Below are 56,842 nucleotides of genomic sequence, written 5' to 3'. Positions count from 1 at the left end.
CAAGACCAGAAGTCTGCTGCAAGCCGGTGTACTGGGCCTGTCCCTGCTGGCGACCAGCGTCATGGCTGCGGTATCCGCTGACGAGGCGGCCAAGTTGGGCAGTACCCTGACCCCGATGGGGGCTGAAAAGGCCGGCAACGCCGATGGCTCGATCGGCCCTTGGGAGCCGCTGTCGAAGAGTGCGGGCAGCGTCGACGGCAAGGGTTTCCTGGCCGACCCGTATGGTAGTGAAAAGCCGCTGTTCACCATCACTGCGCAAAACGCCGAGCAGTACAAGGACAAGCTTTCGCCGGGCCAGATGGCCATGCTCAAGCGCTACCCGGACACCTTCAAGATCCCTGTATTCAAAACCCATCGCGGCTCCACGGTACCTGCGGACGTGTTCGCCGCCATCAAGAAAAACGCCACCCAGACCACGCTGACGGAAGGCGGCAACGGTTTGAACAACTTCAACACGGCAGTGCCGTTCCCCATCCCGAAAACCGGCCTGGAAGTGATCTGGAACCACATCACCCGTTACCGGGGGGGCAGTGTCAGCCGCCTGGTGATCCAGGCCACGCCACAGCAGAACGGCTCTTTCAGCCCGGTTTACTTCTCCGACCAGTTCGTCTTCCGCGACAGGATGAAGGATTACGACCCGAACAACCCAGGCAACATCCTGTTCTACTTCAAGCAGGAAGTGACCGCGCCAGCGCGCCTGGCCGGGACCGTGCTGCTGGTGCACGAAACCCTCGACCAGGTGAAGGAGCCGCGCAAGGCGTGGATCTACAACGCCGGCCAGCGTCGCGTACGCCAGGCGCCGCAAGTGTCGTACGACGGCCCGGGTACCGCCGCCGACGGCCTGCGTACCTCGGACAACCTGGACATGTACAACGGTGCGCCAGACCGCTACGACTGGAAGCTGGAAGGCAAGAAGGAGCTGTACATCGCCTCCAACGCCTTCAAGCTGGATGACCCCAAGCTGAAGTACGCCGACATCATCAAGGCCGGGCACATCAACCAGGACCTGTCCCGTTACGAACTGCGCCGCGTCTGGCACGTGGTCGCAACCCTGAAACCGGGCCAGCGGCACATCTACGCCAAGCGGGACTTCTACATCGATGAGGACACCTGGCAGGCCGCAGTGATCGACCAGTACGACGGCCGTGGCCAGCTGTGGCGCGTGTCCGAAGCCCATTCCCAGCCGTATTACAACAAAGAGGTGCCTTGGTACACCCTGGAAACCATCTACGACCTGCAGTCGGGTCGTTACCTGGCCCTGGGCATGAAAAACGAAGAGAAGCGTGCCTACGACTTCGGCTTCAGTGCCAGCAAGGCGGACTTCCAGCCTGCGGCTTTGCGCCAGTCGGGTATTCGTTGATCTGACAACCCTTCGCTCCGTGTGATCCCCAGAACGCCCCGGCCTGCCCGGGGCGTTTCTGTTTACTGCTCCGGCGATAATTTCCAGTCAAACACAGGCCCTGTAGGAGCAGCCTTGTGCTGCGAAGAGGCCGGTAAGGCTAAAGACTATCTTCGGTTGCAATGGCCTCTTCGCAGCACAAGGCTGCTCCTACCGCTACTGCACTGGCCTTGAAAGCTGTGCAATCCCTGTGTGAGCGGGCGATAAATCTGCTGAATACCCACCCAAACCCCCGCCCCAGCCCCCTGTCCATCTGCCATGTTGCTTTTTGTCGCAGTCTTTTCCGGGGCAATTGCGCCCATCATCTTCAAATGCGCTGCGTTACCGGCTAGTCTCGCAAGCATCCATATCGCCGAAGTCCTCCACCCAGAACGAGCCGGCCATGACAGATTTGTCCCGTACACATGGATTTGCCAGCCAAGCCCTGGGCCTGCTGGACGGGCGTTTCTTCCGGCCGCCGCTGCCGGACGGCCATGTGCCGCGCTTGCGCCTGTGTCAGCGTCTGCAAGCCGGGTTGGGTGGCCGGCTGTTGCTGGTCAATGCCCCGGCGGGTTTCGGCAAAAGCTCCCTGGCCATCGAATTTTGCGAAGCGCTGCCCGAGCATTGGCGTAGCCTGTGGCTGGGCCTGAGCCAGCGTGATGCCGACCCAGGCCGCTTTCTTGAACGCCTGCTCGAAGGCCTGCAGCAGTACTGCCCGGCACTGGGCGGGCAGGCCATGGGCTTGCTGAAAATGCGCCAGCGCCACCAGCCGTTCGCCTTCGAGGAGTGGATCGACGGCCTGCTCGACGAGCTGGCGCTGTACCTGCAAACCGATACCCCTTTGCTGCTGGTACTGGACGACTATCACCTGGCCCAGGGGCCGGTGCTCGACCGCTGCCTGCAGTTCTTCCTCAACCACCTGCCCGCCGGCCTGGTGTTGCTGGTTACCAGCCGCCAGCGCCCGGATTGGCACCTGGCGCGCTTGCGGCTGTCGCGCCAGCTTGTCGAACTGAACGAACAGGATTTGCGCCTCACCGACGAAGAGTCGCTGGCGGTGATCGGCCGGCAGCCAACGGCCCTGCGCGGCCAGGCACTGGATAACCTGATCCAGCGCAGCGACGGTTGGGTGGCCGGTTTGCGTTTCTGGCAACTGGCAGCCAGCGAGTCGGCGGACGAGCAAGCCTTGCCCCAGGCCTTACATGGCGGCGAAGGCCTGATCCGCGACTACCTGCTTGAAGAAGTCATCGACATGCTGCCCGCTGACGTACAGGCGTTCCTGTACGACACGGCCTGCCAGGAGCGCTTCTGCGCCCCGTTGTGCGACGCCCTGCGTGGCCGCCAGGACAGCGCAGCTGTGCTGCGTTTCCTGCAGGCGCACCAAGTGTTTTTGGTGCCGCTGGACGAGCATGGCCACTGGTTCCGCTACCACCACCTGTTCTCCGACCTGCTGCGCAGCCGGCAGGCCAGCGAACCACTTGCCGGTTTGCAACTGCGTGCCTGTCGCTGGTTTGAAAAGCAGGGCCTGCTGGACGAGGCGGTGGAGCAGGCGCTGCGTGCCGGCCACCTCGATGTCGCTGCCGACCTGGTGCAGAGCCTGTCCGAGGAGCAACTGCTGGCTGAACAGAACGTCGGCATGCTGCTGCGCTGGAAGATGGACCTGCCCGACAGCCTGCTGATCAGCACGCCACGCTTGATCGTGCTGTACAGCTGGGCGTTGGGGCTGGCGTGCCAGCTGGACGCCGCCGAGGAACTGGCCGGCTACCTCAGCCGCTTTCTGCCCGCGCCTTCGGCCACCGCGCAAAAGTCGATGCTGGCCCAGTGGCTGGCGCTGAGTGGGGTCATTGCCCGCGGCCGTGGCGACCGCGAACGCACCTTGGCCTATTGCGGCGAAGCGCTGCAGAGCCTGCCGAGCAAGCGTTATGGTCAACGCCTGGTGTGTTTGTCGACGCTGTCCAACCTGGCCATTGCCGACGGCGACTTCTGGCGGGCCCGAGGCTGGAACCGCGAAGCCCTGGAGCTGGCCCAGCGGGTTGGCAACCCGTTGTTCGAGGCGCTGGCCCATTACGACCGTGCGCGGGTGCTGCATGCCCGTGGCGAGGTGTTGCGCGCACTGGACGAAGTGCGCCAAGGGCTTCAGCGCCTGCAAGGGCTTTCGGCGCAGCGGCTGTATGCGGTGCGCGCGCGCCTGACGCTTTACGAAGGTTACCTGCTGGTCTCGCGCCTGCAGCCGGCCCAGGGCCGTGCGCGTTTGCGCGCGGGGCTGGGCGAGGCGCGGGCCTGCCGGGATATCAGTGTGCTTATCGGCCATTGCGTAATTGCTACGCTCGATGGCCGGGAAGGGCACTTTTCGGAGGCTTTTGCCGAATTGGCCGAGGCCGAGCGCCTGATGCATATCTGGGACGTGCCCCCGGTCTACTACCTGGCCATGATTACCCTGATCAAATGCGAACTGTGGCTGGCCCAGGGGCGTACCGACCTGGCCGAGTCCTGGCTGCTGCGCCTGGGCCAGACCTACGGCGGCGAGCAGCCGGCAGCCGCACCGGAGTTCCACCCGCTGCTGCCGTTGCACATTGCGTTGCAGCAGGCGCTGCTGGAGCGCATCCAGTTACGCGGTGACGACGCCGTACAACGCCTGGCAAGGCTGGTTGAGTGTGGCCAGGCCAGTGGCGGCATGCTGCTCACCGTCAGCGCCCTGTGCCAATGGCTTTCCCTGCTGCTGGACGAAGGCCGGGAGGGGCAGGCCGCGCAATTGCTGCCAAGCCTGCTGGCATCCGCTCATGGCGGCGTGCTGCAACCGTTCCAGCCGCTGCTGGAAAAGCACCCGCACTGGCTTTCTGAGCAATTGCAGGCAGGTTCGTCCTGCCCGGTTCAGGCGGAATTGCTCAAGCGCCTGCCGCAGCAGCGAAGCGCCACCACCGGCACCGGAGAAGCCCTGAGCGGCCGCGAGCTGGCCGTGCTCGAACTGATTGCCCAGGGCTGCTCCAACCAGCAGATCAGCGAGCGGCTGTTCATTTCCCTGCACACCGTGAAGACCCACGCCAGCCACATCAACAGCAAGCTGGGCGTTGAGCGGCGTACCCAGGCGGTTGCCAAGGCCAAATCCCTGGGGGTGCTGGCGTGATACTGGCCCTGCAGGTCATTGCCCGCTAAAGTGATGGCCTGAGGCCATGGATTGTGGCCGGTGATGCTCTACCCTCATCTTTCCCGACCAGCTGCCGATACAGCGATCGGTGGCATCGCCTCGCGCGATTTTTCAATCATTCCAAGGCAGGTCGTGTTGATGCTGCAGTACGGGCAAAAAAGCTTTCTGATCGTCGACGACTTTACCGACTTTCGCACGTCGACCCGTTCCATGCTGCGCGAGTTGGGCGTGCGCGACGTGGACACCGCCGACAGCGGCGAGCAGGCGCTGCGCATGTGCGCGCAGAAGCGCTATGACTTCATCCTGCAGGACTTCCACCTGGGCGACGGCAAGAAGAACGGCCAGCAGGTGCTCGAAGACCTGATCATCGACAAGCACATCAGCCATGAGTGCGTGTTCATCATGGTCACGGCCGAAAGCAGCCAGGCCATTGTCCTCAGCGCCATCGAGCACGAGCCCGATGCCTACCTGACCAAACCGTTCAACCGCGTAGGCCTGGCCCAGCGCGTCGAGAAACTGTTCCAGCGCAAGACGTTGCTAAAGCCGATTTTGCAGGCGCTGGACCGCAATCGCCCGGCCGAAGTGCTGGCCGCCTGTGCCGAGCTGTGCAAGAAAGACCCGCGCCTGGCACCGCTGTGCCTGCGTTATCGGGCCGATGCCCTGCGTAACCTCAACCGCTTCGAGGAACTGGAAAAGTTCCTCAAGGCCATCCTGGCCAGCCGCCCGCAGCCTTGGGTGTACGCCGCGCTGGGCGCCCTGATGCACAAGCGTGGCCAGAATGCCCAGGCCCAGGGTGTGTACGAGCAGGCGCTCAAGGCGTTCCCGATCATGCCCGGCCTGTACGACGGCATGGCCGAGGTGCTGGTGGCCCAGGGCGATACCCGGCGCGCGCAAAACCTGCTTGAAGAAGCCGTGCGGCTGTCGCCACTGTCGGTACGTCGGCAGTCGACGCTGGGCAAGCTGGCGCTGGAAAACGAAGACTTCGAGAGCGCGTCGAAGGCGTTCCGCCATGCGGTGAACCAGGGGCAGAGCTCGCGCTACAAGGATGCTGAAAACAACCTTGGCCTGGTGCAGGCGCTGATGAGCAAGAACGCAGGCTTTGGCCTGGACGCCCGTACCCGGGTCGAAATCAACACCACGCTCAGCGAGGTGGCCAAGGAAAACCCCGAGGACCAAGGCTTGCAGGTACGTGCGCGGATGATGAAGGCCGCCAGCCTGCAACAGGCGGGCGACCCGGAAACGGCCGGCAAGCTGACCGAACAGGCGATCCAGCGCCTGGACAAGATGAACCAGTTCTTCTCGGTCGATTCGGCCCTGACCGTTGCCGCACAGTTGCAGGCAATGGGGCAGGAAGCCGCCGCCCTCGGCGTGCTGAAGAGCTGTGTGGAAAGTTATGGCGATGACCCCAAGGTCATGGAGAAAGTGGGCAAGCTGACGGACGACCCCAGCGTGCTCAACGCCATTACCGAAGCGGTCACCCTCAATCGCCAGGGTGTGCGCAGTTACCAGGGAGGGCAGCTTGGCGAGGCGTTGCAGATGTTCCGCAAGGCGCTGGGTATGCAGCCGAAAAACATCAGCATCGCCCTTAACACCGCCCAGGCGCTGCTGCGCATTGGCGGTGAAAACCCTCAGCCCGCGATCATGCAGGAATGCCAGGACGCCTTGACCAGCGTGGCCGGTATCCCTGCCAGCGACAATCGCTATGACCGTTACCGCAAACTGCACATCCGAGTGTTCGGCGCATGAATCAAGACAATCAGGGGCTGGATTTTTCCACGGTGATCGCCTCCACCGTGCACGACCTCAAAAGCTCTTTGTCAGCGCTGATCCAGTCCCACAGCCAGTGGATGGAGCGCTTGCCCGAAGAGCTGCGTGGTGGTGCCGAGCAGGGAATCATGGAGCACGAGTTTCGCCACCTCAACGGCATGCTGGTGCAGTTGCTGGGCCTGTACAAACTGGGTATCAACCAGTTGCCGGTGTGCCCGGACTACCACGAACTGGACGATTTCATCGAAGCCCAGTTGGCGGCGCATCAGGAAGTGCTCAAGCACAACGACATCCTCGCCACCTGGCGCATCGACACCGACAACCCGCTGGGCTTCTTCGACCGCGAGCTGGTGGCCTCGGTGATTGCAAACGTCATCACCAACGCCACCCGCTTCGCTGGGCACGCCTTGCTGATCACCATCGAAGAAGCCGACAACCAGCTGGCCATTTGTGTAAACGATGACGGCCCGGGTTATCCAAAGCACATGCTCGAGCGCCAGGAGGAATACATCCAGGGCATCGACTCGACCAGCGGCAGCACGGGCCTTGGCCTGTACTTTGCGGCGCGGATCGCGGCACTGCATGAAAGCGGCGGGGTGCGCGGACGGATCGAGATCTCCAATGGCGGGGCGCTTGGGGGCGGGTTGTTCAGGTTGTTCCTGCCTTAAGATATGTGGCGTCCATGAGATCGAGCGCCGCCCGCGCGGCGCTCGATCTCATGGACGCCACACCTCCCAAGGCATGAACCACGTGCGCCCGCCCCATTTTCCTGTCACGCTCTTGAAAGACCCCAGGCTTTGCTTTCGAGCTCATGATGACCCAAACCCCACCTGTCCTCATCCGCGAAACTTTCCCCGTAGGCCCCCTCCAGTGCAACTGCACGCTGATTGGCGACCCGCTGACCAAGAAAGCCATCGTCGTCGACCCAGGCGGTGACCCGGAGAAGATCCTGGCGCGCCTGCAGGCCCACGGCCTGACGCTGGTGAGCATCATCCATACACACGCGCACTTCGATCATTTTCTTGCTTCGGGCAAGCTCAAGGCGCTGACCGGCGCCACCCTGCACCTGCACAAGGACGACCAGGTACTGTGGGACAACCTGGAGATGCAGTGCCAGATGTTCGGCGTTCCCTACACGCCGGTACCGGCACCCGATCGCTGGCTGGGCGATGACGAAGCGCTGGCCTGTGGCTGTGGCGTGGCATTGCATACGCCTGGCCACACCCCGGGGTCGATGAGCTTCTGGTTCGCCGATGCCAAACTGCTGATCGCCGGCGACACCTTGTTCCGCCGTGGCATTGGCCGCACCGATTTGTGGGGGGGTGACCAGCGGGCTATCGTGCGCTCCATCAAGGAGCGGCTGTACCGGCTGGACGAAGAGGCCATTGTGGTGACTGGCCACGGGCCCGATACCCGCCTGGGTGACGAGATGCGAGAAAACCCTTTCGTGCGTGCCTGAGTGCACATGAAGGCACTTTCATTGAATTTTTCATTGCCGATGCAATCCAAGGCTGGCATAGATCCCTTCGTGATCTGCCGCATTTATGAATTTCAGTAGGAGCTTGTCCATGTTCACCATGCGTCGTCTGATTATCGTCGCAACTGCCGCTGCCCTGATGACTGGCTGTGCCGGCCAGAACCCTTATGACAACCAGGGTCAGGCGCAGGGCTCCACGGGGATGAGCAAGACTGCCAAATACGGCGGCTTGGGCGCGCTGGCTGGCGCCATCGCCGGTGCTGCCATCGACCACAACAACCGTGGCAAGGGTGCGCTGATCGGCGCCGCCGCGGTAGGTGCTGCAGCAGCGGGTTATGGCTACTACGCCGACAAGCAAGAGGCCGAACTGCGCGCCCAGATGGCCAACACCGGCGTGGAAGTACAGCGTCAGGGCGACCAGATCAAACTGATCATGCCGGGCAACATCACCTTTGCCACCGACTCGGCCAACATCGCCCCAAGCTTCTACTCGCCGCTGAACAACCTCGCAGGCTCGTTCAAGCAGTTCAACCAGAACACCATTGAAGTGGTCGGGTTCACCGACAGCACCGGCAGCCGCCAGCACAACATGGACCTGTCCCAGCGCCGCGCGCAGGCGGTCAGCACCTACCTGACCTCGCAGGGTGTGGATGCTTCGCGTATCTCGGTGCGTGGCATGGGCCCGGACCAGCCGATCGCCAGCAACGCCGACGCCAATGGCCGGGCGCAGAACCGCCGGGTGGAAGTGAACCTGAAGCCGATTCCGGGCCAGCAGTATGACCAGCAACAAGGCCAGGTTCAGCAATATCCCTGATTGATGCCCGGGCCCGCTTTGCGGCCCAAGGCCGCTCCCACAGGCATTATACGATCCCTGTAGGAGCGGCCTTGTGCCGCGAATGGGCTGCAAAGCAGCCCCAGCTTTTAGCGCACCACGCTGGCCTGAATCGCCGTCAGGGCAATGGTATGCACGATATCGTCAACCTGAGCCCCGCGTGGCAAGTCGTTCACCGGCTTGCGCAACCCCTGCAGCATCGGCCCCAGGCTGACCCCGTCGGCACTGCGTTGCACCGCTTTGTGCGTGGTATTGCCGGTATTGAGGTCAGGGAACACGAACACCGTGGCACGCCCGGCCACCGGGCTATCCGGCGCCAGTTCCCGTGCAATCGCCGGGTTGGCCGCCGCGTCATACTGCAGCGGCCCGTCAATCAGCAGCTGCTGCGCTGCACCCTGTGCCAGGCGTGTCGCCTCGCGCACTTTCCCGACCTCTTCATCACTGGCCGAATCGCTTGAATAACTGATCATCGCCACCCGCGGCGCGATGCCGAAGGCCTGCGCCGACTCGGCACTCTGCCGGGCGATCTCCGCCAGTTCGGCAGCGCTCGGGTGTGGGTTCATCACGCAGTCGCCGTACACCAGCACCTGCTCGGGGAACAGCATGAAGAACACTGACGACACCAGGCTGGAGCCCGGCGCGGTCTTGATCAACTGCAGGGCCGGGCGGATGGTGTTGGCGGTGGAGTGCACCAGGCCCGATACCAGGCCGTCCACTTCGTCCAGGGCCAGCATCATGGTGCCGATCACCACCGGGTCTTCCAGTTGCTGCTCGGCCATTGGTGCGTTGAGGTTCTTGCTCTTGCGCAGCGCGACCATCGGCTCCACGTAGCGCCCGCGAATCAGCTCGGGGTCGAGGATTTCCAGGCCAGGCGGCAGGGTAATGCCTTGGGCGCGTGCCACCGCCTCGACATCTTCGGGCTTGGCCAGCAGCACGCAGCGAGCGATGCCGCGCGCCTGGCAGATGGCTGCGGCCTGCACCAGCAACGGCTCGGCACCCTCTGGCAGGACGATGCGCTTGTTGGCCTGCTGCGCCCGCTGAATCAGCTGGTAGCGGAACACCGCTGGCGACAGGCGCATCTCGCGCGGGGTGCCGCAGCGTTGGTGCAACCAGGCCGCATCGAGGTGGCTGGCGACGAAGTCGGTGATGAACTCGGCGCGCTCGCGGTCGTCGACCGGGATTTCGCGGTTCAGCGAATTGAGCTGGTTGGCGGTGTCGTACGAGCCAGTGCTGACCGACAGGATCGGCAGGCCGGCCTGCAGCGCGCCGCGGCACAGGCCGAGGATGCGCGTGTCCGGCTTGCTGTCGCTGGTCAGCAGCAGCCCGGCCAGCGGTACGCCATTGATGGCGGCCAGGCTGACAGCGAGGATGATGTCGTCGCGATCGCCCGGGGTGACCACCAGGGTACCCGACGTCAGCAGCGGCACCGTGTTGGCCACGGTGCGTGCGCAGATGATGATCTTGCTCATGCGCCGCTGCTCGTAGTCGCCGGCGTTGAGCACCTGGGCGCCGAGCAGCTCGGCCACGTCGCGGGTGCGTGGGGCGTTCAGCTCGGGCTGGTAGGGGATGCAGCCGAGCAGGCGGAAGTCGTTGCCGCGTAGCAGGGGCGAGTGCTCGCGCAGGCGGGTGGCGAAATCCGCCATGCTTTCGTCGGTGCGCACCTTGTTGAGGATTACCCCGAGTACCTTCGGGTCGCGTGGGCCGCCGAACAGCTGGGCCTGCAGTTCAACCCGGCCGGACAATTCGCTGAGCACTTCGTTTTCCGGGGCCGATACCAGGATCACTTCGGCATCCAGGCTCTTGGCCAGGTGCAGGTTGACCCGAGCCGCGTAGCTGGCGTGGCGCGTGGGCACCATGCCCTCGACCACCACCACGTCATTGCCGACGCAGGCTTGCTGGTAGAGGCGGATGATTTCTTCGAGCAATTCGTCCAGCTGGCCGTCGCCGAGCATGCGCTCGACCTGGGCCAGGCTCAGTGGCACGGGAGGCTTGATGCCGTGGGTGCGCGCCACCAGTTCTGTCGAGCGTTCAGGGCCGGTGTCACCCGGGTGGGGTTGGGCAATCGGCTTGAAAAAACCGACCTTCAGGCCGGCGCGCTCCAGGGTGCGCACCAGGCCGAGGCTGATGGAGGTCAGGCCGACACCGAAGTCGGTCGGCGCAATGAAAAATGTCTGCATGCGTGCTTCTCGAAATAAGCGGTGCAAGAAATTAACGGCCAAGGGTAGCGCTATCGACCCCTTGCGCGCACCAGCCGCACGTAAAAGGCTGGCCGATGCGCTGCGCGCGTTGCGCCGGGTCGAGCACCCAGGGGCGTGCCTGCCACGGCGGTTGGTGGCGCAGGTGCTGGGTATGGCCGCAAGACAGCTCGGCCACCCAGTGGCCTTCTTCGTCCTGATGGAAGCCGGTGATCCGACTGATGGGCCGCTGCTCGTCCGCAGTGCGTTCGCAATCGGACGATGGCTTGGTTACACTTGTCCGCTCTACATACTTTTGCAAAAGGTCTTGCCCCATGCTGATCGCCGCCAACAAGGCTGTCTCCATCGACTATACCCTGACCAACGACGCCGGGGAGACCATCGACAGCTCCGCCGGTGGCGCGCCGCTGGTCTACCTGCACGGTGCCGGCAACATCATCCCGGGCCTGGAAAAAGCCCTGGAAGGCAAACAGGCCGGTGACGAGCTGAACGTTTCCATCGAGCCGGAAGACGCCTACGGCGAATACCTGGCCGAGCTGGTCAGCACCCTGAACCGCAGCCTGTTCGAAGGCGTTGACGAGCTGGAAGTAGGCATGCAGTTCCACGCTTCGGCACCGGACGGCCAGATGCAGATCGTCACTATCCGCGACCTCGACGGCGACGACGTCACCGTTGACGGCAACCACCCGCTGGCCGGCCAGCGCCTGACCTTCCAGGTCAAGGTAGTCGACGTGCGTGACGCCAGCGAAGAAGAAATCGCTCACCGCCACATCCACGGTGAAGGTGGCCATCACCACTGATTTTCTGCGCTAAGCTCAGAAAGTCGCCAGGCGCTCGGGCAAGCCGATTTGCCTTCCTACGGGAGGTGGACGGTTTGGACGGGCGCCTTTTTATTGGGCGGAATTCGCCCGCGCGGCAACCGGGAACCTGAGAGGGGATGTCATCATGAGTGCATTTCACGACCTGAAACTGGACGCGCTGAACGGCGGGGAGCTGCCCCTCGCACCGTTCAAGGGCCAAGTGGTGCTGGTGGTCAACGTTGCCTCCAAATGTGGTCTCACGCCGCAATACAAGGCTCTGGAAAACCTCTACCAGGTTTACAAGGCCAAGGGCTTCAACGTGCTTGGCCTGCCATGCAACCAGTTTGCCGGGCAGGAGCCGGGCAGCGAAAAGGAAATTCAGGAATTCTGCAGCCTCAACTACGGGGTGAGCTTCCCGCTGGGGGGCAAGCTGGAAGTCAACGGGCCGCAACGCCATTCGTTGTATCGCCTGCTGGCGGGCGAAGGGGCTGAGTTCCCTGGCGACATCAGCTGGAACTTCGAGAAGTTTCTGGTTGGCAAGGACGGGCGGGTGCTGGCGCGCTTCTCGCCGCGCACGGCGCCGGATGACCCGGCGGTGGTGCAGGCAATCGAAAAAGCACTGGCCTGAAAGTCTTGCGCGGTCCCTGTAGGAGCGGCCTTGTGCCGCGAATGGGCCGCAACGCGGCCCCTCGATGGCTTTGACATCGAGATCCGGGGCCGCTATGCGGCCCATTCGCGGCACAAGGCCGCTCCTACACAGATCGCGTAGCACCCAGCCGCGAAGCGGGTGAGGCTGCAGCCTGGTTCCGGGCCGCATCGAGATACCCCTCAAACTGCTCGACAATCGCCGGCCAGCCCTGGCGGCTGGCATGCTGCCGCGCATTCAGGCGCACACGGCGCAAGGTTTCCTCTTCCTCCAGCAGCCAGCAAGCCGCATCGACAAACGCCGCCTGGTCCCCCGGCATGGCCAGCGCCCCGCTGTGGCCATGGCGAATATGCTGCGCAGCCGCCGCCTCGTCATAGGCAACCACCGCCAACCCCGAAGCCATGGCTTCGAGCACCACATTGCCAAACGTTTCGGTCAGGCTCGGGAACAGGAACAGGTCACCGCTGGCGTAATGCTCGGCCAGCACCTCGCCGCGCTGGGCGCCGCAGAACATGGCATCCGGCATCTGCTGCTGGAGGGCGGCGCGCTGCGGGCCGTCACCCACCATGATCAGGCGCAGGCGCTTCTGTGGATAAGTCGTCTGCAGTGCCTCAAGGCAAGGCCGCAGCAAGCCAAGGTTCTTTTCCACCGCCAGCCGCCCGACATGCAGCACGGCGAGATCGTCCGGGCCCAGCCCCCAGCTTTCGCGCAACGCCTGGCTTCGCCGGGCCGGGTTGAACAGGCACGCATCGACACCCCGAGCGAGCAGTTCCAGGCGCTCGAAACCACGGCGCTCAAGCTCCAGGCGCTGGCTGACACTGGGCACCAGGGTGATTGCCGTGCGCCGATGGAACCAGCGCAGGTAGTGGGTGAGCAAGCGTGCCAGCAAACCCAGGCCGTACTGGCCGGAGTACTGCGGGAAGTTGGTGTGGAAGCCGCTGACGACCGCGATTCCCAGGCGCCTGGCCGCGCGCAGTGCGCTGAGCCCCAGCGGCCCCTCGGTGGCGATGTACAGCACATCCGGGCGCTGCCGCCGCCAGCGGCGCAACAACTTGTGCATCGACACCTCGCCCCACTGCAAACCGGGGTAACCAGGCAGCGCCCAGCCACGGCAGAGCATCAGGTACGGGTCGTTGTGCACGGGGGCTTCGCCGGCTTGGCGCGGGCGCACCACCTCCACCTCATGGCCGCGCTGAAGCAGCCCTTCGCCAAGGCGGCCAAGGGTGTTGGCCACGCCGTTGATTTCGGGTGGGAAGGTTTCGCTGACCAAGGTAATGCGTATGGCGGGTGTATTCATGACAAAAAGTTTCCGCCTGCCGGGTTGCGCCAATGTGACTGCAATGTGACGTACAGATGACGCCTGACCGCTGACGCTTTTGCCTTTATGAATATTTCGTTGCGCGGTGCTCAAGAAGGTGCAACCGGCAGCCGATGAAGATGCATTCGACTAGGTGATGCGCTCCAGGAGTGCGGTGATGTTCAACAGCAAGCTCAAGCAAGAAATCCGGCAGCTGCGCGAAGATCTGATGTCCGTGGAACAGGTCAAGAGTAGTCTCGACAGCGAGATGCTGGTACTTCAACTCGACCCACAGGGACGGATCGAGATGGTCAACGGCAACTTCGAGAGCGAAATGCTCTACCGTTCCGATCAATTGCTTGGGCGCAACATCGAGGACATCGTCCCAGCCCATGTGAAGTCGCTGGATTTCTACCAACGCATGAAGAGCGCGATCAGCCGTGGCGAGCATTTGAACGGCGCCTTCCGTCTGCTGCGTGGCAACGGCCAGGAAGCCTGGCTGCGGTCGATCCTGCAGCCGGTAAAGAACAGCGAGGGGCGCATCAAGTACTTCACGCTGCACTCCAGCGACCTGACCCGCACCATTGAGACGTCTCGTGAGCACGAAAGCCTGATCAAGGCGCTGATGCGCTCTACTGCAGTGATCGAGTTCGACCTCGACGGCACCATCCTCACTGCCAACGAGCGTTTCCTGGCCACAGTCGGTTATCGCCTTGAGCAGATTCGCGGCAAGCACCACCGTATGTTCTGCGAGCCGGAGGAGGTTCACTCGGCCGGCTATCAGGCGTTCTGGGACAAGCTGCGCCGGGGTGAATACGTTGCCGAACGTTTCAAGCGTATCGATGCCCATGGCCGGGTAATCTGGCTGGAGGCTTCGTACAACCCGATCTTCGATGCCCACGATGTGCTGTACAAGGTGGTCAAGTTCGCCACTGTGATCACCGACCAGGTCAACCAGGAGCAGGCCGTGGCCCAGGCGGCAGATGTCGCCTATAGCACCTCGCTGGGTACCGATGTCAGCGCGCGCAAGGCCACCGAGGTGGTCACCCAGACCGTCAGTGTGATGCGCGGCCTTGAGGCCTCGATGCAAGAGGCGGCGGAGGGCATCCAGGCGCTGGACACCCAGTCACGGGTGATCGGGTCGATCATCAAGACCATCAGCGACATTGCCGGGCAGACCAACCTGCTGGCCCTTAACGCGGCCATTGAAGCGGCCCGCGCGGGCGAGCAAGGGCGAGGTTTTGCCGTGGTTGCCGACGAAGTGCGCCAGCTGGCTTCGCGCACCAGCACCGCTACCGAGGAAATTGCCCGGGTAGTAAAGCAGAACGAGCAACTGGCGCAGGCGGCGGTGGAGATCATCGACACCAGCAAGCGCCAGGCCGAGCAGGGACTGGCGCTGGCCGATGAGACGGGCAACGTGATTGTCGAGATCCAGGACGGGGCGAAGCGGGTGGTGGATGTGGTGGGGCAGTTTTCCAGCCGGTTGGGGCAGTAGAGCCCCAAGCAGATTTGGTCTGCCTTTTGGTGGACCCAATGTCTTTCACCATCACTCAGGCTGCCGCCTCATCTTGTAGGAGCAGCCTTGTGCTGCGAAGAGGCCGGTAAGGCTGAAGATTATCTTCGGCTGCAATGGCCTCTTCGCAGCACAAGGCTGCTCCTACAGGGGGGCGGGTACACCTCGGCAGTCAGTTACGCTCCCGCACCCAGAACAATGTAGCCCCGGCCACCGCCGCCGGCATCATCAGCACGTTCACCCCTGGGATCATCAGTGCCAGGTAGGTGATGCCGCCAAAGCCCAGCGACTGCCAGCGCTTGCTGCGCAGCCAGGCCAGCATGTCCTGCCAGCTCATCTTGTTGTTGTCCGCCGGGTAGTCGATGTACAGCAAAAGCCAAGCAAATCGTCTGGAAACCACGTAATTCACCGCCCTTTCCCAAGGGAGTGAATAGGAAATGTATCAGCTAAGTGGATGTTCTGAGAAGGCTATAGGACTCTCTGGTAGGCGCTCTTGCACCGTTCTTAGGGGGCAGCAGTTCTGGCTCATGCCTTCGCACGGCTACTCAATGAGTTCTTCAGGGGGGCGCAACCGGCTTGTGATGGTTTGAGAGGTGGGAGAGGGCAGTCGAGATGAGTCGTTTAGCAAGCGGATATTGGAGGTGGCTGGTGGGGCTATCTCAATTACGCAAGTCCTTGAATTATAGAAGATTTCTCGCTCTTAATTATCGAAATGGACCAGTGCCGTAGTGAACCTGAGTGGTGCGCCATGAGCGGCGTATTAGCTTTCCTACCTGCTCGACGCCACCGCGATGTGGGGTGTTGGCATGAGTACGATACAGGCCTCCCGAATCAATGGTTTATGGTGGTGGCACGATGATGTCGGGTGCCATAGAATCAGCTGCCTGTTAAGGTCCACCAAGGAAGAATGTATGGCAGTTAACTCGTTCCGCCCGCGTAAATTCGAAGACCATGAAATTGTCGACTCTGAAGGTAAGGTTGTAGGCCATATTCGAGTCAAGCCTAGCGGTGTGCTTTGGTCGCCCAAGAATGGCAAAGGGTGGCTGGGAGTATCGCTTGCCGATTTCGCAGCATTCATGGAAGCTAAGGGCGATAAGCAGACTAAGTAGCGCTGGAACTAAGGCTCCTGGCTGCGTTTACCTGTTGTCAGGGTCGGCACTGGACTTGTGCCGTTCGAGATCTTGAAGGGTAGCAGTGCATGGTTACCCTTAAGAGATTGTAGGCCATCCCAGCATGCTCCTGTTGCGCTTAGTCGATTCTGTTGAATCTTTGTCTAACAAGACGCAGCTAGCGGTACTCTGCTGTTCTGGGTGCTCTAGCTTCTGTGTCTGATTGTGAAGGATGCTTATGGCTAGCGATAATGAGCGCGCAGATCAGCTTGGGATGATGCAAATCGACGCGTCTAACAAGCTCGATCAATTTATCCTCGGCGCCACACTTGCTATATGTGCGTACCTTGCACAGACTAATCCATACGCACCACTCGGGCTGAACGAGGAAACAATGTTACTCGTCAGCCTGCTTACATTTGCAAGTAGTGCAGCCTTCGGCTTCTGGAGAATTGAAGCCAAGATTGCGGTGATGTTCGCTAACGCCCAGGCTTTGGATGCGGATGAGTCTGAGGATATTGAGGCTCATCGCTCGGTCGGCTTAAGTTTTATTCGTAAGTCGGTGTTGCATTATCACTGGCGCAATATATTGCTTATTGCTGGGCTCGCAAGCTATGTTGGTACTAAGGTCTGGGCTAGCTACCAGTCAGCCGGCTGGATACCTGTGTATTAAATTAACCAGGGGGCAATCTTGGAATGGTTGATATTCAGGGTGATATTTGAATTTTGATTGTAGCGGAAGTTATAGTGTCATCGAATATACTTCTGTTGTTAGGCCAAACGCTTCGCCCTCTCATGTGGCGGATTTGGTACTTCACGATGGCAGAGGAAGCGTGAATGACTGATGTAGAAGTTGCTCCCCAAGTATTTATATCCTATTCATGGGAAAGTGACACTCATAAAGAGTGGGTGCGCGGGTTGGCTGAAAGGCTGACCATGAATGGTGTGAATGTAAGGCTAGACCAATGGCATATATCCCCTGGGCAAAGCCTGACTCAGTTTATGGAAGTGGAGGCGCAGGGTTGTGACTTCGCTTTAGTTATTTGCACTAAGGATTACAGCAGGAAGTCTTTACTGCGGGCTGGTGGAGTGGGGTATGAGCAGCAGATAATCACAGGGCGTATTGCTGCAGGTCTGGAGCGAGAGCGATTCATTCCTATTATCCGAGATGGTGAGTTTACACCAGGTTCTGATTGCTCAGTCCCTCCCCAGTTTTCAGGAATCTACGCCATCGACATGCGAGATGACGGTGTGCAAGATCAGCGGATTGAAGATCTACTGCGTGCGATATTTAAAGAGCCGGCTTTAAAACCACCTCCAATTGGGCTTCGTCCATCGTTTGCAGCAGTTTCAACTGTTGTAAGTAATACGTTGCCTGTGCACCGGTTGGCCGTATTAGATATGGAGGGATGGCATCTATTGAGTGGAGCCGCGAGTAGTGAGCGCTCCCCCAAGACATTTATTATTCCGGAAGTATCGGAGAGGTATAACTTAAAATTGGGCGATGCCGTCAAGCTTCAGTTTGAGTTCTCTCTTCTCGATGAGAATGAAGATGATGATCTATTCTGTGAGCGGATGTGGGTTGAGGTTACAGGTTACTCTGGCCCATATATATTGGGTAGGCTTGTAAATCAACCTGTTTGTTCGGATGAGCAGAATGATCTTCGGCATGGGGATCAAGTGGTATTCCTGCCGGAGCATGTCATAGACATAACAAGGGACTGACTGGTTCCTCTCCTCCCTCAGTAATGCTTGTTGCGGAGGCATAATGAAGGGGGCGAGGAATTAAACTGATGCGCATGGATCATGTGAGCGGAGGATTTAGCCCTTTATTCAGTCCTCCCTTGGCGTTATTCAGAGTCTTTGGTACTGGTCAATCTACTTGCGTGCGGGGTTTGGCTCTAACTGTTGTATGACAGGTTGAGGCCGAGTTGGGATTTTGTTGGTGATGGTCGGCACTTGGTGCTACTAGAGTGGAATCGTCGCGAGGACGTAGAGATGGAGTTCGTAGGGCGAGCAATTGAAGGGAGTAGTTTATGTCAATGACTGCTGCGGAAGACGAAGTATTTACTGCCTTCTTGCGAGATAAGGCCGCAGAAGCTTATCAGGCTGTTAAGTACAAGCCTAATGACTTTTTGAAAATGCTCGGTTCGATAGGGGGCTATAGGACAGCAATATCACTGCTCTCCAAAGGCACGCTGTCTGAGGGTTTCAAAAGGCTTTGGATTGAGGGTAGGCTTGATCTTTCAATCGAGGCAGTTATTCTTGAGAGTCAATGGGCTAAATTCTTTGATCAGCAACTGCTCTCTCGTGCAGAGGACCGGCTTGTCAAGGCTGAGTACAGAGTCGTTGGCCAAGGCTTGGGAGCCGGTGTTTGCTCGGTGGCCGATTCCACTCAAGAAGTTAGCTCATTGAAGTTGTTGTTCAGTGTGGGGCAAAAGTATTCAAGATCGGACATCTTTACGGTGCTCGGGTTGGATCCTCATCCATCTGGGGGTGACTGGTTCACTGGTTACGTTCAGCATGCCGGGAACTATTTTGTATTCTGTAACGTAGGTAGTGTTGGAAGGACTGGGCATGACTATGATAACCATTTCATTGGTGATCAATTAGTCTGGTATGGCAAGGGTGGTTCAAAGTTAGAGCATCCCTCTATCAAGCGGCTTCTCAGTCGGCAAGGGCAGGTCTTCATATTCTACCGTTCAAATAATCAGGATCCTTTTATATTTGCTGGTGCAGCAATAGCATCGGATAGATTTGATTCAAGTCCTGTGAAAGTGGTGTGGAGTTTCAATTCTAATTTGTCTAGGGGTAGTGGGCAGATCGCAGGTTACACCACTGTGGTAGAGGGTGCGGTTTCAACTAAGTCAGTAAAAGTGTATGAGAGGGATCGAGGGGCTCGATTAAGGTGTGTAAATCATTGGGGCTGGCGATGCTTTGTATGCGGCTTTGACTTTGAAAGGGTTTATGGAGGGCTTGGGAAGGACTTCATACATGTTCATCATCTGAAACCCTTATCGGAGATCGGCGGAGAGTACCATCTGGACCCAGAGCAGGATCTGCGTCCGGTTTGCCCTAATTGTCACGCGATGCTTCATCGCTCAGTACCAGCGCTTACAATCGAGGAGCTTCAGCATCAGATGCATCTTGCTTCTTTATAGTGTAACGGTTCATCTGGCGGCCGGTGTTAAGAGCCTTGGCTATATGCTATCGCCACTAGTGGCGCTAATTTCAAAATATGGCAGACGCAGTAATTTGTTATGGTCGCAGCCGTTCTATCGCTGAAGCTATTGCTTCCGAATTAGTGTCCAGCGCGTCTAGCGTCGCCATCACGTTATGGTGGACGTTCACGCTGCCCCGCTGTCGTATCCAGGTACTGACTTCCTCCACTGAAGCCCTTAGAGCGATATGATTCAGATGCAGCAGCTCCAGGGTGTCGGCTAGGGCGGCCGCTTTATCATCATCCATAATCTCATCTCAACAATTGTAGTGGCTTGGATTAAGTGAAGTCAGGTACTAGCCTTCATCGCACGCTGGATGGTGCTCAGACTTACACGTAATTGCTCAGCAGCCTGACGGAATGACAAGCCCTTGGTTACGCCGTCACCAGCGATAGCTGCTCGTATAGCTGCATCATCCACTGTCTTAGTACGGCCTTTGTAGGCGCCTCGTTGCTTGGCCTTTGCGATGCCTTCTCGCTGGCGGTCCTTTATCATAGCTCGCTCAAATTGGGCCACAGCACCCATCATAGACAGCATTAGGTGCTGAGTAGGATTGTCTTCGCCAGTGAACTCAAGCTGTTCCTTGTTGAAGCGGATGTGTACGCCCCGCTTGGTCAGGTCTTCCACTAGCTTCAGCAGGTCCGCTAAGGAGCGAGCCAAGCGGTCGATACTGTGGACAAGGATTAAATCACCCTCCCGGACGTACTCCAGCATTGCTTGAAGCTGGGGTCGATCAGTGGTAGCACCGCTAAGCTTCTCTGTGAACACCTTGTCCAAGGCAACGCCGTCAAGCTGACGATCTAGATTCTGATCTACCGAACTAACGCGAATGTAACCAACTCGTGCCATATCCCTGCCTCTGTATTCATTTGGCTCTAGAGGCTTGGAGTGTGGCTGTATTCATTGCTAAAATCAAGTCTAATGAATACGGGTTCCGGCCGTTGGCTGTATTCATGAACTTGTGGTCGCTCAGGTAGAGGCTAATGACTACAGGATCATGAACAGGGGAGAGCTAAACTTTGCTGGCTCGCAGTGATGGATCGTTGGTTGCCAACGAAGTAGGATCCGTCGTAACGAGGTAGGCTTGCGCTGTCGAACAGAAAGGAACTGATGATGAGTGATTGGGAAGACCTTTGCGAAACGTTACAGATTGATCCTCAAGATCCGGATGGCCTGGAGGACCTTCTCGACCGTGAATCGAGAGAGGAGCGCGTAAGGTCTTCAGAAGACGGATTACTCGGTCTCAGGGCTCGGCTGAAGGTTCACGCAGATCCATCTTGCTTGCGGTGTGGGGGCGAAGGTTACCTCAGTAGATACAAGGATATTGAAAGGGGGCGGTGCTTCCTATGCCTTCCTGATTCGACTTGGGAAAGCGTGGTGCAGGGTGGCTGAGATGGATCTATCGTCGCTTCCGCTGTGATCCATGTAGAGTCGGCTGATTACGTCTATCAGGAACGTGCCTAATGCTCATTCATGCGTTCGACCCAACTGATTTCATGGTCTGCCATAACTTGGCACTCCAGCCGCTGATAATGTCACCGAGCTGCATTGCGTCAGTCGATCAGGGCGTACACGCGATGCATACGCGGGTCGAGGACCTGAGTCTGGATGCCGTTCGTGAAGGGCAATTCCGCTCAGCGCTCACTCCACGCGCACGTGTGTTCATGCTTGGCTTCATGCTTAGTAAGAGAATGACGATCACCGATGGATACGGCTCGCAACTAGGGTGGGGTGACGAAGACCGCTTCATTAGAATCTACGAAGTGGAGCTTCAGATGGAGGAAGTACGGCGGCGAGTCGCCCCAGCCGCTCCATCTAGGCTTGGCTGCATCTGGGTGGCTGAAGAGGGCGCTGCGTCCCGTGAAATGCTGGGGGTGATGTTTGGAACAGCTCGACACATCGTCTCAGTGGGCATCGTTCACTCTATTAACTCACTGAGAGCTGATGCGAGCCTTTACGACCGATTCGCTGAAACAGGTGACCTGGGCGCTGCGGAACTTTACTGGCAGGGACACGAGCTTGATGGGCGCTGGGAGATCCTGTTAGACGGGGCTATCCACGTCACCAAAGATGATGAGCTTCAAATGCTACTACAGGATTGCCGAGACGTAGGGCACTGCTTGCCATCACCTGCGTGAGGCATTCACTGATCGACTGGGGGGGTAGAGCAGAGCCATCATCATTGGCCGATTGGAACCTCCTTCCCGATATCTCCGTGAGAGCCCCGATTGCTGGTTCTATCGCTTAGCTTGAGTCTAGAAGCCTCTTGGATAGCTGCATTACACGTACCGCCTGATCAGGGTGCCCGTTCTGCGTAAGCAGCAGCGCCAGGGCATGAAGGGCCTCGCACATGGCCATTTGATTACCCCAGAGGCGTGTCACCACTGTGGTGATGCATACTTCTTGTTCCGACATGACGCTTACCTCCCTGCTCTCCGCTCATTACCGCAGCGTAATAGCCCTGCTGGCTTCATAGATAGTGCCCCTCTAGGCTCCTTCGCCGGACCAGTAGAATGCTGAGCAACACCTAATTCCATTCTAACTATAAGGTTAATGCCTCAGAAGGGCTGTTTGCTTGACTCCGCTCGTATCAATGCCAGCATTCATGGGGGTAGGGGTCAGGCTAGCCGTCAGAGAGGCACGAATTGGGCTAGTTGGCGATTAGCAACCGATTAGATAAAGCAATTGTAAATACTGGTCTAGAAGTGGCTCGGGTGCATTCGGGGACGGAGATCTTGACGGATAGGTAATTGGCAATGTTTGCAGATAACAACAGAGGAGGTTAAAGCTATAAACCCAGTGCGAAGTATGGGGCTGCTACTTAGGTTTTAGGGCGCTAGTTATCTGCCTTGGAGCTAAGTAGCAGTGGGGTTATGCTAGGGTTGGCTGGCGACTTGTTAAGAGCTGACCGGCGGGGTAGGTCTAAGTCCTGTGCCTGTAATGCAGATCCTCCCAAAGTGCTCCCCTAAGCTAGTTAGCTTCACTGCGCTTCTAGTTGATTTGAAGATTAAGTCCCACTCCGCTATCTGTCTTTTATAAGCCAGAACATCACGGCTGTTCTCTAGCTGTGTATATAGAGATTTGTCTGTGTACTCGTAATTGCCGGGGATCTCGATGAGACCTAACCTTTTAAGGTTATCTAAGTATGTAGGGGTCATTTCCGGGGCACTGAGCTGTGCGGATTCTCCAAGCAGTGTCACATTTGTTGCTACATCATAGCCGCCTTCATCTGGCTGCTTTGATTGAGCTCGGATGAAGAGTAGTGGGAAGGCTTGAGGTAAAATCAATAGCTTCATTAACTTAGCCTCGTCTGATGTTAATTGCTTAATCATCTCTACGAAGGCTGGCAACGCACCATTGGCTGACTTACGGTCCATTGAGCTAGCAAGCAGCTTAGCATACATATCACTCAATAGCTCTTCATCTAAAGTATAGCTCAATGCGTGAATTGCAGGTACGGCGACACTACTTTTGGGTGTTATTATGTCTTCCGGGGGTACTTCCTTGAGGTTGCTTGCTACTTTGTTGTTGATGAAGTTTTGAAATTGCTCATAGCTCCATATTGCGCCACTAATTGGAGCTAAAGCTACGTTTACTGCTTTGCAGAGGGTTTCAAGCGATCTGCCGATTTGTTTAGCGGCGGGCTGAATTAGGTCGTCGTAGATGGGGATAGCTTTCACCAGGCCTGTTGCAGCATTGATTGTGCTGTCGATATTGTTGCTGGGTTTGTTCTCTTCGGTCATGAAATGTTTCTCGTCCTTGGCGGCATTCCAAATGTCTAATCTACAGGTTTAATCGCTTTGGCTTATCTCTAGGGCGCTTTACAAGATCGTTGATTCCACTTCGCTTATGAGTGTCGAAGGCTTGCACTTTAGTGCTGCTGCCAGCTTGAATATAACGTTGATGGTAGGCTGATGGATCCCCCGCTCAATGAGACTCACGTAGTTTCGTTGCACCTCAGCCTCAAACGCTAGCTTCTCCTGCGTCAGTCCAGCCTGCTTTCGCCGTTGGCGAAGAACCTTGCCGAATGCCAACCCTGCGTCCAAACCTTGCCCCCTCTGTGTGAGGTTGCACTGTCGGTTCAAGGGCTCGGTAGGTCTTCACAGTATACTGTGAATTCGCATCGCGGTATGGCATCATTGGTCCTGGGCAATGGCACGTTGCTATTGCAGGGGCGACTGTGGCGGTCGTCACTCAAGCGGAGGCAGGACTGTTGATGGTGAAAGGACGATTGCAGGGCTTGGTGGTTGCAGGGGTGGTGCTACTGATCGCTGGTTGTGCCCAGCCGCAGTACAAAATGGTGAAGCCTGGGGCTTCTGATGAGTCTGCGATGCAGGACGATGCCAAGTGCCAGAACCAAGCCGCCATGATCCAAGTGGCAGACTGGGAGTACCGTGGAACGTTTGCTGAAGGCGCCAACATCCAGATGAAGCAGAACAAAGCCTACCAGAACTGCATGGTGGGCAAGGGCTATAGATCGATCAGGGTCCAGTAGGTGACTTACAAGGAAGCGAACGATGAGCAGTAGATTCCAACGAGCACTGACTGTAGGGGCTTTGGGGTTGCTGGTGGGGTGTGCTCAATCACGATATGAACCAATCGTGTACACAGATGCTGCACCTGCCGAGCGGTGGAAGTTCACGCCGATTGAGGTCAAGTACAAAGACGCCCAGTCCCCGGCCTGGAACTTTGAAACGGTGCTTCAGGCGAGAGCCTGGGAATGCAGTCAGCAGGCAGATATGGGTTACATCCTGTACAGCCAGCTTCGTGGGTATGGATCGAGTAAACGGCCAGATGAGAATGCTCAAGCCCTAGCTGACTGCCAGCAGTACGCCTACCAGCAGGGGAATGAGGCCATTGCTCGCCTCAAGCAAGCCAAGGTGTCTGCAAAGACCCTGGATCTGAGCAAGGACCTGTATGCGAAGTGGTCGGCCTACTTGGCAGGGATGTCCATCTCTTCTCCCAAAGACCGACTAGTAGCGAACCAGTATGAGGCTAGTAGGCGGGCCCTGCTGGCAGAGGACAAATTCAGCCAGTAGCTCGCACACAGGTGCGGGTGAAGTCAGATCGTAAGCCCTGCAAGGCAGCATTTTGAGTAAGACCCGAGGAAGACCCCTAGTAAGACCACACGTAAGACCTGGGAAGACCTTGAACCTAACTTACTCAACTTGGCTAAATTGAAGGAACTTACATTATGAACGACCAGTACGTACCGACCGACAGCAGTGACGACAACGAGCCACCATTCGTCTACCTGAGCCAACTCATGTTTAGCAAGCTTGCCGAAGTGGGCGTTGCAGCCCCCAGCTTTATACAGGTGATGCTAGTCCTTACGAAGAGTCTTGACCCTGATGGATGCGTAGAGGTATCCCTGGCGGAGGTGGTGCAGCAGTGCAACACTCCCCTAAAGAAGGTTAAAGCAGGCATCCTAGGGCTCGCGGGAGCCGAACTTATAGAGTCGCTGAATCTGAGCGCTCTGGCGGCAGGCACTGTAAGTTGTAGAATGAACCCCGATCTTGTTCGCTACGGTAAATCCAGAGGCCCGAGCTTCCCCCTGGGAACCCCATCGCAAGCTGAATGATCATTTGCTGGCATTAAGCTGGCATCATCATATTGCGGCCTAGGATGTGGCCGCATTTCAGCTCCATCGTTGCCAGGTCGAGGGCTAAGGATTAGCACTTCGGCCTCTGCTGGCACTCACGCCTGCACAGAGTACTGATTTGCTGAGTTATATGTGACGCACGTCACGCGATTACCAACCTATGCCGCTCGGCATGGTTAAGAGCAAGATCAAGAGCGGGGAGGGGCAGTTCAGCCCCCTCTCTCCCCTACTAATAGAATGGTTATCCTGCCTTACGGCATAGTTGTAGCAGGGGCAGGGCAGAAAGCCCCTGATGCTTTTGATCTTAACCTTGCAAGTAAATGGTGACGGTCGTCACGCGGTAGTAACTTCTACAGTTAAAATTAGAATTAAAGCAAGATCAAGAGCGGTAGGGGCTTTCTTGCCCCTTCTCTTATATGTTGCATAGAGTCGTTATCCTTGCCTCAGGCGAAGTCATTCCTGCTGTGGCGTAGTCGCCACGAGGTTAATCTGGAGGGGAATCTCTAGAGGTACTAATCTCAAAGCTCCGCTTTGGCACTTGCCTTTTATATGTATGCGGCCGTATTACTCCCCCCCTGCTCCTGACCGGTTGTAGCGGTTATGCTGCCTGCGAGGCTTCTAGCCGTGCTGCTTCATCTCTCCATTTCCTGATTATCTTCCGATCAACCCGCGTCTCCCTTTCAATAGCCTTGAGCGGAGTACCTTCCACCAGCATCTGCATTACCTTGGCCTTCTTTGGATGATCCGGACGCCCTGGCGGCTGAACGATGGCTGGCTGGATGAATTCTTTGCTCAGCTCTGCTTCGTATTCTGCTTCGTAATCTTCAGAGCTTCTGAATTGAGCTAGTGTGCGTAGGTCGTAATGGAGTTTGGCCAGTATCTCAGGGTCTGGAGGGTTAGCGTCATCGCAGTCTTCCCAGTCATGAGTACTTACTTTAGGAGTAGCGATTCCATCAAGGCATGTTCCATCCATTTCATGGATGAGCGATCTTGGGCGACTATTCATCATTCTTAGGATTATAAGTTTGATTGCTTTAAAGTAACGCCTTGCATGCCTTGGCTTTAATTGTAGGGTTTCTTCAATGGCTTCGTTATGGATGGCTGGTAGGATTTCCAAGACTCTTACAAGACTGCGCACAGATAGCGGCATCGATTTACCACCTACACCGATAGGGCGGTTATGCCAATCAAGTCGTGCGATTCCCTCGATAATATCCATTGCAAACCCAGGGTAACGTCCCCATCGCGTATCCCAGCCGATGAAGCCGAAAAAGGGGTTGGTAATAGTGTTTGGCTTTGGTCCTCGTGTGCTCTTCTGTTTGCTCGGCTGCTCCTTCTCAAAGTTCGGAATCTGCTTTATCAGCCATCGGCGGGCGTTGGCAGCTATTCGCGCATCCAGTGCGTGAAGCTCTGTAGTGGTAAGAAGTTTTGTATTGGCTGGTTTATTGTTGTTCATGTGATGTCGGTCTATTCAGTTTATTTGTTAGCAATCCCTCACGTTTATTAAGCAATTAGGTTTTAGTAATTGGCTTTATTGCAGACGGCACAAAGCCCGCTCTGCTCAGTGGCCTAGTGGCTTGAACAAGCGAGATAGTGATCTAGTAGGGGAGATGTTGCGGATGTCAGTGGCTCTGACAGGGTGGGAATGATACAGATTTGTTGTGGGAAGTCAAGCTTTAAGTTGCTCGTAAAGTTTATGGCTCCTCCCGTGATGTATATTGCAGCATGGATCATGCTGCAACTAAGCAAGCTATGTAAGCCTGGTTGTAAGTTAGCTATGAGGCTGTGATCTCATTTGCGTGCCTGCCAATACCCTCGTCACTGAAGCCCAGGCGGTGCAGGGACCATACAGGCAACTAGAGCACGTTGGCGACCTGGCCTTCCAGTCACGCCATCGGTCAATGACCTTGGCTCTCAGCACCATGTTGTAGCCAGTGAGCAGGACATCCGTCTCCCTGCGTGGCAGGTCGAAGCACCGGTACGTGTTGCCGCGATCAGTTTGGTACGTTCCTAGAAAGTCAGGAGCGTGCCGCTCGATGTCCCTGAGCATCCTCTTGATGTCTGTCATCACGTGATCGTGACGCTTGCCTGTAAGCTTGGCAATCTCTCGGCTACTCGTGATTAACAGCCTGTCGGGACACCCTGCGTTGCAGGATGCCCAAGACACTCATCCGCTTGATGGTCGTCTTCACATACTCGTATCGGCTACCGACAAGATCCGCCAGCCGTTGCCGTCATCGGTATCGTAAGCAGCGCCTCCAGCATCGCCTTCAGAGGTGTACGGCTATCGTTTATGCGAGAGACTGTCATTAGTTAGGCAGCAGCCCAGCAGCTTTAGCAAGGCTAGGCAGCTTCTGTATCTCCATCGCCATCCGGGGCAGTGGGTTAATGCCATAGCTATCCCCGATATGGCCAGACGCATGCCCAGTTATCCAGTCGCTCACTTCCTTGGGTATGCCGTGCTCCCTTGCAAGCGTTTTGAAGCTGTGCCGGAAGGCGTGGAGTGGGTTTCGGCCTGGTTGATACACCCCGCACCGTTGAGTGATAGGGCGCCACGACTTGGAGACGATCCCCGCGAAACCATCCGAGACTTTTACCAACTGAGGGAATACGCGGGTTCCAGGCGTGCGATCTTGCACCAGTGTCAACAAGCCTAGGGCGATCAGGTCAGGATGAACAGGGATCTCTCTGCGGCTGCTATCGGTTTTAACAGACTTGTCTGGCCTATCGTCAATGATCCGAATAAACCAAGACCCGCCTTCATGCTGGTGGACATCCTCTATATAGAGTTGAGCCAGTTCTTCGCGTCGGGCACCAGTGTATGCAGCCATCAACGGTATCCAGAAGACCGCGCTTCCCGGCCGGCCCTCAGCGTGTCGAAGCTGCTGGAAGTGGGTGTGGCTGAATAGCGAGACCAGTTCATTCCAGCTATATCCACGGTTATCGTCCAATCGGCGTTTCGCTTTGCCCGACCCCAGCCGCTTGTGGATGCGTGACGCAGTCACAGGATTCGTTTCAACCAAACCAGAATCGACGGTGAAGGCCATCACCGATGACAGTCGCGCCAGCAGCAAGCGAGTGGACGAGGTAGCCAGTGGCTTAACGTTGGCATCAGCAGGCTGGATCAAGTTCGCAGCGAACGCATGGATATCTGAGGGCTGAATCAAGGCGATTGGCTTGTCGCCCATGTCTGTGATGTACCGGTTGACAGCCCGGCTGTAGTCCACGGCATGGCGACGCGAAACATACTCAGATCTACCAGACATGGAGATGGACTCGACGTAGCGAGTGAGGGCTTCTGACAGCCTAATGGAGCCTTTTTCGAGGGTGGGCACTAAAGGCGTAGGTACACGCTGCCCTAGCGTCTCTCGCTTGCAGGGGGCAACGTAGAGGCCTTGGCGGGCATCATTAAATATCCTTTCGGACTCTGCATAAGCAAGGGCAAATACAGCCTTCGCTTGGTGGTGGTGTCGTGTATTTAGCGACCGACGGATCTCGGTCTTGCCGATTATCTGCCTGAGGTCATCAGGCACCCTGCGACGTAGGTAATAGATGCCTGAATCGGGGTGCCTGAATGGTTGAGCTATCAGTGCCATGTGTACCAGCCTTGTGTATCAGTGGGCTGGGAAAGGGCATCGCTTACGTGCTTGTCAGGCGTTCTGATTGGCTGCTTTAGTGACGCGGATGTCGCCCTTTTCCCGCACCCAGAACAACGTAGCCCCGGCCACCGCCGCTGGCATCATCAGTACGTTCACCCCCGGAATCATCAGCGCCAGGTAGGTGATGCCGCCAAAGCCTAGCGACTGCCAGCGCTTCTGGCGCAGCCAGGCGAGCATGTCCTGCCAGCTCATCTTGTTGTTGTCCGCCGGGTAGTCGATGTACTGAATGGCCATCATCCATACCCCGAACATCAGCCACAGCGGCGCGGCGATTACGTTGACCACGGGGATCAGCGACAGGATGAACAGGCCGATGGCCCGTGGCAGGAAGTAGCCCAACTTGCGCATTTCGCGGCTGAAGGTGCGTGGCACCATGGCCACCAGCTCGCCCCAGCTGAACGCCGGGAAGGTGTCTTCGCCACGCACCACCACTTCGACCTTTTCCGCCAGGAAGCCATTGAACGGCGCGGCAATGATGTTGGCCACCAGGGTGAAGGTGAAGAACACCATCAGCACCAGCAGGGCAACGAACAGCGGCCAGAGTATGTAGCTGAGAAAGCTCAGCCAGTCTGGTAGCGTTGGCATCAGGGCATCGAGCCACAGGCCGAACTGGTGGCCGGCGAAGTAGACCATGCCACCGAACAGCAGCAGGTTGACCGCCAGCGGCAGCAGCACGAACAACCGCAGGTTGGGGCTCAGCACCAGTTTCAGGCCTTCGCGCAGGTATTGGGGGCCGGAGAGGACAGGGGCTTGCATCGGGAGACTCCGCAGAGAAGGAAAACGCGCTGACCTTACCGAGTTTGCTGCGCCGACGAAAGGTGGCTCGCAAGCGGGACACGGGCTGTAACAAAAGCGCCAGGGCTGGCCTATGAATGAAATCAATGAATAGACCGTGCCTATGAGGTGGATTGTCTAAGGATATTTCCTTAATCTTTGCGGCCTCGCTACAGTGCGCTCAACTTTCCGCTTTTCGGGCCTGCGCGTTGTAGCCTTCCCCAAGTGCTGCGTGGGTCCGTTTTAATTTTCCAGCTGGCGCAGCCGGTACACCGATGCCGGCCCGTGCCGCCGGCTCGACAGGAGTTCGACATGTCTGAAGTACGTCATTCGCGCGTCATCATTCTCGGTTCCGGCCCTGCCGGTTACAGTGCTGCAGTCTACGCTGCCCGCGCCAACCTCAAGCCGCTGCTGATCACCGGCATGCAGGCGGGCGGCCAGCTGACCACCACCACCGAAGTTGACAACTGGCCGGGCGACCCCCACGGCCTGACCGGCCCGGCCCTGATGCAGCGCATGCAGGAACACGCCGAGCGTTTCGAAACCGAAATCGTCTTCGACCACATCAATGCTGTCGACCTGGCCAACAAACCGTTCACCCTGCAGGGTGACAGCGGCAAATACACCTGCGACGCACTGATCATCGCCACCGGTGCCAGCGCCCGCTACCTGGGCCTGCCGTCGGAAGAAACCTTCATGGGCAAGGGCGTTTCGGCCTGCGCCACCTGCGACGGTTTCTTCTACCGCAACAAGCCAGTCGCCGTGGTTGGCGGCGGCAACACTGCCGTGGAAGAAGCGCTTTACCTGGCCAACATCGCCAGCAAGGTTACCTTGGTGCACCGTCGCGAGACCTTCCGCGCCGAAAAGATCCTGGTCGACAAGCTCAACGCCCGTGTGGCCGAAGGCAAGATCGAGCTCAAGCTCAACGCCACCCTGGACGAAGTGTTGGGTGACAACATGGGCGTAACCGGTGCGCGCCTGAAGAACAACGACGGCAGCAGCGACGAAATCAAGGTCGACGGCGTATTCATCGCCATTGGCCACACCCCGAACACCTCGCTGTTCGAAGGCCAGCTGACCCTCAAGGACGGCTACCTGGTGGTCAACGGCGGCCGTGAAGGCAACGCTACCGCCACCAACGTTGAAGGTGTGTTCGCTGCAGGTGACGTGGCTGACCACGTTTACCGTCAGGCCATTACCTCGGCCGGCGCTGGCTGCATGGCGGCCCTGGACGTAGAGCGTTACCTGGACGGCCTGGCCAACGCCTCGTTCTGATCAGATAGCGCCCCAAAAAAACCGGCTGAAAGGCCGGTTTTTTATTGCCTGCGGTCAGCTCACAGGCTCAACCGCATGGACAGGTCCACTGCTTTCACATCCTTGGTCATGGCACCAATCGAGATGTAGTCCACGCCAGTCTCGGCAATTACCCGCAAGGTCGTCTCGTTCACCCCGCCGCTGGCCTCCAGCTTGGCCTTGCCCGCGTTAATACGCACCGCTTCGCGCATTTCGTCCAGGTTCAGCTCGTCGAGCATGATGATGTCCGCGCCCGCTGCCAGCGCCTCGCGCAGTTCATCCAGGCTTTCCACTTCGATCTCTACCGGCTTGCCCGGCGCAATTCGGTGCGCCGCCGTTACGGCCTCGGCAACACCACCGCTGGCGGCGATGTGGTTTTCCTTGATCAGGAAGGCGTCGTACAGGCCGATGCGGTGGTTGTCGCAGCCGCCGCAGGTAACCGCGTACTTCTGTGCCAGGCGCAGGCCGGGCAGGGTTTTGCGGGTGTCCAGCAGGCGCACCTGGGTGCCTTCCACCAAGTCGGCCAGGAAACGCGCACGGGTGGCGACCCCCGACAGCATCTGCAGGAAGTTCAGCGCGCTGCGCTCGCCGCTCAGCAGCGAGCGGGCCGGGCCTTCCAGGTGGAACAGCGGCTGGTTGGCCGTGGCGCGATCACCGTCGGCCACCTGCCAGTGCACGGCCACACGCGGGTCGAGCTGGCGAAACACGGCGTCGACCCAGGCAGTGCCTGCAATCACGCAGTCTTCGCGGGTGATGATGGTGGCCTTGGCCAGGCGCTCGGCCGGGATCAGCTGCGCGGTGATATCGCCACTGCCGATGTCCTCCAACAGTGCGCGGCGCACGTTGGCTTCGATTTCAGCGGTCAGGTCGGCAAGGCGTAGGTTCGGCATGGTCGGCTCCACAAGCTAGATGCCGGCGATTATAGGGCAGGGGGCCGATGTGTACAGCCGCCCCGGCCATGACCTTTGGTCGGTCTTCGTGAGCAATGCCTGCAAACGAGGGTCATTAACCCGTCCATGAATCGGCGCTGGCAGCTGTGCGATTTTTTACTGATAATGGCGACCAGTATTTGGCGTCATAGCTTTGACGATTTACAGCCCCTTCGGGCATGACACCCTGCAAGGAGTCCAGGATGCAAAAAGAAGGCAAGGTGGTGCCCCTGGCGGCAGCCATCGACCGAGGGGGGCGCACGCCTCTGCCTTGCCTTCCGGTGTTGCTCCTGCAAGTGCGCGACAAGGCTGCGCTGCAATTGCGCCAGGGCTTGCAGGCGCTGTTCGACAATGCTGACGACACCCTGTTCGAGATGGCCGACAAGGCCGTTGATCGCTGCGACCAGAACCTGTACTTCGAGGCCATGCGGGATCTGCGCCTGAAGCGCAAAAGTATCGAACGCGGCTTCCTTGATACCTTCTATGACGCCTACGCCCGCATCGGCCAGGTCGACCTGCTTGTGCATCTGGCAGAACCCGGCAACCTGCGTAGCAAGGTGCAACTGGAACGGGCTGCGGCCATCGAAGGCATGGTCGCGCGGGTGCTGTCGCGCGATGGCATTGCCCTGCAGCAACTGGGCCTGCGCTTGCAGGCCTTGCTCGACCGCCCCGTGCATGAGCAGCGCAACCCGCTCGGCCCTGCTGCATTGTGCGGGTACTTCCTTGAAGCTGGCCGTAACCTGGGGGTGGGCTTACGGGTCAAACTGGTCCTGCTCAAGCTTTTCGAGCGTTATGTCTTGCGCGATGTCGACGTCATCTATGCCGAAGCCAACCAGTTGCTGGCCGTCGCCGGTGTGCTGCCCGAGTTGCAACCGGCCCCGCGCCGGCGTGCCGAAGACCGGCGCATGAGGGCAGGACGAGGGCCGGCAAGCCAAGGCCAGGAAGTGGGGGCGGATGCGGCAGGCCAGGCCTTCTTTGCCTCGTTGCAAACCTTGCTGGCCCCGGCGCGCGGGCAGTTCGCACCGCGATTGCAGGCGGTGGCTGCGGCCCAGTCGATCAGCACCGCCGACCTGGTCCGCCTGCTTTCGCATTTGCAGCACTACTTGCCGGCTACCGGCGAGCCTGATGATTTCGAGCTCGGCCAACAACTCGAACAACTGCTGCTGCGGGTCAGCGTGCGCAGTGGCACGCGCCGGCGCATCGCCGTAGCCGACGAGGACATGATCAACCTGGTCGGCCTGCTGTTCGCCTGTATTCAAGGCGACGACAACCTGCCGGCCAGCCTGCGTGCGCTGATCGCGCGCCTGCATATCCCGCTGCTCAAGGTCGCCCTGCTGGACAAGGGGCTGTTCAGCCGGGCCAGTCACCCTGCACGCCGGCTGCTCAACGAAATCGCAGGCGCAGCCATTGGCTGGGAGTGCGGTGGCGAAGGCCTGCGCGACAGCCTGCACTTGCGAGTAGAGCGCATAGTCCAGCGCTTGATTAATGATTTTGCCGAAGATACCTGCCTGTTTGCCGAACTGCTCGACGAGTTCCTTGCGTTCAACCAGGAGGAACGGCGGCGCAACGAATTGCTTGAGCAACGCACGCGCGACGCCGAAGAAGGGCGTGCCCGTGCCCTGCAGGCGCGGCAGCAGGTGCAGCGGGTGCTCAACCAGCGCCTGCGTGGCCGGGTCTTGCCCTTGGTGGTGGTGCAAATGCTGGTACAGGCCTGGAGCCAGGTGCTGCTGCTGGCTTGGCTCAAGCAGGGTGAAGCCTCCCAGGCCTGGCGAGATAGCTTGCAGACGGTGGACACGCTATTGGCTACTATCACCCCCGGGCATGAGCCGCAAACCCTGTTGCAGCAGGTGCCGGGCCTGCTCAAGGCGCTGCGCGATGGCTTGGCTAGCGTGGCCCTGAATTCGGCGGCAACCCGTGAGTTCTTCCTGCAACTGGAGCAATTGCACCTGCGTGCCTGCGCAGGCGCTGAGCTAACGGTTGGCCATGGCCAACCCTTGGCCGAAGTGCTGGTGGACGAAGATATCGTGCTGGCGATTGCCGAAGAACCGTCCTGCGCGCCTTTACACATTGCCGATGGCCAGGCTGCAGCGTTGCGGCAGGTGCAGCGCTTGCGTATCGGGACCTGGGTTGAAGTACTTGATGACGACGAACCGCTGCGCTGCAAGCTGGTGGCACACATCGACAGCAGCGACAGGCTGGTGTTTGCCAACCGCACCGGCATGAAGGTGCGAGAGTGGAGCGGCGCGGGCCTGGCGCAGGCGCTACAGCGGGGGGACGTGCGGGTGCTGGATGACGGATTGTTGTTCGAGCGGGCGCTGGAGGCGGTGCTCGACGGGCTGCGGCAACCGCAGGTGCGGTAACCGGCAACATTACAATCATTCACATGCCAACGGCGTTGGCGGCAGGGCATACTGTGGTTCTGTTCAAGGCGCTTTCAGGATTTGCCCCATGCAATTGGACCGTGCCACTGGCTGGTTCCACGGAATCGGAATCACCCACTGCCCCTCGCCGAACTTCAATGCCCGCCCCGAAGGCGAAGTGATTTCCCTGCTGGTGATACACAACATCAGCCTGCCGCCGGCCTGCTTTGGTACCGGCAAGGTGCAGCAGTTCTTCCAGAATTGCCTGGACCCGAACGAACACCCTTATTTCGCCAGCATCAGCCAGCTGACCGTGTCGGCGCACCTGTTCGTCGAGCGTGACGGGGCAGTGACGCAGTTCGTGTCATTGCTGGAGCGCGCCTGGCACGCGGGTGTGTCGTGCTTCGACGGGCGCGAAGGCTGTAACGATTTTTCCATCGGCATCGAGCTGGAAGGCACCGACGACCTGCCCTACACCGATGCCCAGTACGGCGTGCTGGAGCAGCTAACCCGGCACATTCGCAGGGCCTGGCCGGCCATCGACCTGGGCCGCATTCAGGGCCACAGCGACATTGCCCCGCAACGCAAGACTGACCCCGGCCCGTCGTTCGATTGGCCGCGCTACCGTGAAGCGTTGCTGCACAACGAGGACAAGGCATGAGTTTTCTGGTGTTGCTGCTGGCACTGTGGGTCGAGAAGTTTTCGGCCCTGCGCCATCAAGTGCAGCGTGATGGGTTCTTTCTTGGCGAACTGGTACGCCTGGAGCGCAGCGGCAAGGTGCACCCCTGGTGGACGCTGGCCATCCTGGTGTTGGCACCGGTAGCGCTGCTGGTGTTGCTGCTGCATGTGCTGGAGCCGGTGGCCTATGGGCTGTTGGCGCTGCCGGTGCATCTGCTGGTGTTGGTCTACAGCCTGGGCCGTGGCGATGCCAAGGCGTCGCTGGGACCGTTCCGTGATGCCTGGCGACGCGGTGATGATCAAGCGGCGCTGCATGTTGCAGAGCGCGACCTGGGCGTGGTGGCGGACGAGCCGCATAGCCTGTTGGTGCGTGTTCAGGGCAACCTGCTGTGGCAGGTGTACCAAGGCTTTTTCGCGGTGATCTTCTGGTATTTCGTGCTGGGCCCTGGTGCGGCGCTGGCTTATCGCCTGCTGGCGCTGTGCGGCGAGCACAGCCAGCAGCCTGCGTTGAAGGCGCGGGCCGAACAACTGCGGCACATCATGGACTGGCTGCCGGTTCGCTTGATGGCGTTGAGCTTTGCGCTGGTGGGCAACTTCCTTGCAGTAACCCGGGTGATGCTGCACGAGGTGCTCAACTGGCACATCAGTGCTGCGCACCTGGTGGCGCGGGTGGGGCGTATTGCCGATGACATTCCCGATGAAGAAGACAGCCAGCGTGGGCTGGGGCGGCTGGACAGCCTGTGGGAGCTGCTGCTGCGCTGTGCGGTGTTGTGGTACGCCGGGTTCGCGCTGTGGACCGTGCTGGTCTGATCTGAAGCTTGTGGGAGCGGCCTTGCGTCGCGAAAGGGCTGCACAGCAGCCCCGGAACTTCAGCTTCGCCGCTTGAATTGCTGGGGCCGCTCTGCGGCCCTTTCGCGACGCAAGGCCGCTCCCACAAGAAACGCGTTCACCTGAGTTTCACCAGCCAAACAACTCGCAAGCATTGCGGGTACTGGCCTGCGCCAGCGCTTTTATATCCACTCCCATCACCTGGGCCAGCGCCCCGGCAATGTCCGGCAGATGCTCCGGGCTGTTCCGTTGCCCCGGGTACATCACCGGCGCCATATCCGGCGCATCGGTCTCCAGCACCACACTCTCCAGTGGCAGGCGCGCCAGCGTCTTGCGCAGCCGCAGCGCCTGTGGCCAGGTGCCGGCACCGCCAAGCCCAAGCCGAAAGCCTAGCTTGATGTATTCGCGCGCCTCTTCGTAACTGCCGGCAAACGCATGAATCACGCCCGCCCGCGCCGGCTTGTAGCGCTTGAGCGTGGCGATTGCCTGGGCATGGCTGCGGCGTACGTGCAACAGCGCGGGCAGTTCGAAGTCGCAGGCCATTTGCAGTTGCGCTTCGAACAGGTCCTGTTGGCGTGTTTTGTCCAGGTCTTCGAGGTAGTAGTCCAGGCCAAACTCACCCACGGCGCACAGCCGTGGGTCGCCATGCAGGCGTTCCAGCCATTCGCGCAGTTGCGTCAGGTGCTCCGGGCGATGCTGGTCGAGGTACACCGGGTGCAGGCCGAGTGCTGCGAACAGGCGCTGATCGGTGCAGGCGAGGTCCCACACCCGCTGGAAATTCGCCTGGTACACCCCCAGTACCACCATCCGTTCCACCCCGCGTGCCGCCGCGTTGGCCAGCAGGCGCGGGCGGTCGGCGTCGAAGTCGGGGAAGTCCAGGTGGGTGTGGGTGTCGATCAGGCGCATGTTCAGGCCGCCGTGATGCGCTGCTTGAAGGTGCGGCCCACGGCATGCACGCCAGGTTCGTAGCGTTTTTCCTCGATTGCGGCCAGCGCCAGTTCCAGCGCGGTGGCGGCAATCAGGCCATGCTGCTGGGCCATGGCATTGACCGGCAGTGGCAGGAAGTCGAGCAACTGGTTGTCACCAAAGGTGCCCAGCTGCAACTGGCGCGAGTCGGCCGGGCGTGCCTGAAGGGTGTCGAACACCCCTTGCAGCAACACGTACGAGGTGGTCACCAGGGCATCCGGCAGGCCGCCCAGGTCATGGATAAGCTGTTGCATAAGGCGCTGGCCGCACTCACGGCTGAACGCCTCGCCCTGGTAGCGACGGACATCACCGGTATAGCCTTGCAGGGCTTCGTCGAACCCGCCGGCACGCGCCTGGCTGACTGACAGCTCGGGGCGTGCGCCTATCAGGGCAATGCTGCGTGGGGCGGCGCTGAGCAGGCTGGTAGCCAATTGCCGGCTGGCATCGCGGTCGTCGCTGATGACCGAGCAGAAGTGCGTAGGGTCCAGCCGGCGGTCGATGGCGATCACCGGCAGGCCTTTGTCCTGCATATCGCGGTAGCTGTCGTCTTCCGGCGGCAGGCAGCTGGCGACGAACAGGGCATCGCAACGGCGCGCGCGGAACAGTTGCTGCAACTGGCGCTCGCTGTCGGGCTGGTCGTCGCTGCTGGCGATCAGCAACTGGTAGCCACGGGCGCGGGCGCCTTGCTCCAGCTGCTTGGCAATGCGGGCGTAGCTGGGGTTCTCCAGATCCGGGAGAATGAAGCCCAGGGTGCGGGTGTGTCGGCTGCGCAGGCCAGCGGCCTGCGGGTTGGGTGTGAAGCCGTGGGCTTCGACCACCGCGCGCACCCGTTCGACAGTGGCGTTGCTGATGCGCTGCTGTTCAGCCTTGCCGTTGATGACGTAGCTGGCCGTGGTCACGGACACACCGGCCAGACGGGCGATATCGCTGAGTTTCACCGAATTTTCCTTGTTATTTCCGGGGCTGGCTCTGAGGCCGGACCGGGTATTTTGACCCGGCGCTGGCGCCATGCGCAGACGACCATTGTCGCAATTGTCCGACAGGATGGGGCTTTTTACCGGGCAGATTATCGAGTAACGTGGCCGTCTGGTCAGATTAAACGTTTCAGCTGCCGAATTTTCTGCCTCGGCTGCCATCTGTGCAAGGCTGTTGAACTGGCCCTTCATGTGAATTTCACAACAATACTCCAGTACCCGACCGGGAACTGCAAAAGGAGAAGGTCATGCTCGAACTCGCCAAGGAGCAGATAGCCATGGGCCAGACGGCCGCCGACAAGGCCGCGGCGTTGCGCCTGCTGGCGGACCGGCTGGTTGCCGACGGCCTTGTCGCGCAGGGGTACCTGCAGGGGTTGCAGGATCGCGAGGCGCAAGGCTCCACCTTCCTTGGCCAGGGCATCGCCATCCCCCATGGCACCCCGCAAACCCGTGATCTGGTGTATGCCACCGGCGTGCGTCTGTTGCAGTTTCCCGAAGGCGTGGACTGGGGCGATGGGCAAATGGTCTATCTGGCCATCGGTATCGCCGCCCGTTCCGACGAACACCTACGCTTGCTGCAACTGCTGACCCGCGCCCTGGGCGAAACCGACCTGGCCGAAGCGCTGCGCCGGGCCAGTTCCGCCGAAGCACTGCTCAAGCTGCTGCAAGGCGCGCCACAAGAGCTGGCGCTGGATGCGCAACTGGTCGGCCTGAACCTGCCGGCTGAAGACTTCGACGAACTGGCCTGGCGCGGTGCCCGCCTGTTGCAGCGCGCCGACTGCGTCGACAGCGGTTTTGCCGCTGTGCTGCAGCAGGCCGAGCCGCTGCCACTGGGCGAGGGCCTGTGGTGGCTGCACAGCGAGCGCCAGGTGCGCCAGCCGGGCCTGGCTTTTATTACCCCACAGCAGCCACTGCGTTACCGCGACCAGCCGCTCAATGGCCTGTTCTGCCTGGCCAGCCTTGGCGCGGCTCATCAGGCCCTGCTTGAGCGCCTGTGTGAAGTGCTGATCGAAGGCCGCGGGCAGATGCTCTATCAGGCCACCAGCAGCCGTGCAGTGCTGGAAGTGCTGGGCGGCGAGGCGCCAGCAGACTGGCCCAGCGCGCGCATTGTGCTGGCCAACCCGCATGGCTTGCATGCCCGCCCGGCCAAGGTGCTGGCGCAACTGGCGAAAGGTTTTGAAGGGGAAATCCGTATACGTCTGGTCGACAGCGCGCAGCCGGCGGTGTCGGTGAAGAGCCTGAGCAAGCTGCTCAGCCTCGGTGCCCGTCGTGGCCAGGCCCTGGAACTGGTGGCCGAGCCGGGTATCGCCGCCGATGCCTTGCCGGTGCTGCTGGCTGCTATCGAACAAGGCCTGGGTGAAGAGGTGGAGCCGCTGCCGCAAAGTGCGGAGCCCGTTGCCAGTGTTGCCGCCCAGGTGCTGCAAGCCCCCGCGGCCGGTAGCCGGGTTCAGGGCGTGGGCGCTGCCCCCGGCATTGCCAGTGGCCCTGCCCATGTGTGTGTCGAGCGTGAGTTCGACTACCCCCTGCGCGGGGAGTCCTGTGCCCAGGAACGGCAAAAGCTGCGCCAGGCCCTGGCAACGGTGCACAGTGAGCTGCAGGCCTTGGTCCAGCGCAGCGACAAGGCCATTGGCGAGATTTTCGTCACTCACCAGGAAATGCTCGCCGACCCGGCCTTGACCGATGATGTCGAGCAGCGCCTTGCCCAGGGGGAAAGCGCTGCGGCGGCGTGGATGGCAGTGATCGAAGCCGCAGCCCGCCAGCAGGAGGCGTTGCACGATGCCCTGCTGGCCGAGCGCGCCGCCGATTTGCGCGACATCGGCCGCCGCGTGCTGGCGCAGTTGTGCGGTGTGCACGCCCAGGCTGAGCCCGAGCAACCGTACGTACTGGTGATGACCGAAGTTGGCCCTTCCGACGTCGCCCGGCTGGACCCAAACCGGGTCGCCGGTATTGTCACTGCACAGGGTGGTGCCACCGCCCACAGCGCCATTGTGGCCCGTGCCTTGGGCATCCCGGCGGTGGTCGGCGCGGGGGCGGCGATCCTGTTGCTGGAAGCTGGCACACCATTGCTGCTGGATGGCCAGCGCGGCGTGGTCAGCGTGGCACCGCCGGAGGATGAGTTGCAAAGTGCGCTGGCCGAGCGTGATGCGCGCGAACAGCGTTTGCAAGCCGCCTGGGCCAACCGTTTTGAGCCCGCTGTCACCCGCGATGGCCACGCCGTGGAAGTGTTCGCCAACATCGGTGAGAGCAGCGGCATCGCCAAGGTGGTGGAGCAGGGCGCCGAAGGTGTGGGCTTGCTGCGCACCGAACTGATTTTCATGGCCCACACCCAGGCCCCCGACGTTGCCACCCAGGAGGCCGAGTACCGTCGTGTGCTCGATGGCCTGGACGGCAGGCCGCTGGTGGTGCGCACCCTCGATGTAGGCGGCGACAAGCCGCTGCCGTACTGGCCGATCACCGCCGAGGAAAACCCCTTCCTCGGCGTACGTGGCGTACGCCTGACCTTGCAACGCCCGCAAGTGATGGAAGACCAGCTGCGCGCCTTGCTCAGGGCTGCCGACCAGCGCCCGCTGCGCATCATGTTCCCGATGGTGGGCCAGGTGCATGAGTGGCGCGAGGCGCGGGCTATGGTCGAGCGCCTGCGTGCAGAAATCCCGGTGGCCGACCTGCAACTGGGCATCATGGTGGAGGTGCCTTCGGCGGCCCTGCTGGCCGCGCAACTGGCCCGCGAAGTGGATTTCTTCAGTATCGGCACCAACGACCTGACCCAGTACACCCTGGCCATCGACCGTGGCCACCCCAGCCTTTCGGCCCAGGCCGACGGCCTGCACCCGGCGGTATTGAGCCTGATCGACATGACCGTGCGCGCCGCCCATGCCCACGGTAAATGGGTGGGCGTGTGCGGCGAGCTGGCGGCCGACCCCCAGGCGGTGCCTGTGCTGCTGGGGCTGGACGTGGACGAACTCAGCGTGTCCGCGCGCAGCATCGCCGAAGTCAAGGCCCTGGTTCGCCAGGCCGATCATCAGACGGCCCGCGCCTTGGCGCGCGAGGCCCTGCAACAAGACAGCGCCGCAGCGGTTCGCGCGCTGGTGGAGCGTTACTGAATGGCCAAGATCCTCACCCTCACCCTGAACCCGGCGCTGGATATCACCATCGGCCTCGATACCCTGCGCCCGGGGCAGGTCAACCGCAGCCAGGCCCAACAGAGTCACGCGGCGGGTAAAGGGCTGAACGTTGCCCAGGTACTGGCCGACCTGGGGCACAGCGTGACCGTTGGCGGTTTCCTCGGGCGCGATAACCTGCAGCCGTTCGAGGCGCTGATCGACTGGCGCGGCTTTACCGACTGCTTTGTTCGCGTGCCGGGCGAAACCCGCAGCAACATCAAGCTGGTTGAGGCCGATGGCCGCGTCACGGACATCAATGGCCAAGGCCCGGAGGTCGACGAGGCGGCATGCAGTGCCTTGCTGCACCGCCTGCAGCAGGTCGCCCCGGGGCACGATGCCGTGGTGGTGGCGGGCAGCCTGCCGCGAGGGATCAGCGCCGACTGGTTCCGCCAGTTACTGGACCGGTTGAAGGCCCTTGGCCTCAAGGTGGCGCTGGACAGCAGCGGCGAGGCCTTGCGCGCTGGCCTGCAAAGCGCGCCCTGGTTGGTCAAACCCAATACTGAAGAGCTCGGCGAAGTGCTTGGCCAGGCTGTGGATAACCCAGCGCAGCAACGTGCTGCCGCCGAGCAGTTGCTGGGCCGCGGCGTCGAACATGTGGTGGTGTCTGCCGGCGAGCAGGGCGTCAGCTGGTTCGCCCGCGACCTGGCCCTGCATGCCTGCCCGCCCAAGGTAAGGGTTGCCAGCACGGTAGGGGCGGGGGATTCGCTGGTGGCCGGCATGGTCCATGGCCTGCTGCAGGGCGAGGCCCCTGCGCAGACGCTGGCCCGCGCCACGGCGATTGCCGCCCAGGCCGTCACCCAGGTTGGCTTCGGCATCCGTGACCGTGAGCAGCTGGCGCGACTGGAAGCCGCAGTGCAACTGACAGAACAACAAGAGGGTTGCCGATGAACATTGCCATTGTCACCGCCTGCCCCAACGGCCAGGTGTCGAGTGTGCTGAGCGCGCGCTTGCTGTCTGCCGCTGCCCAGCGGCGCGGCTGGAGCACCAGTGTGGAAGTGCAGGATGCCGGGCACCCCGAGCGGCAACTGAGCACCGTGCAGATTGCCGAGGCCGACTGGGTGCTGGTGATCAGCACCGGCCCGGTGGACCTGGCCCGCTTCGTCGGCAAGCGTGTGTACCAGAGCACGCCATCCCAGGCCCTGGCCGACCGCGAGGGCTTTCTTGATGAAGCGGCGGCCAACGCCCAACTATTGCTAGCTGCAGCAGACGCGCCGGCCGAGGTTGCCAGCGCTGGCACACGCATCGTCGCAGTCACGGCCTGCCCGACGGGCGTCGCGCACACGTTCATGGCGGCGGAGGCTTTGCAGCAAGCCGCGCAACAAATGGGCTATCAGCTCACAGTCGAAACCCAGGGTTCGGTCGGTGCGCGTAACCCCTTGTCTGCCGAGGCCATCGCTGGAGCGGATGTCGTACTGCTGGCTGCTGACATCGAAGTGCCTACCGCGCGGTTTGCCGGCAAGCGTATCTACCGGTGCGGCACCGGCATTGCGCTCAAGCAGGCACGCGCCACCCTGGACAAGGCGCTGGCCGAAGCCAAGGTGGAAACCAGCGCCGATGCCGCAGCGGCTGCCACGACGGCGAAGGGTGAGAAGACGGGTGTGTACAAGCACCTGCTCACCGGCGTGTCGTTCATGCTGCCCATGGTGGTGGCGGGCGGCCTGTTGATTGCGCTGTCGTTCGTGTTCGGCATCGAGGCCTACAAACAGCCGGGCACCTTGCCGGCTGCGTTGATGCAAATCGGCGGGGAGGCCGCGTTCAAGCTGATGGTGCCGCTGCTGGCGGGCTATATCGCCTGGTCCATCGCCGACCGCCCGGGGCTTGCGCCGGGAATGATCGGTGGCCTGCTGGCCAGCACCTTGGGTGCCGGCTTCATCGGTGGCATCGTCGCCGGCTTCATTGCCGGTTACAGCGCCAAGGCCATTGCCCGCTGGGCGCGCTTGCCCAGTAGCCTGGAAGCGCTCAAGCCGATCTTGATCATTCCGCTGCTGGCCAGCCTGGTCACCGGCCTGGTGATGATCTACGTGGTCGGCCAGCCGGTGGCGGCCATGCTCGAGGGCCTCACGCACTTCCTCGACAGCATGGGTACCACCAATGCCATTCTGCTGGGGCTGTTGCTGGGCGGCATGATGTGTGTCGATCTGGGTGGGCCGATCAACAAGGCCGCTTATGCCTTCTCGGTGGGGTTGCTGGCGTCGTCGAGCTACGCACCGATGGCGGCGACCATGGCCGCCGGCATGGTGCCGCCGATCGGCCTGGGCATCGCCACATTCCTGGCCCGGCGCAAGTTCGCCCAGAGCGAGCGTGAGGCGGGCAAGGCCGCGTTGGCGCTGGGGCTGTGCTTCATTTCCGAAGGGGCGATCCCGTTCGCTGCCAAGGACCCGCTGCGGGTGATCCCGGCCAGTATCGCCGGTGGTGCGCTGACGGGGGCGTTGTCGATGTACTTCGGTTGCAAGCTGATGGCACCGCACGGCGGCTTGTTCGTGCTGCTGATCCCCAATGCGATCAACCATGCCTTGCTGTATTTGCTGGCGATCGTGGCGGGTAGCCTGCTGACGGCGGTGGTGTATGCGGTGATCAAGAAGAGCGAGCGGGTAGAGTTGGCCGTGGCGCCCGTGAAAGGCTAGCGACTTCTGTAGCCTTTACTGGCCTCTTCGCGGGCACGCCCGCTCCCACAGGTTCCTGCACATTTCGAGATCATGCAGACCTGTGGGAGCGGGCATGCCCGCGAAGAGGCCGGAGCAGGTCAACGCCCATGCTTCTTGCGCAACGGTACCAGCAGATCCCCCAGCCCGTTGTGGTCGATTTCATGCATCAACGCCAGCAACCCGCCCAGTTCCCCCGTGGGGAAGCCCTTGCGCGCAAACCACGCCAGGTAGTCCCCCGGCAGGTCGGCAATGATGCGCCCCTGGTATTTGCCGAACGGCATGCTGCGGGTCACCAGCAATTCGAGCATTTCCGGCTTCATCTTCGGCGCACCTTCAGTGGAAAGCGCCGACCATACTGCAATCTGCACGAAGGCCCAAGCGGCGATCATGCAGAACGCCGGTATCAGCCATTCTTTTTGTTTCGACAAGTAATTGAAAACTAAAGAATTTATTTTTTTAGAGAGCATGGCACGAACGCTGCAACTCTGTAGATGACTATCACCTGCCAAGGAGTTCGACCATGAGCAACCCCAACAAAGACGTGATTGACGTACTCAACGATCTGATCGAATACAGCAAGGATGGCGAGAAAGGGTTCAAAGCCTCGGCCGATGACGTGAAGAATCCAGAGCTGAAAGCGTTCTTCGTGCAGCGTGCCGGTGAATGCGCCAATGCCGCTGGCGAACTGCAAAGCGAAGTGCGCCGCCTGGGTGGCGACCCGGAAACCTCCACCAGCATCAGCGGCGACTTGCATCGCGGCTGGGTCAACCTGAAGTCGATGGTCACCGGCAAGGACGAAGAAGCGGTGCTGAACGAGGTCGAGCGCGGTGAGGACCACGCCCTCAAGGCCTACAAGGAAGCGCGCGAGAAGCTGGTAAAACTGGGCCGCAGTGCCAGCGACATGACCTACAACCTGGTGGAAAAACAGCTGCAAGGCGTGCAGCGCAACCATGACCAGGTCAAGGCCCTGCGCAACGCCGCCCGCGCCCGCTCCTAAGCGTCGGGCCCCTCTACCCGGTTGCGGCCCTTGGCCTTGGCCCGGTAGAGCGCTTCGTCCGCAGCCCCCAGCACACTGCTCAGGTCGTGCTGGGGGCCGGACAGGCCTATGCCGATGCTCACCGTCACCGAGTGGGCGTCATCGGCAAAAGGTGCCAGCGCTTCCACACTGGTCCTAATGCGCTCGGCCAGCAGCCGCGCGCCGGCAAGGTCGGTTTCCGGCAGTACCACCTGAAACTCCTCCCCCCCATAACGAGCGGCCAGATCTGCAGGACGGCGGATGCTCGCCTCGATGGTTTTGGCCACCTCCCGCAACGCGTGGTCACCACCGGCATGGCCGTGTCGTTGGTTGAATGCCTTGAAGTGGTCCACATCCACCATCAGCACGGCCAATGGCTTGCGATTGCGCTGCGCACGCGCCCATTCCTGGCGCAGCACCTGGTCCAGACGACGGCGGTTGGCCAAGCCGGTCAGGCTGTCGGTGGCGGCTAACGTCGCCAGGCCCTGTTCGGCCTCCTGGCGGCGGCGCAGTTCGCGGCCCAGCAGCAGGGTCAACCAGAGAATGCCCACGCACAGCACACCTGTGGCGACGCTAACCAGAATCGCGGTGCGGCGCCAGGACTGGAACACCTCGTCGGCCGAGTGCACCACCAGCACGATCAGCGGCAACTGCGCGACCCGGGCGAAGGTGTACATGCGCGGGTTGCCGTCGCTGCCAGAGCGGGCTGTGAAGTTACCGCTCTGTTCGCTGAGAATGCGCTTGAAGTTGGGCCGCTCGGCATAGTTGGTGCCGATCAGCGGGTCTTGCGGGCGTGAGGGCTGGCGGGCGAGGAGCTGCCCGTCGGTATTGAACAGGTTGATGCTGCTGTCGTCACCGATGTCCAGGCGCTGGAACAGCTCACTGAAGTACGACAGGCGCAATGCGCCTGCTGCCAGCCCGGCAAACTCGCCATCGGGGCCGGGGATGCGCCGGCTGAAGCTGATACACCAGTCCAGGTCGCCGAGCTTGGCCTTGAATGGCGGGCCTACCAGCAAGCCCAGATTGGCGTTGGCCTGGTGTGCCTTGAACACACCGGTTTCGCCAAAGTTGGCCTTGCGCGGCACACTGCTGGTGGAATCGCCCACCACATTGCCTTGCTTGTCCAGCCATAGCACGTCACCGCGTTTGCGGTCGACGAAGGCTTCATTGAACAGCAGGCGCTGGCGCAGCGGGCCGGGTATTTCTGGCAGCTCCTTGCGCCCCACGGCCCAGATCAGGCCCTGCAGCGACTGGTCGTAGAGTTCGGCGTTGCGCAGGATGTCGCTTTCGATCAGCTGGACTATGTTGTTGGAAGAGCGAATCGCCGACAGCTCGACGCTGTCACGTTCACGCGCCAGCAGGAAGCTGACGATGGCCACGATGGCGAGCACGGCAAGGCAACTGCCCAGGTTAAGGGTCAGCTCGGGGTGCGACCTGAGAAATGCGAAACGCGGTAATCGGGTGGGCATGCTCGCTACTGCGTGGGCAGGGCCATTCGCGGCGGCGACATTCTAGGGAAGCAGTGATTGTCGGACAAGATTTGTCCGACGGAATCACGTCTGGGGCTGCTGCGCAGCCCTTCGCCGGCAAGCCAGCTCCCACAGGTACAACATCAGGCTTAGCGGTTATGCAATACCTGTGAGAGCTGGCTTGCCGGCGATCGAGGGCGGAGCCCTCGCTAGCGGTCCTGGATCAGAACACGTTCAGCGGATAGTCGACGATCACGCGCACTTCGTCGTTGTCGCTGTTGCTATCGATCGACGCATAACCCTGGCTGCCACGGTGGGTGGCGTAGCGCACCAGTACCGACAGGTCCTTCAGGTCACCCTCCTGGAACACGTACTTCACGTCCAGGTCACGTTCCCAGTGCGTGGCGTTCTTGCCATCTTCACGGTAGTAGTCGTAGTGACTGGTGTCCTGGGTGGCCTTGGTCAGGTCGGCCTCACCGCGCGAGTATGACAGCGAGGTGGTCAGGCCAGGCACGCCGACACCGGCGAAGTCATAGTCGTACTGCAGCTTCCACGAGCGCTCGTTTGGCGCGTTGAAGTCCGAGTACATGCGCGAGTTGTCCAGGTACACGCTGTCGCCCAGGTTGATGTAGTCGAATGGCGTGTTGCCATTCACCCGCTGGTAGGCGGCGGTGACGCTATGGAAGCCTGCGTTGACGGTGAAGTGCACGCTGTAGGTGTTGTTGTCGATCTTGCCCAGCAGGGCCTGGCCGGTGTCCTGGGTGTGGTAGAAGTGCACGCCCGGGTTCAGGCTCACCAGGTCGTTGACCACGTAGGTGTAGTCGAAGTCAGCGTAGTACTGGTTCCAGATGTCCTTCAGCTCGGCGGCGTAAAGGTTGGTGGTGATGTTCTCGGTACCGCTCCACGACGCGCCGGCCCAGTTAAGGTGCTTGCTCTTGTCGTGCTCGTTCAGCGACCCATAGTAGGTGTCGATGCGGCGGTGGCCGCTCTGGTTGTACGGGTGGGTGAAGCTCACCTGGCCGCCTTCGAGCAGCAGGCCGTCGATGCTGGTGTTGGTCAGGCTCACACCACGGAAGGTCTGCGGCAGCATGCGGGTTTCGCCGCCAGCGATTACCGGGTTGGTGAGGAACAGATCACCGGCTTTCAGCTCGGTGTCGAACGCCTTGAGCTTGATCGCAGCACCGGCAGTGGAGAACGAATGCGGGGCAGCGCCCAGCTCACCGTCGTCCTTGATGTGCTCGGGCAGGATGCTGGTGCCGGCATGGCCGCCACCGCCGTCCAGCTTGAGGCCCAGCATGGCATGTGCATCCAGGCCAAAGCCGATCACGCCAGGGGTGTAGCCCGACTCGAAGCGCGCAACCGCGCCCTGGCCCCACTCGCGGGTGTCACGCACGCCAGCGTTGTGGTTGTCGCGGTTGAAGTAGGCATTACGGAAATGCAGGTTGAAGGACGAGCCTTCGATGAAGCCATCAGCCTTGTCTTCATCTGCCTGGGCGGCGAAAGGGATCGTTGCAGTCAACGCAATGAATAGCGGGGTAAAACGAAACGCGGAAGGCACCGGTACTAGCTCCTTTGGTCTGACGGTGGGCAGTTTTTATTTTTGAATGTGCGTCTTTTTTATAGGTAGACGTTACAGCGTGGCTGAGAGTTAAAGCACATAAAAAAAGCCGCTGATCGGCAGCGGCTTTAAAAGGCTAACATATCGGCACCGGTGGTGCCCAATGCGTTGCCAAGGGAAATCGGGAGCAGTGACAGCGCTTGATCAGCTGTCGGCGTTGGCATCGACAGAAACTTTGGAAGCTGTCTGTTTTGCGTCTTTGGCGGCGTCAGCCTGGTTTGCAGCTACCGCGTCGCGGGCATCTTGATGGACGGCGGCGAGCTCTGCATTACGGGTGACGAAAGCGCTGGATTCTTCGGCCATGGCCAGGGGCGACAACAACAGGGAAGACAGAACGAAGACGCTGGCAATACCCATACTGTTGGACATTTGAAACTACCTTCTTGCGGGGCAAGTGCTAATGAGGACAGGGGTAAAGTTAGTCCTTTCAGTACACTTGAAACAGAGCGAAGTGCGATAAGCACTGTTGCGCAAAAGGTAACGATCCAAAGAAAAGCAATAGTACTTTCGCCGCAAAGCCCCGCACTAGAGAGCCTGCGCGGTCTTTGTAGGAGCGGCCTTGCGCCGCGAATGGGCTGCGCAGCAGCCCCGGCAATCTTGGCCCTGCCAAAGAGTCTGGGGCCGCTTCGCGACCCTTTCGCGGCACAAGGCCGCTCCTACACAGAGCGCGCAGGCCTCAAGGTCGGCAATTGGATACCGAAGGTATTGAGCCCGGCCCCGCTGCGCACAAACACCTCCCCCCCATGCATCAGTGCAATCGCCTTGACGATCGCCAACCCCAACCCATGGTTACCCCCACCGCTGTTGCTGCGCGCCGCATCCACGCGGTAGAAGCGCTCGAACAGCAACGGCAGGTGCTCATCGTCAATCGCCGGCCCCGGGTTGCTCACGGCGATGCTGACCTGCTTGGGCCCGGCATCGATCTGCACCTGGATCACCTGATGCGGCGCGGTGTGCTGCACGGCGTTGTTCAGCAGATTGATCAGCGCCCGGCGGAAATGGGCCTTTTCGATGGGCGCCCGGGCATCGCCGATCACGCTCACGCTGACCTGGGCGTCTTCTAGGATGTAGTCCAGGTAGTCGAGGGTGGTTGCCACTTCCTCGGCCAGGGAGGCCTGGATCAGGGCGGTGGCCTTGCTGCCTTGGTCGGCGCTGGCCAGGAACAGCATGTCGTTGATGATGCCGCGCAGGCGCTCCAGCTCTTCCAGGTTCGATTGCAGCACTTCGAAGTAATGCTCGGCACTGCGGCCGCGGGTCAGCGCGACCTGGGTCTGGCCGATCAGGTTGGTCAGCGGCGAGCGCAGCTCGTGGGCGACGTCGGCGTTGAAGGCTTCCAGCCGTGAGTAGGCCTGGCTGACCCGGTCGAGCGCGGCGTTGAAGGCCCCCGCGAACTGTGCCAGCTCCGGCGCCAGGGCATGGGTTTGCAAACGCCCGTCCAGGCGTGGAGGTGCCAGGGCCTGTGCCTCGTTGGACAACGCCAGTAGGGGGCGCAAGCCAATGCGCGCCACCCAGTAACCCAGTACTGAAGCCAGCAGCACGCCGAGTACTGCCAGCCCGACAATCGCCACCAGCAAGCTGTGCTGGGCCTGCCAGAAGGTTTCGGTGTCGATGCCGATCAGAAAGCGCAGTGCCGGCCGTTCGCCCAGCGCCGGTAGTTCACTGACCAGCACCTTGTACGGGTAGGGCCGGTCAGGCAGGTGCAGGTCGCGCATGCCCTGTGGCCCCTCGGCGAAGGCGCGCACCAGCTCGCTGGGGTGACCGTAGTCGTAGGCCGGGTTGCTGCTGACCACCCAGAAGCGGATGCGCTTGTCCTCTTCGCTGAGCAGGTTGAGCTTGTTGTTGATCTTGGTCCAGTGATCTGGCGTGCCGAAGCGGTTTAGGGTGGATTCGAGCACGCTGAAGCGCGCGTCCAGCTCCGCTTGCGGCAGCAGGTCGAGGCTGCGGTCGACCTGGCGATACAGCGCCCAGCCGATCAGCAGGAATACACCCAGCGCCACCAGAATGAACAGCGCCGACAGGCGCAGGGCGATGGAATTACCCCGCACGGTTTTCCAGGACATAGCCCATGCCTCGGATGGTGTGCAGCAGCTTGTTGTCGAAGGGCCCGTCGAGCTTGGCGCGCAGGCGTTTGATCGCCACTTCCACGACGTTGGCGTCGCTGTCGAAGTTGATGTCCCAGACCAGCTCGGCAATCGCCGTCTTCGACAGGATTTCACCCTGCCGCCGGGCCAGCACGCTGAGCAGCGAGAACTCCTTGGCAGTCAGGTCCAGACGCTGGCCGGCGCGTGTGGCCTTGCGTGCCATCAGGTCGATCCACAAGTCTGCCACTTGCACCTGCAACGGTTCATGGCTGCTGCTGCGGCGGGTCAGGGCTTGCAGGCGGGCGACCAGTTCGAGGAACGAGAACGGCTTGCCCAGGTAGTCGTCGGCGCCTTCACGCAGGCCATGAATGCGGTCTTCGACCCGCTCACGGGCGGTCAGCATGATCACCGGCGTCTGTTTGCGCGCGCGCAAGGCGCGCAGCACACCATAGCCGTCCAGGCCAGGCAGCATCACATCCAGCACGATTACCGCGTAGTCGCCCTCCAGAGCCAGGTGCAGGCCATCGATGCCGTCCCGTGCCAGGTCCACGGTAAAGCCCTGTTCGCTCAGGCCGCGATGCAGGTAGTCGGCGGTTTTTTCTTCGTCTTCGATGATCAGCACACGCATGGTCTTGTCCTAGCTGGCACTTGGCGCTGCCGCAGGGGCGGCCTGGCGGCGGTGGAACAGGCGCTCCAGGGCCAAGTATATGACCGGGGTGGTGAACAGCGTCAGGGCCTGGCTCACCAGCAGGCCACCCACCACCGCAATGCCCAGTGGCTGGCGCAGCTCGGCGCCGGTGCCAAAGCCGAACATCAGCGGCACTGCGCCCAGCAGCGCGGCCAGGGTAGTCATGATGATCGGGCGGAAGCGCACCAGGCAGGCCTGGCGTATCGCCTGCTCGGGCGTCATGCCGTGATGGCGCTGGGCTTCGAGCGCGAAGTCGATGAGCAGGATGCCGTTCTTCTTGACGATGCCGATCAGCAGTACCACGCCGATCAGCCCCATGATGCTGAAGTCCTGCCCGCTGGCCCACAGCAGGATGATCGCGCCCAGGCCGGCGGAGGGCAGGGTGGAGATGATGGTCAGCGGGTGGACGAAGCTCTCGTACAGCACGCCGAGGATGATGTACACCGCCACCAGCGCGGCAAGGATCAGGTAGGGCTGGCTCGACAGCGAGCTCTGGAACGCCTGGGCGGCGCCCTGGAAATTGCCGGTGATCGAGTCGGGCATGCCCAGCTCGCGCTGCGCACGCTCCAGGATCTGCACCGCATCGCCCAAGGCAACGCCGGGGGCCAGGTTGAACGACAGGTTGGCGGCCGGGAACAGGCTGTCGTGGCTGATCGACAGCGGCCCGGTGCTTGGCGCGGCGACATGCGCCAGGGCCGACAGCGGCACCATCTCGTTGGTCAGGGGCGAGCGCAGGTAGAAGAAATTGAGGCTTTCAGCCTTGCCACGCTGTTGCGCGTCCAGTTCGAGGATGACCTTGTACTGGTTGGTCTCGGTCTGGAATTCGCTGATCTGGCGCTGGCCGAAGGCATCGTACAAGGCCTGGTCGACGTCGGTGGTGGTCAGGCCGAAACGCGCCGCGGCCTGGCGGTCGATATCGATGCGGGTGACGCTGGCGCCCAGTTGCAGGTCGTTGGACAGGTCGCGCAGCGCCGGGTTTTCCCGCAGGCGGTCGGTCAGGCGCTGGGTCCACAGGTTGAGGGCGACCCCGTCGTTGCTCTTGAGCACGTACTGGTACTGGGTGCGTGACGGGCCGGAGCTGAGGTTGATGTCCTGGCCGGCGCGCATGTACAGGACGATGCCCGGCACCTGGGCGAGTTTCGGGCGAATCCGGTCGATCCATTCGCTGGCCGAGACGTCGCGCTCGCCACGGGGCTTGAGCGAGATCCAGAAACGGCCGTTGGCGATGGTCTGGTTGCTGCCGGTCACCCCCACCGAGTGCGAATAGGCGCGCACTGCCGGGTCGTCACCGATGATCTTCGCCAGCGCCAGGTGCTTCTGGATCATCGACGGGTAGGACACATCCGCCGCTGCCTCGGTGGTGCCAAGAATGAAGCCGGTGTCCTGCAGCGGGAAAAAGCCTTTGGGGATGCCCACGTAGCCGGCCACGGCCAGCGCCAGGGTAATGCCGAATACCCCGAGTGTGGTCCGCCGGTGGGCCAACGCGCGATCCAGGCCTTTTTCGTACCAACCCAGCAGGCGCTGGCCGAAACCGCCCTGGTGGTCCCCGGGTGGTCGGCGCATGAACAGCGCCGAAAGGGTGGGGGCCAAGGTCAGCGATACCACCACCGAAATCATGATGGTCGCCGTGGCAGTCAGGGCGAACTCCTTGAACAGCCGGCCCACCACACCGCCCATGAACAGCAGCGGAATGAACGCGGCGATCAGCGAGAAACTGATCGACACCACGGTGAAACCGATCTCGCCGGCGCCTTTGAGCGCCGCGGTGCGGCTATCGTCGCCGGCTTCCAGGTGGCGATGGATGTTTTCCACCACGACGATCGCGTCATCGACCACGAAGCCGACGGCAATGACGATGGCCACCAGGGTCAGGTTGTTGAGGCTGAAACCGAACACGTACATCAGTGCGCACGTGGCGATCAGCGAGACGCCGAGCACGCTGGAGACAATGAAGGTGGCCGACCACTGACGCAGGAACAGCGCCATTACCCCGATCACCAGCGCCACCGCGATCATCAGGGTCAGCTCGACCTCGTGCAGCGAGCTGCGGATGGTCTGGGTGCGGTCCTGCAGCACGGACACTTCAACCGAGGCCGGCAGCATTTCCTGCAAGCGCGGCAAGGCGTCGAGCACCCGGTCCACGGTGTCGACGATATTGGCGCCGGGCTGGCGGAAGATCACCAGGTTAAGCCCCGGCTGATTGCCCGACCAGGCCCTTACATACGCGTTCTCGGCACCGTTGATCACCTTGGCCACGTCCTTCAGGTGCACCGGGGCGCCGTTGCGGTAGCTGACGATCAGCTGGGCATAGTCTTCGGGGTGAAACAGCTGGTCGTTGGCGGCAATGGTCGACACGCTGTGCTCGCCGTACAGCGCGCCTTTGGCCAGGTTCAGGCTGGTCTGCTGGATGGCCTGGCGCACGTCGGCCAGGGTCAGGCCGATGGCCGCGAGTTTCTCGGGTTGTGCCTGCACCCGGATGGCCGGGCGCAGTTGGCCGGTGATGTTGATCAGGCCGACCCCGTCGATCTGGCTGAGCTGGCGGGCCAGGAGGGTTTCGGCGTAGTCGCTGAGCTCGTTGCCGGGCATCTGTGCAGAGCTGACGGTGAGGATTACCACCGGGCTGTCGGCCGGGTTGACCTTGCGCCAGGTAGGCGGGCTGGGCAGGTCCTGGGGTAGGCGGGCGGTGGCGGTGTTGATCGCGGCCTGCACTTCCTGGGCGGCGGTGTCGATGTTCTTGTCGAGGGTGAACTGCAGAATCAGCGTAGTCGAGCCCAGCGCGCTGCTGCTGGTCATCTGGGTCATGCCGGGGATGGCGCTGAACTGCACCTCCAGCGGCGTGGCCACCGACGAGGCCATGGTTTCCGGGCTGGCACCGGGCAGCTGGGCGGTGACCTGAATGGTCGGGAAGTCGGCCTCGGGCAGCGGCGCCACGGGCAGCCGCGGGAAGGCGATGGCGCCCAGCAGCACCAGGGCGAAGGTCAGCAGCAGGGTGGCGATGGGGTGGTCGATGCACCAGGCCGAGACGCCATTGCGGGTGTTCATGGCTGGCTCCTGCGGTCGGCCAACTCGGCAGGCGCCGGGGCATCAGGGGTGATCTCGACCCTGGAGCCGGGTTTGAGGCGCGACTGGCCGTCGAGCACCAGCTGGTCCCCGGCCTTGACCCCGGCGACGATGTTCAGCGTGCTGTCCTGGTACAGCACCTTGACCGGCACGCTGGTGACCTTGTCGCCGTCGACGCGGTAGACGAAGTGGCCATCGATGCTGCGTTGCACCACGGGGGGCGGTACCACCAGGGCGTCTTCGTCCATTGCCGTGCGCAATCGTACGGTGACCAGTTGCCCCGGCCACAGCAGGCCGTCCTTGTTGTCGAACTCGGCCTTGACCCGCACCGTGCCGGTGTTGGCCGAAACCTGGTTGTCGATCAGCGCAAGGTGGCCTGCGCCCAGCAGGTTGCGCTCGCCATCGGCATCCATGTAGGCCTCGACCAGCGCAGGGGCTTGCGCCTTGAGCAGGCCTTGCAGGGTCGGCAGCATCTGTTGCGGCAGCGAGAACTCCACGGCGATCGGGTCGATCTGGGTCACGCTGAACAGCCCTTGGGTGTCGCTGGTGCGGACCAGGTTGCCGGGGTCGATGTTGCGGATGCCGACGCGCCCGGTTACCGGTGAACGTATCTGGGTGTAGGAGAGTTGCACCTCGGCATTGGCGATGGCCGCCTGGTTGCCCTTGACCGTGGCTTGCAGCTGGTTGACCAACGCCTGTTGCTGGTCGAGGGTTTGCTTGGACACGCCGTCATCGCTGCTGAGCAGGCGGTAGCGCTTGAGGTCGACGCCGGCCACCTGGATCTGTGCCTGGCTCTGGCCGAGTTGTGCACGGGCCTGGTCGAGGCTGGCGCGGATGCTGCGGTCGTCCAGGGTGGCGAGCAGGTCGCCTTGCTTGACCCATTGGCCTTCCTTGACCAGCACTTGAGTGAGTATGCCCTCCACTTGTGGCCGGACCTCGACGCTGTGCAGCGACAGCACCGAGCCGATGGCGCTGGCATAGCGCGGCACGTCCTGCTGGGCGACGCTGACCACGCGTACCGGCACGGCGGTTTGCGCGCGAGTAGCCGGTGCGGGTTGGCGCTGGCTGAACCAGATGCCTGCTCCCACCAGGGCCAGGAGCGCCAGGGCGGCGAGGAAGGCAGAGCGGGACGGACGTCGCATCGGTGCGGGCACCTTGGCCAGAAGGGAGGGAAACGGTTGTCTGTACTCAATCTTATAGCCCCCGAACCGGGTCGGCAGCGTGACGGCTGGCTGACAGCGCTGTCAGTTTCACCTGGTGGTATGCGACCGGGGACCAGTGTGGGAGCGGGCACGCCCGCGAAGAATACAACGCGGTGGATGGCACCGGCTGCGCCGGTGTTCGCGGGCACGCCCGCTCCCACAGTTACCGTGCATGAGTTTCTGCAGTCGCTCAGGCTAGAAGCCGATGAAGGCGTAGTACACCGGGGTTTCACTGGTAGTGCGCAAACCAAGCCCCTGCAAGCTGGCGACCAGCGTTTCATCCTGCACATGCAAGGTCCACTGCCCATCGTCATCCCTCTGCTCGCGCGCCAGCGCCGTGGCAAACGCGCCCATGTCCGGCAGGTAGGCGGTAAAGCCATTGCCCTTGAGCGCACTGGTGGTCATGCCCAGCGCCTGGCACACCGCCACCTTGGCGGCAATGTCATCGCGGTCGGCCTGCCGTGACGCTTGCACCAGCGCTTCCAGTTCCGCATCGACCAGTCGCGTGCCGTGAATCAGTTCCGGCCCTTGCTGCCAGGCCTCCGGCGGGCAGTCCTTGCTGGCCGGGCGCAGCGGAATGTGCGGGTTGATTTCCACCGGGTAGATGCGACAGACCAACGGTCGCTGGTCGTAGATGGTGCACAGGTCGTTGTCGCCGAGGTTGCGGCATCGGCCGGGGTTGAACGCGGCGAAGGTCACCGACACGCGTGCCTCGCCATTGCCGCAAGCCACTGGATACGAGCGGCGCAGCACATGTTCGCGCTGCTCAGGCGGCATACCGGGGCCATCAGTCACGAAGGCCTCGATCAGCACTATCACCTGACCGGCATCATCTGCCCACCGGCGGGCCTCGGCCAGCGTCAGGGGCACGTGGTGACCGGTGCAGCACTTGCCGCAGCCGGTACAACCGAATCGCAAGCTGTCGGTCACTTGGCTTCCGGGCTCCACTCGCTGATGAAGGCACGCTGGTGCTGGCGGTCGTACAGGCACAGCTCGGTGCCGGTGCGTTGCTGCATGTGCTTCTGCGGGTAGACGCCTTCGACCAGCAGGGCGCTCATGCCGACCTGGTCATCGAACTCGGCGGGCTTGCCGCGGGCGTGGGCATCCTTGAACTGGCTGGCGGCCAGGCAGGCCTTGAGCATCTGTTGGCGCTGCTCGTTCCAGGCCTGGCTGCTGGAGGCCTGGGCGATACCGCTGAAGAGGGCGCAGGTGATCAGGATAGAGCTGAAAAACTTCATACGCGATTCCGGCAATTTGCTTGCGAGGGGCGCGAATTATGCCCGACTCACCCCCGGCGGCAAGCCGGGGAGTTTGTCGCTTAATATATCAGTGCTCGGCAAACACCACGGTACGCGCGGCCACCACCAGACAATCGGTCAGCTCTGGCGAGGAGAACTTGGTGAGGATGGCGTTGGCCCCGGCCTGGGTTGCCTTCTCGCTGCTCATTGCGCTGTCCAGCGAGGTGTGCAGCAGCACGTACAGGTGCTGGAAGTCAGGGGTTTCGCGCAGGGTGCGGGTGAAGGCATAGCCGTCCATTTCGCTCATTTCGATGTCGGAGACGATGATGTTGATCTCCTGCGCGGTGCCTTGCAGCTCCAGCAACACGTTGATGGCGTCCTTGGCGCTGCGCGCGGTGTGGCATTCGATGCCCAGGTTGCGCAGGGTATGTACCGACTGCTGCAGGGCCACCTGGCTGTCGTCCACCACCAGGATGTTGGCGGCGGCCAGCAGGCTGGCGTCTTCTTCGCTCAAGGTGCCGTGAGCTGGTTCTGCCTGCGGTGGGGCGATGGAGTGGATGACTTTTTCGATGTCCAGCACCTGCACCAGGGTGTTGTCGACCCGCGTCACGCCGGTGATGTACGAGCGGTTGCCCGAAGCAAAGGGCGGCGGTTTGATGTCGGTGCTCAGGCAATGCACGATGCGGCTGACCGCCTGCACATGCAGGCCTTGGCGCGAGCGGCTGATTTCAGTGACGATCAGGCAGCCGCCTTGCGGGTCTTCCAGGGGCCGTTCGCCAATGGCGCGCGACAGGTCGATAACCGACAGCGAATGGCCACGCAGGGTCGCCACACCTTTCACGTTGGGGTGCGATTCCGGCAGTTTGGTCAGCGGCGGGCAGGGGATGATCTCGCTGACCTTGAGCAGGTTGATTGCCATCAACTTGCCGCTGCGCAGGGTGAACAGCAGCAGGGACAACGAGTCCGCGCGGGCATTTTGCGTGGCCATGGTGACCTTCGGTGGGGAACAGGGGATAACCGGTTATCGGCCTGTTTTGGTCGGGCTTTAGCCTTGCTTTGCCGGCAATGGCCCAATCGCTCAGGCTCGCTCATTTCCCTGTAGGAGCAGCCTTGTGCTGCGAAGAGGCCGGCAAGGCAAAAGACCATCTTGGGCAGCGATGGCCTCTTCGCAGCACAAGGCTGCTCCTACAGCCACTACCGTTCGCGCAGGGCCTCCTTGGCCCGG

Annotated in this window: 48 protein-coding genes and 3 pseudogenes (1 of these 51 cut by a window edge); 25 read left to right on the top strand and 26 right to left on the bottom strand. The window is 61.0% G+C overall.

Going from position 1 to position 56,842, the window contains the following annotated elements:
* The 6 genes from SB765_RS26780 to SB765_RS26755 form a co-directional block, all read left to right on the top strand.
* Positions 1–1,360: the 3' portion of a DUF1329 domain-containing protein gene (locus tag SB765_RS26780; protein ID WP_410932208.1), read on the top strand. It extends 5 nt beyond the left edge of the window; the window shows 1,360 of its 1,365 coding nt (coding positions 6–1,365); the start codon falls outside the window, past its left edge; it ends in the stop codon at positions 1,358–1,360.
* A 421-nt stretch (positions 1,361–1,781) separates the two neighbouring features.
* A complete protein-coding gene (locus tag SB765_RS26775) occupies positions 1,782–4,499 on the top strand; it encodes a LuxR C-terminal-related transcriptional regulator (RefSeq protein WP_410932207.1) in 2,718 nt (905 codons plus the stop codon).
* A gap of 159 nt (positions 4,500–4,658) precedes the next feature.
* A complete protein-coding gene (locus SB765_RS26770; protein WP_258655237.1) occupies positions 4,659–6,266 on the top strand; it encodes a tetratricopeptide repeat-containing response regulator in 1,608 nt (535 codons plus the stop codon).
* Positions 6,263–6,955 (top strand): sensor histidine kinase, encoded by a 693-nt coding sequence (locus tag SB765_RS26765; RefSeq protein ID WP_341797576.1) that lies wholly within the window; start codon positions 6,263–6,265, stop codon positions 6,953–6,955. Before SB765_RS26770 ends, SB765_RS26765 begins: the two co-directional genes overlap by 4 nt.
* Before the next feature lie 146 nt (positions 6,956–7,101).
* Complete coding sequence (locus SB765_RS26760; RefSeq protein ID WP_341797577.1) at positions 7,102–7,746, top strand: MBL fold metallo-hydrolase; 645 nt, start codon at positions 7,102–7,104, stop codon at positions 7,744–7,746.
* A 109-nt stretch (positions 7,747–7,855) separates the two neighbouring features.
* Complete coding sequence (locus SB765_RS26755) at positions 7,856–8,578, top strand: OmpA family protein (RefSeq protein ID WP_016501466.1); 723 nt, start codon at positions 7,856–7,858, stop codon at positions 8,576–8,578.
* A gap of 107 nt (positions 8,579–8,685) precedes the next feature.
* On the opposite strand, the gene pta is transcribed toward SB765_RS26755, so the two are convergent.
* On the bottom strand, positions 8,686–10,773 hold the full coding sequence (pta, locus tag SB765_RS26750) for a phosphate acetyltransferase (RefSeq protein ID WP_341797578.1): 2,088 nt from the start codon (positions 10,771–10,773) through the stop codon (positions 8,686–8,688).
* Between the two features lie 31 nt (positions 10,774–10,804).
* Complete coding sequence (locus SB765_RS26745; protein WP_341797579.1) at positions 10,805–11,107, bottom strand: DUF3565 domain-containing protein; 303 nt, start codon at positions 11,105–11,107, stop codon at positions 10,805–10,807.
* Between SB765_RS26745 and SB765_RS26740 the strand changes: the two genes are divergently transcribed.
* Both SB765_RS26740 and SB765_RS26735 read left to right on the top strand, forming a co-directional pair.
* Complete coding sequence (locus SB765_RS26740; RefSeq protein WP_016501463.1) at positions 11,106–11,591, top strand: peptidylprolyl isomerase; 486 nt, start codon at positions 11,106–11,108, stop codon at positions 11,589–11,591. The genes SB765_RS26745 and SB765_RS26740 overlap by 2 nt on opposite strands.
* A gap of 145 nt (positions 11,592–11,736) precedes the next feature.
* Positions 11,737–12,219, top strand: coding sequence for a glutathione peroxidase (locus tag SB765_RS26735; protein WP_341797580.1), 483 nt, complete (start codon positions 11,737–11,739; stop codon positions 12,217–12,219).
* Between the two features lie 124 nt (positions 12,220–12,343).
* On the opposite strand, the gene SB765_RS26730 is transcribed toward SB765_RS26735, so the two are convergent.
* Positions 12,344–13,534 carry a glycosyltransferase family 4 protein gene (locus tag SB765_RS26730; RefSeq protein WP_410932206.1) on the bottom strand — a complete coding sequence of 397 codons (1,191 nt, stop codon included), beginning with the start codon at positions 13,532–13,534 and terminating at the stop codon, positions 12,344–12,346.
* 157 nt (positions 13,535–13,691) lie between these two features.
* Here SB765_RS26730 and SB765_RS26725 point away from each other — a divergent pair.
* Positions 13,692–14,441 (top strand): annotated as a pseudogene (locus tag SB765_RS26725) (PAS domain-containing protein); the annotation flags it as partial.
* Between the two features lie 156 nt (positions 14,442–14,597).
* Positions 14,598–15,029, top strand: coding sequence for a methyl-accepting chemotaxis protein (locus tag SB765_RS26720; RefSeq protein WP_371321157.1), 432 nt, complete (start codon positions 14,598–14,600; stop codon positions 15,027–15,029).
* Positions 15,030–15,219: 190 nt separating this feature from the next.
* Here SB765_RS26720 and SB765_RS26715 read toward each other — a convergent pair.
* Positions 15,220–15,414, bottom strand: a pseudogene (locus tag SB765_RS26715) (EI24 domain-containing protein); the annotation flags it as partial.
* A 980-nt stretch (positions 15,415–16,394) separates the two neighbouring features.
* On the opposite strand from SB765_RS26715, the gene SB765_RS26710 reads away from it, so the two are divergent.
* From SB765_RS26710 to SB765_RS26700, 3 genes are all read left to right on the top strand, one after another.
* Entirely contained in the window at positions 16,395–16,829 is a 435-nt protein-coding gene (locus tag SB765_RS26710; RefSeq protein ID WP_302088502.1) for a hypothetical protein, read from the top strand.
* A gap of 164 nt (positions 16,830–16,993) precedes the next feature.
* Complete coding sequence (locus SB765_RS26705; RefSeq protein ID WP_410932205.1) at positions 16,994–17,881, top strand: TIR domain-containing protein; 888 nt, start codon at positions 16,994–16,996, stop codon at positions 17,879–17,881.
* A gap of 311 nt (positions 17,882–18,192) precedes the next feature.
* Complete coding sequence (locus SB765_RS26700) at positions 18,193–19,317, top strand: HNH endonuclease (protein ID WP_410932204.1); 1,125 nt, start codon at positions 18,193–18,195, stop codon at positions 19,315–19,317.
* 348 nt (positions 19,318–19,665) lie between these two features.
* Here the strand turns inward: SB765_RS26700 and SB765_RS26695 are convergent, their stop codons facing one another.
* Positions 19,666–20,226: a recombinase family protein gene (locus tag SB765_RS26695; protein ID WP_302088498.1), complete on the bottom strand. Its 561-nt coding sequence runs from the start codon at positions 20,224–20,226 to the stop codon at positions 19,666–19,668.
* A gap of 614 nt (positions 20,227–20,840) precedes the next feature.
* Here SB765_RS26695 and SB765_RS26690 point away from each other — a divergent pair.
* Positions 20,841–21,515: a hypothetical protein gene (locus SB765_RS26690; protein WP_302088497.1), complete on the top strand. Its 675-nt coding sequence runs from the start codon at positions 20,841–20,843 to the stop codon at positions 21,513–21,515.
* Between the two features lie 759 nt (positions 21,516–22,274).
* Here SB765_RS26690 and SB765_RS26685 read toward each other — a convergent pair.
* Together SB765_RS26685 and SB765_RS26680 are read right to left on the bottom strand one after the other, a co-directional pair.
* Positions 22,275–23,120 carry a DUF4393 domain-containing protein gene (locus tag SB765_RS26685; protein ID WP_302088496.1) on the bottom strand — a complete coding sequence of 282 codons (846 nt, stop codon included), beginning with the start codon at positions 23,118–23,120 and terminating at the stop codon, positions 22,275–22,277.
* Between the two features lie 78 nt (positions 23,121–23,198).
* Positions 23,199–23,411, bottom strand: a complete 213-nt coding sequence (locus SB765_RS26680) for a helix-turn-helix domain-containing protein (RefSeq protein ID WP_302088495.1) — start codon at positions 23,409–23,411, stop codon at positions 23,199–23,201.
* 146 nt (positions 23,412–23,557) lie between these two features.
* Between SB765_RS26680 and SB765_RS26675 the strand changes: the two genes are divergently transcribed.
* From SB765_RS26675 to SB765_RS26665, 3 genes are all read left to right on the top strand, one after another.
* Positions 23,558–23,872 carry a hypothetical protein gene (locus SB765_RS26675; protein ID WP_410932203.1) on the top strand — a complete coding sequence of 105 codons (315 nt, stop codon included), beginning with the start codon at positions 23,558–23,560 and terminating at the stop codon, positions 23,870–23,872.
* Positions 23,873–23,894: 22 nt separating this feature from the next.
* Complete coding sequence (locus tag SB765_RS26670) at positions 23,895–24,416, top strand: hypothetical protein (protein WP_410932202.1); 522 nt, start codon at positions 23,895–23,897, stop codon at positions 24,414–24,416.
* Positions 24,417–24,571: 155 nt separating this feature from the next.
* The gene (locus SB765_RS26665) at positions 24,572–24,958 is read left to right on the top strand and encodes a hypothetical protein (RefSeq protein WP_182390421.1); all 387 of its coding nucleotides are present in this window, start codon (positions 24,572–24,574) and stop codon (positions 24,956–24,958) included.
* A 619-nt stretch (positions 24,959–25,577) separates the two neighbouring features.
* Here SB765_RS26665 and SB765_RS26660 read toward each other — a convergent pair.
* From SB765_RS26660 to cysZ, 5 genes and pseudogenes are all read right to left on the bottom strand, one after another.
* Positions 25,578–26,435: a helix-turn-helix domain-containing protein gene (locus SB765_RS26660; RefSeq protein WP_302088492.1), complete on the bottom strand. Its 858-nt coding sequence runs from the start codon at positions 26,433–26,435 to the stop codon at positions 25,578–25,580.
* A 315-nt stretch (positions 26,436–26,750) separates the two neighbouring features.
* Positions 26,751–27,146, bottom strand: a complete 396-nt coding sequence (locus tag SB765_RS26655) for a Rha family transcriptional regulator (protein ID WP_410932201.1) — start codon at positions 27,144–27,146, stop codon at positions 26,751–26,753.
* A 142-nt stretch (positions 27,147–27,288) separates the two neighbouring features.
* Positions 27,289–28,167: a site-specific integrase gene (locus tag SB765_RS26650; RefSeq protein ID WP_410932213.1), complete on the bottom strand. Its 879-nt coding sequence runs from the start codon at positions 28,165–28,167 to the stop codon at positions 27,289–27,291.
* Positions 28,168–28,386: 219 nt separating this feature from the next.
* Positions 28,387–28,575, bottom strand: a pseudogene (locus tag SB765_RS26645) (DUF6538 domain-containing protein); the annotation flags it as partial.
* 54 nt (positions 28,576–28,629) lie between these two features.
* On the bottom strand, positions 28,630–29,394 hold the full coding sequence (gene cysZ, locus SB765_RS26640; RefSeq protein WP_410932200.1) for a sulfate transporter CysZ: 765 nt from the start codon (positions 29,392–29,394) through the stop codon (positions 28,630–28,632).
* 330 nt (positions 29,395–29,724) lie between these two features.
* On the opposite strand from cysZ, the gene trxB reads away from it, so the two are divergent.
* Complete coding sequence (gene trxB, locus SB765_RS26635; protein WP_003247318.1) at positions 29,725–30,687, top strand: thioredoxin-disulfide reductase; 963 nt, start codon at positions 29,725–29,727, stop codon at positions 30,685–30,687.
* A 59-nt stretch (positions 30,688–30,746) separates the two neighbouring features.
* Here the strand turns inward: trxB and nadC are convergent, their stop codons facing one another.
* Positions 30,747–31,595 carry a carboxylating nicotinate-nucleotide diphosphorylase gene (gene nadC, locus SB765_RS26630; protein WP_016501457.1) on the bottom strand — a complete coding sequence of 283 codons (849 nt, stop codon included), beginning with the start codon at positions 31,593–31,595 and terminating at the stop codon, positions 30,747–30,749.
* Positions 31,596–31,837: 242 nt separating this feature from the next.
* Between nadC and SB765_RS26625 the strand changes: the two genes are divergently transcribed.
* From SB765_RS26625 to ampE, 3 genes are all read left to right on the top strand, one after another.
* Positions 31,838–33,994, top strand: a complete 2,157-nt coding sequence (locus SB765_RS26625) for a DUF1631 domain-containing protein (RefSeq protein ID WP_410932199.1) — start codon at positions 31,838–31,840, stop codon at positions 33,992–33,994.
* A gap of 88 nt (positions 33,995–34,082) precedes the next feature.
* A complete protein-coding gene (ampD, locus tag SB765_RS26620; RefSeq protein ID WP_341797584.1) occupies positions 34,083–34,655 on the top strand; it encodes a 1,6-anhydro-N-acetylmuramyl-L-alanine amidase AmpD in 573 nt (190 codons plus the stop codon).
* Complete coding sequence (ampE, locus tag SB765_RS26615; protein ID WP_234227514.1) at positions 34,652–35,482, top strand: regulatory signaling modulator protein AmpE; 831 nt, start codon at positions 34,652–34,654, stop codon at positions 35,480–35,482. Before ampD ends, ampE begins: the two co-directional genes overlap by 4 nt.
* Positions 35,483–35,629: 147 nt before the next feature.
* Here the strand turns inward: ampE and SB765_RS26610 are convergent, their stop codons facing one another.
* Together SB765_RS26610 and cra are read right to left on the bottom strand one after the other, a co-directional pair.
* On the bottom strand, positions 35,630–36,406 hold the full coding sequence (locus tag SB765_RS26610; protein ID WP_410932198.1) for a TatD family hydrolase: 777 nt from the start codon (positions 36,404–36,406) through the stop codon (positions 35,630–35,632).
* Positions 36,407–36,408: 2 nt separating this feature from the next.
* The gene (cra, locus tag SB765_RS26605; protein ID WP_341797586.1) at positions 36,409–37,404 is read right to left on the bottom strand and encodes a catabolite repressor/activator; all 996 of its coding nucleotides are present in this window, start codon (positions 37,402–37,404) and stop codon (positions 36,409–36,411) included.
* A gap of 284 nt (positions 37,405–37,688) precedes the next feature.
* Here cra and ptsP point away from each other — a divergent pair, with 284 nt between their 5' ends.
* Genes ptsP through SB765_RS26590 form a run of 3 tightly spaced genes read left to right on the top strand, consistent with a single transcriptional unit; the run spans position 37,689 to position 43,225 of the window.
* The gene (gene ptsP / locus SB765_RS26600) at positions 37,689–40,541 is read left to right on the top strand and encodes a phosphoenolpyruvate--protein phosphotransferase (protein ID WP_410932197.1); all 2,853 of its coding nucleotides are present in this window, start codon (positions 37,689–37,691) and stop codon (positions 40,539–40,541) included.
* A complete protein-coding gene (pfkB, locus tag SB765_RS26595; RefSeq protein ID WP_174370510.1) occupies positions 40,542–41,489 on the top strand; it encodes a 1-phosphofructokinase in 948 nt (315 codons plus the stop codon). It begins immediately after the preceding gene.
* The gene (locus SB765_RS26590) at positions 41,486–43,225 is read left to right on the top strand and encodes a PTS fructose-like transporter subunit IIB (RefSeq protein WP_341797588.1); all 1,740 of its coding nucleotides are present in this window, start codon (positions 41,486–41,488) and stop codon (positions 43,223–43,225) included. Before pfkB ends, SB765_RS26590 begins: the two co-directional genes overlap by 4 nt.
* A gap of 119 nt (positions 43,226–43,344) precedes the next feature.
* On the opposite strand, the gene SB765_RS26585 is transcribed toward SB765_RS26590, so the two are convergent.
* Positions 43,345–43,566 carry a DUF3820 family protein gene (locus tag SB765_RS26585; RefSeq protein WP_049277254.1) on the bottom strand — a complete coding sequence of 74 codons (222 nt, stop codon included), beginning with the start codon at positions 43,564–43,566 and terminating at the stop codon, positions 43,345–43,347.
* A 200-nt stretch (positions 43,567–43,766) separates the two neighbouring features.
* Here SB765_RS26585 and SB765_RS26580 point away from each other — a divergent pair, with 200 nt between their 5' ends.
* Complete coding sequence (locus SB765_RS26580) at positions 43,767–44,243, top strand: ferritin-like domain-containing protein (RefSeq protein ID WP_138737424.1); 477 nt, start codon at positions 43,767–43,769, stop codon at positions 44,241–44,243.
* Here SB765_RS26580 and SB765_RS26575 read toward each other — a convergent pair.
* The 10 genes from SB765_RS26575 to SB765_RS26530 all read right to left on the bottom strand — a co-directional run bounded on the left by SB765_RS26575 (position 44,240) and on the right by SB765_RS26530 (position 56,605).
* Positions 44,240–45,730, bottom strand: a complete 1,491-nt coding sequence (locus tag SB765_RS26575; protein WP_410932196.1) for a sensor domain-containing diguanylate cyclase — start codon at positions 45,728–45,730, stop codon at positions 44,240–44,242. The two genes, SB765_RS26580 and SB765_RS26575, sit on opposite strands and share 4 nt — an antisense overlap.
* A gap of 223 nt (positions 45,731–45,953) precedes the next feature.
* Entirely contained in the window at positions 45,954–47,288 is a 1,335-nt protein-coding gene (locus SB765_RS26570; RefSeq protein ID WP_410932195.1) for an OprD family porin, read from the bottom strand.
* Positions 47,289–47,492: 204 nt separating this feature from the next.
* Complete coding sequence (locus SB765_RS26565; RefSeq protein WP_341797591.1) at positions 47,493–47,717, bottom strand: hypothetical protein; 225 nt, start codon at positions 47,715–47,717, stop codon at positions 47,493–47,495.
* A gap of 287 nt (positions 47,718–48,004) precedes the next feature.
* Positions 48,005–49,408, bottom strand: coding sequence for a heavy metal sensor histidine kinase (locus SB765_RS26560; protein WP_410932194.1), 1,404 nt, complete (start codon positions 49,406–49,408; stop codon positions 48,005–48,007).
* Positions 49,383–50,057: a heavy metal response regulator transcription factor gene (locus tag SB765_RS26555; RefSeq protein ID WP_012270545.1), complete on the bottom strand. Its 675-nt coding sequence runs from the start codon at positions 50,055–50,057 to the stop codon at positions 49,383–49,385. Before SB765_RS26555 ends, SB765_RS26560 begins: the two co-directional genes overlap by 26 nt.
* 9 nt (positions 50,058–50,066) lie before the next feature.
* Positions 50,067–53,159 (bottom strand): multidrug efflux RND transporter permease subunit, encoded by a 3,093-nt coding sequence (locus tag SB765_RS26550; RefSeq protein ID WP_410932193.1) that lies wholly within the window; start codon positions 53,157–53,159, stop codon positions 50,067–50,069.
* The gene (locus tag SB765_RS26545) at positions 53,156–54,319 is read right to left on the bottom strand and encodes an efflux RND transporter periplasmic adaptor subunit (RefSeq protein ID WP_410932192.1); all 1,164 of its coding nucleotides are present in this window, start codon (positions 54,317–54,319) and stop codon (positions 53,156–53,158) included. Before SB765_RS26545 ends, SB765_RS26550 begins: the two co-directional genes overlap by 4 nt.
* A 255-nt stretch (positions 54,320–54,574) precedes the next feature.
* A complete protein-coding gene (locus SB765_RS26540) occupies positions 54,575–55,309 on the bottom strand; it encodes a YkgJ family cysteine cluster protein (RefSeq protein ID WP_410932191.1) in 735 nt (244 codons plus the stop codon).
* Complete coding sequence (locus tag SB765_RS26535) at positions 55,306–55,617, bottom strand: hypothetical protein (protein WP_016501439.1); 312 nt, start codon at positions 55,615–55,617, stop codon at positions 55,306–55,308. Before SB765_RS26535 ends, SB765_RS26540 begins: the two co-directional genes overlap by 4 nt.
* A gap of 88 nt (positions 55,618–55,705) precedes the next feature.
* Positions 55,706–56,605 (bottom strand): chemotaxis protein, encoded by a 900-nt coding sequence (locus tag SB765_RS26530; RefSeq protein WP_016501438.1) that lies wholly within the window; start codon positions 56,603–56,605, stop codon positions 55,706–55,708.
* Positions 56,606–56,842 lie beyond the last annotated feature (237 nt).

Source organism: Pseudomonas sp. SIMBA_067 (genome assembly GCF_046534675.1).
Lineage (GTDB): Bacteria > Pseudomonadota > Gammaproteobacteria > Pseudomonadales > Pseudomonadaceae > Aquipseudomonas > Aquipseudomonas putida.
Note: the sequence above shows the minus strand (reverse complement) of the source record. Positions and strands in the feature narration are given on the sequence as shown.

What these genes read in the sequence shown, in the direction of transcription:
- SB765_RS26625 (WP_410932199.1), top strand. Translation starts at nt 31,838, where the DNA reads ATGCAAAAAGAAGGCAAGGTGGTGCCCCTGGCGGCAGCCATCGACCGA.
- SB765_RS26590 (WP_341797588.1), top strand. Translation starts at nt 41,486, where the DNA reads ATGAACATTGCCATTGTCACCGCCTGCCCCAACGGCCAGGTGTCGAGT.
- SB765_RS26700 (WP_410932204.1), top strand. Translation starts at nt 18,193, where the DNA reads ATGTCAATGACTGCTGCGGAAGACGAAGTATTTACTGCCTTCTTGCGA.
- ampD (WP_341797584.1), top strand. Translation starts at nt 34,083, where the DNA reads ATGCAATTGGACCGTGCCACTGGCTGGTTCCACGGAATCGGAATCACC.
- trxB (WP_003247318.1), top strand. Translation starts at nt 29,725, where the DNA reads ATGTCTGAAGTACGTCATTCGCGCGTCATCATTCTCGGTTCCGGCCCT.
- SB765_RS26560 (WP_410932194.1), bottom strand. Translation starts at nt 49,408, where the DNA reads ATGTCCTGGAAAACCGTGCGGGGTAATTCCATCGCCCTGCGCCTGTCG.
- SB765_RS26545 (WP_410932192.1), bottom strand. Translation starts at nt 54,319, where the DNA reads ATGCGACGTCCGTCCCGCTCTGCCTTCCTCGCCGCCCTGGCGCTCCTG.
- nadC (WP_016501457.1), bottom strand. Translation starts at nt 31,595, where the DNA reads ATGCCGAACCTACGCCTTGCCGACCTGACCGCTGAAATCGAAGCCAAC.
- pta (WP_341797578.1), bottom strand. Translation starts at nt 10,773, where the DNA reads ATGCAGACATTTTTCATTGCGCCGACCGACTTCGGTGTCGGCCTGACC.
- SB765_RS26535 (WP_016501439.1), bottom strand. Translation starts at nt 55,617, where the DNA reads ATGAAGTTTTTCAGCTCTATCCTGATCACCTGCGCCCTCTTCAGCGGT.
- pfkB (WP_174370510.1), top strand. Translation starts at nt 40,542, where the DNA reads ATGGCCAAGATCCTCACCCTCACCCTGAACCCGGCGCTGGATATCACC.
- SB765_RS26585 (WP_049277254.1), bottom strand. Translation starts at nt 43,566, where the DNA reads ATGAAGCCGGAAATGCTCGAATTGCTGGTGACCCGCAGCATGCCGTTC.
- SB765_RS26730 (WP_410932206.1), bottom strand. Translation starts at nt 13,534, where the DNA reads ATGAATACACCCGCCATACGCATTACCTTGGTCAGCGAAACCTTCCCA.
- SB765_RS26550 (WP_410932193.1), bottom strand. Translation starts at nt 53,159, where the DNA reads ATGAACACCCGCAATGGCGTCTCGGCCTGGTGCATCGACCACCCCATC.
- SB765_RS26670 (WP_410932202.1), top strand. Translation starts at nt 23,895, where the DNA reads ATGAGCAGTAGATTCCAACGAGCACTGACTGTAGGGGCTTTGGGGTTG.
- SB765_RS26650 (WP_410932213.1), bottom strand. Translation starts at nt 28,167, where the DNA reads ATGGGCGACAAGCCAATCGCCTTGATTCAGCCCTCAGATATCCATGCG.
- SB765_RS26690 (WP_302088497.1), top strand. Translation starts at nt 20,841, where the DNA reads ATGCTCATTCATGCGTTCGACCCAACTGATTTCATGGTCTGCCATAAC.
- SB765_RS26710 (WP_302088502.1), top strand. Translation starts at nt 16,395, where the DNA reads ATGGCTAGCGATAATGAGCGCGCAGATCAGCTTGGGATGATGCAAATC.
- SB765_RS26575 (WP_410932196.1), bottom strand. Translation starts at nt 45,730, where the DNA reads ATGCCCACCCGATTACCGCGTTTCGCATTTCTCAGGTCGCACCCCGAG.
- SB765_RS26740 (WP_016501463.1), top strand. Translation starts at nt 11,106, where the DNA reads ATGCTGATCGCCGCCAACAAGGCTGTCTCCATCGACTATACCCTGACC.
- SB765_RS26665 (WP_182390421.1), top strand. Translation starts at nt 24,572, where the DNA reads ATGAACGACCAGTACGTACCGACCGACAGCAGTGACGACAACGAGCCA.
- SB765_RS26755 (WP_016501466.1), top strand. Translation starts at nt 7,856, where the DNA reads ATGTTCACCATGCGTCGTCTGATTATCGTCGCAACTGCCGCTGCCCTG.
- SB765_RS26555 (WP_012270545.1), bottom strand. Translation starts at nt 50,057, where the DNA reads ATGCGTGTGCTGATCATCGAAGACGAAGAAAAAACCGCCGACTACCTG.
- SB765_RS26775 (WP_410932207.1), top strand. Translation starts at nt 1,782, where the DNA reads ATGACAGATTTGTCCCGTACACATGGATTTGCCAGCCAAGCCCTGGGC.
- SB765_RS26705 (WP_410932205.1), top strand. Translation starts at nt 16,994, where the DNA reads ATGACTGATGTAGAAGTTGCTCCCCAAGTATTTATATCCTATTCATGG.
- SB765_RS26735 (WP_341797580.1), top strand. Translation starts at nt 11,737, where the DNA reads ATGAGTGCATTTCACGACCTGAAACTGGACGCGCTGAACGGCGGGGAG.
- SB765_RS26580 (WP_138737424.1), top strand. Translation starts at nt 43,767, where the DNA reads ATGAGCAACCCCAACAAAGACGTGATTGACGTACTCAACGATCTGATC.
- SB765_RS26565 (WP_341797591.1), bottom strand. Translation starts at nt 47,717, where the DNA reads ATGTCCAACAGTATGGGTATTGCCAGCGTCTTCGTTCTGTCTTCCCTG.
- SB765_RS26745 (WP_341797579.1), bottom strand. Translation starts at nt 11,107, where the DNA reads ATGGGGCAAGACCTTTTGCAAAAGTATGTAGAGCGGACAAGTGTAACC.
- cysZ (WP_410932200.1), bottom strand. Translation starts at nt 29,394, where the DNA reads ATGCAAGCCCCTGTCCTCTCCGGCCCCCAATACCTGCGCGAAGGCCTG.
- SB765_RS26685 (WP_302088496.1), bottom strand. Translation starts at nt 23,120, where the DNA reads ATGACCGAAGAGAACAAACCCAGCAACAATATCGACAGCACAATCAAT.
- ampE (WP_234227514.1), top strand. Translation starts at nt 34,652, where the DNA reads ATGAGTTTTCTGGTGTTGCTGCTGGCACTGTGGGTCGAGAAGTTTTCG.
- SB765_RS26610 (WP_410932198.1), bottom strand. Translation starts at nt 36,406, where the DNA reads ATGCGCCTGATCGACACCCACACCCACCTGGACTTCCCCGACTTCGAC.
- SB765_RS26765 (WP_341797576.1), top strand. Translation starts at nt 6,263, where the DNA reads ATGAATCAAGACAATCAGGGGCTGGATTTTTCCACGGTGATCGCCTCC.
- SB765_RS26770 (WP_258655237.1), top strand. Translation starts at nt 4,659, where the DNA reads ATGCTGCAGTACGGGCAAAAAAGCTTTCTGATCGTCGACGACTTTACC.
- ptsP (WP_410932197.1), top strand. Translation starts at nt 37,689, where the DNA reads ATGCTCGAACTCGCCAAGGAGCAGATAGCCATGGGCCAGACGGCCGCC.
- SB765_RS26695 (WP_302088498.1), bottom strand. Translation starts at nt 20,226, where the DNA reads ATGGCACGAGTTGGTTACATTCGCGTTAGTTCGGTAGATCAGAATCTA.
- SB765_RS26720 (WP_371321157.1), top strand. Translation starts at nt 14,598, where the DNA reads ATGCGCGGCCTTGAGGCCTCGATGCAAGAGGCGGCGGAGGGCATCCAG.
- SB765_RS26660 (WP_302088492.1), bottom strand. Translation starts at nt 26,435, where the DNA reads ATGAACAACAATAAACCAGCCAATACAAAACTTCTTACCACTACAGAG.
- SB765_RS26760 (WP_341797577.1), top strand. Translation starts at nt 7,102, where the DNA reads ATGACCCAAACCCCACCTGTCCTCATCCGCGAAACTTTCCCCGTAGGC.
- SB765_RS26530 (WP_016501438.1), bottom strand. Translation starts at nt 56,605, where the DNA reads ATGGCCACGCAAAATGCCCGCGCGGACTCGTTGTCCCTGCTGCTGTTC.